The 56,221-nt window shown below is 56.6% G+C and carries 52 protein-coding genes and 5 pseudogenes (1 of these 57 running past the window's edge); 32 read left to right on the top strand and 25 right to left on the bottom strand.

Annotated elements, in window-relative coordinates; all coding sequences use genetic code 11:
• Both ROR01S_RS09640 and ROR01S_RS09635 read left to right on the top strand, forming a co-directional pair.
• Positions 1-678, top strand: a pseudogene (locus ROR01S_RS09640) (ABC transporter substrate-binding protein) (its annotated part extends 828 nt beyond the left edge of the window); the annotation flags it as partial.
• Positions 679-812: 134 nt separating this feature from the next.
• On the top strand, positions 813-1,481 hold the full coding sequence (locus ROR01S_RS09635) for a DUF3313 domain-containing protein (protein WP_064357102.1): 669 nt from the start codon (positions 813-815) through the stop codon (positions 1,479-1,481).
• Positions 1,482-1,541: 60 nt separating this feature from the next.
• Here ROR01S_RS09635 and ROR01S_RS09630 read toward each other — a convergent pair whose 3' ends face one another.
• Positions 1,542-2,438, bottom strand: coding sequence for a DMT family transporter (locus ROR01S_RS09630; protein WP_004861483.1), 897 nt, complete (start codon positions 2,436-2,438; stop codon positions 1,542-1,544).
• A gap of 183 nt (positions 2,439-2,621) precedes the next feature.
• On the opposite strand from ROR01S_RS09630, the gene ROR01S_RS09625 reads away from it, so the two are divergent.
• Entirely contained in the window at positions 2,622-3,488 is an 867-nt protein-coding gene (locus ROR01S_RS09625; protein ID WP_015584429.1) for an AraC family transcriptional regulator, read from the top strand.
• Here ROR01S_RS09625 and ROR01S_RS09620 read toward each other — a convergent pair.
• Positions 3,468-4,676 (bottom strand): benzoate/H(+) symporter BenE family transporter, encoded by a 1,209-nt coding sequence (locus ROR01S_RS09620; protein ID WP_303745251.1) that lies wholly within the window; start codon positions 4,674-4,676, stop codon positions 3,468-3,470. The two genes, ROR01S_RS09625 and ROR01S_RS09620, sit on opposite strands and share 21 nt — an antisense overlap.
• Before the next feature lie 148 nt (positions 4,677-4,824).
• Between ROR01S_RS09620 and ROR01S_RS09615 the strand changes: the two genes are divergently transcribed.
• A complete protein-coding gene (locus ROR01S_RS09615) occupies positions 4,825-5,373 on the top strand; it encodes a helix-turn-helix domain-containing protein (protein ID WP_004861492.1) in 549 nt (182 codons plus the stop codon).
• 232 nt (positions 5,374-5,605) lie between these two features.
• Positions 5,606-7,570 carry a peptidase U32 family protein gene (locus ROR01S_RS09610; RefSeq protein WP_064359382.1) on the top strand — a complete coding sequence of 655 codons (1,965 nt, stop codon included), beginning with the start codon at positions 5,606-5,608 and terminating at the stop codon, positions 7,568-7,570.
• Positions 7,571-7,583: 13 nt separating this feature from the next.
• On the opposite strand, the gene ROR01S_RS09605 is transcribed toward ROR01S_RS09610, so the two are convergent.
• The 12 genes from ROR01S_RS09605 to ROR01S_RS09555 all read right to left on the bottom strand — a co-directional run bounded on the left by ROR01S_RS09605 (position 7,584) and on the right by ROR01S_RS09555 (position 19,457).
• Entirely contained in the window at positions 7,584-7,817 is a 234-nt protein-coding gene (locus ROR01S_RS09605; protein ID WP_004861498.1) for a DUF2554 family protein, read from the bottom strand.
• A gap of 155 nt (positions 7,818-7,972) precedes the next feature.
• Entirely contained in the window at positions 7,973-8,251 is a 279-nt protein-coding gene (locus ROR01S_RS09600; protein ID WP_004861500.1) for a hypothetical protein, read from the bottom strand.
• A 100-nt stretch (positions 8,252-8,351) separates the two neighbouring features.
• Positions 8,352-8,477 carry a DUF2474 domain-containing protein gene (locus ROR01S_RS25995; RefSeq protein ID WP_004861503.1) on the bottom strand — a complete coding sequence of 42 codons (126 nt, stop codon included), beginning with the start codon at positions 8,475-8,477 and terminating at the stop codon, positions 8,352-8,354.
• Complete coding sequence (cydB, locus tag ROR01S_RS09595) at positions 8,477-9,487, bottom strand: cytochrome d ubiquinol oxidase subunit II (protein ID WP_064359381.1); 1,011 nt, start codon at positions 9,485-9,487, stop codon at positions 8,477-8,479. The genes ROR01S_RS25995 and cydB overlap by 1 nt, the downstream gene beginning before the upstream one ends.
• The gene (locus ROR01S_RS09590) at positions 9,487-10,884 is read right to left on the bottom strand and encodes a cytochrome ubiquinol oxidase subunit I (protein ID WP_015584425.1); all 1,398 of its coding nucleotides are present in this window, start codon (positions 10,882-10,884) and stop codon (positions 9,487-9,489) included. Before ROR01S_RS09590 ends, cydB begins: the two co-directional genes overlap by 1 nt.
• Before the next feature lie 245 nt (positions 10,885-11,129).
• Positions 11,130-12,296: an iron-containing alcohol dehydrogenase gene (locus ROR01S_RS09585; protein ID WP_064359380.1), complete on the bottom strand. Its 1,167-nt coding sequence runs from the start codon at positions 12,294-12,296 to the stop codon at positions 11,130-11,132.
• Positions 12,297-12,305: 9 nt separating this feature from the next.
• Complete coding sequence (locus tag ROR01S_RS09580) at positions 12,306-12,620, bottom strand: putative quinol monooxygenase (RefSeq protein ID WP_004861516.1); 315 nt, start codon at positions 12,618-12,620, stop codon at positions 12,306-12,308.
• Between the two features lie 13 nt (positions 12,621-12,633).
• Complete coding sequence (locus ROR01S_RS09575; RefSeq protein WP_004861517.1) at positions 12,634-13,212, bottom strand: glycerol-3-phosphate responsive antiterminator; 579 nt, start codon at positions 13,210-13,212, stop codon at positions 12,634-12,636.
• Positions 13,209-14,771, bottom strand: coding sequence for an FAD-binding oxidoreductase (locus ROR01S_RS09570; protein ID WP_064357097.1), 1,563 nt, complete (start codon positions 14,769-14,771; stop codon positions 13,209-13,211). Before ROR01S_RS09570 ends, ROR01S_RS09575 begins: the two co-directional genes overlap by 4 nt.
• Positions 14,768-16,447 carry a glycerol-3-phosphate dehydrogenase/oxidase gene (locus ROR01S_RS09565; RefSeq protein WP_004861523.1) on the bottom strand — a complete coding sequence of 560 codons (1,680 nt, stop codon included), beginning with the start codon at positions 16,445-16,447 and terminating at the stop codon, positions 14,768-14,770. The genes ROR01S_RS09570 and ROR01S_RS09565 overlap by 4 nt, the downstream gene beginning before the upstream one ends.
• 8 nt (positions 16,448-16,455) lie before the next feature.
• Complete coding sequence (locus tag ROR01S_RS09560; RefSeq protein ID WP_064359379.1) at positions 16,456-17,985, bottom strand: FGGY family carbohydrate kinase; 1,530 nt, start codon at positions 17,983-17,985, stop codon at positions 16,456-16,458.
• Positions 17,982-19,457 (bottom strand): MFS transporter, encoded by a 1,476-nt coding sequence (locus tag ROR01S_RS09555; protein WP_004861530.1) that lies wholly within the window; start codon positions 19,455-19,457, stop codon positions 17,982-17,984. Before ROR01S_RS09555 ends, ROR01S_RS09560 begins: the two co-directional genes overlap by 4 nt.
• Before the next feature lie 330 nt (positions 19,458-19,787).
• On the opposite strand from ROR01S_RS09555, the gene ROR01S_RS09550 reads away from it, so the two are divergent.
• The 6 genes from ROR01S_RS09550 to patD all read left to right on the top strand — a co-directional run bounded on the left by ROR01S_RS09550 (position 19,788) and on the right by patD (position 26,857).
• A complete protein-coding gene (locus ROR01S_RS09550) occupies positions 19,788-21,200 on the top strand; it encodes an aminotransferase-like domain-containing protein (RefSeq protein WP_004861535.1) in 1,413 nt (470 codons plus the stop codon).
• 306 nt (positions 21,201-21,506) lie between these two features.
• A complete protein-coding gene (gene ydcS, locus ROR01S_RS09545) occupies positions 21,507-22,652 on the top strand; it encodes a putative ABC transporter substrate-binding protein YdcS (protein ID WP_004861538.1) in 1,146 nt (381 codons plus the stop codon).
• Positions 22,653-22,669: 17 nt separating this feature from the next.
• On the top strand, positions 22,670-23,683 hold the full coding sequence (locus ROR01S_RS09540) for an ABC transporter ATP-binding protein (protein WP_004861541.1): 1,014 nt from the start codon (positions 22,670-22,672) through the stop codon (positions 23,681-23,683).
• Between the two features lies 1 nt (position 23,684).
• Entirely contained in the window at positions 23,685-24,614 is a 930-nt protein-coding gene (locus ROR01S_RS09535; protein WP_004861543.1) for an ABC transporter permease, read from the top strand.
• Complete coding sequence (locus tag ROR01S_RS09530) at positions 24,604-25,410, top strand: ABC transporter permease (RefSeq protein ID WP_004861545.1); 807 nt, start codon at positions 24,604-24,606, stop codon at positions 25,408-25,410. Before ROR01S_RS09535 ends, ROR01S_RS09530 begins: the two co-directional genes overlap by 11 nt.
• 22 nt (positions 25,411-25,432) lie before the next feature.
• Positions 25,433-26,857 carry an aminobutyraldehyde dehydrogenase gene (patD, locus tag ROR01S_RS09525; RefSeq protein WP_015584419.1) on the top strand — a complete coding sequence of 475 codons (1,425 nt, stop codon included), beginning with the start codon at positions 25,433-25,435 and terminating at the stop codon, positions 26,855-26,857.
• A gap of 31 nt (positions 26,858-26,888) precedes the next feature.
• Here the strand turns inward: patD and ROR01S_RS27495 are convergent.
• A pseudogene (locus ROR01S_RS27495) lies at positions 26,889-27,071 on the bottom strand (site-specific integrase); the annotation flags it as partial.
• 63 nt (positions 27,072-27,134) lie between these two features.
• Between ROR01S_RS27495 and ROR01S_RS26795 the strand changes: the two are divergent.
• A pseudogene (locus tag ROR01S_RS26795) lies at positions 27,135-28,250 on the top strand (IS3 family transposase).
• 346 nt (positions 28,251-28,596) lie between these two features.
• Here the strand turns inward: ROR01S_RS26795 and ROR01S_RS09515 are convergent.
• Complete coding sequence (locus ROR01S_RS09515; protein WP_064359378.1) at positions 28,597-29,751, bottom strand: hypothetical protein; 1,155 nt, start codon at positions 29,749-29,751, stop codon at positions 28,597-28,599.
• A 184-nt stretch (positions 29,752-29,935) separates the two neighbouring features.
• Here ROR01S_RS09515 and ROR01S_RS09510 point away from each other — a divergent pair.
• The 3 genes and pseudogenes from ROR01S_RS09510 to ROR01S_RS25965 all read left to right on the top strand — a co-directional run.
• Positions 29,936-30,409, top strand: a pseudogene (locus ROR01S_RS09510) (hypothetical protein); the annotation flags it as partial.
• A 59-nt stretch (positions 30,410-30,468) separates the two neighbouring features.
• Positions 30,469-30,835, top strand: a pseudogene (locus ROR01S_RS09505) (hypothetical protein); the annotation flags it as partial.
• A 287-nt stretch (positions 30,836-31,122) separates the two neighbouring features.
• Positions 31,123-31,296, top strand: a complete 174-nt coding sequence (locus tag ROR01S_RS25965; protein ID WP_004861555.1) for a GnsA/GnsB family addiction module toxin — start codon at positions 31,123-31,125, stop codon at positions 31,294-31,296.
• Positions 31,297-31,836: 540 nt separating this feature from the next.
• On the opposite strand, the gene ROR01S_RS27025 is transcribed toward ROR01S_RS25965, so the two are convergent.
• Complete coding sequence (locus ROR01S_RS27025; protein WP_086816685.1) at positions 31,837-31,959, bottom strand: small membrane protein; 123 nt, start codon at positions 31,957-31,959, stop codon at positions 31,837-31,839.
• Positions 31,960-32,606: 647 nt separating this feature from the next.
• Between ROR01S_RS27025 and ROR01S_RS09500 the strand changes: the two genes are divergently transcribed.
• Positions 32,607-32,849, top strand: coding sequence for a hypothetical protein (locus tag ROR01S_RS09500; RefSeq protein ID WP_032717568.1), 243 nt, complete (start codon positions 32,607-32,609; stop codon positions 32,847-32,849).
• A 52-nt stretch (positions 32,850-32,901) separates the two neighbouring features.
• On the opposite strand, the gene yncL is transcribed toward ROR01S_RS09500, so the two are convergent.
• Positions 32,902-32,994, bottom strand: a complete 93-nt coding sequence (gene yncL / locus ROR01S_RS25960; RefSeq protein ID WP_004861562.1) for a stress response membrane protein YncL — start codon at positions 32,992-32,994, stop codon at positions 32,902-32,904.
• Positions 32,995-33,184: 190 nt separating this feature from the next.
• On the opposite strand from yncL, the gene ROR01S_RS25955 reads away from it, so the two are divergent.
• Together ROR01S_RS25955 and ROR01S_RS09495 are read left to right on the top strand one after the other, a co-directional pair.
• A complete protein-coding gene (locus ROR01S_RS25955; protein ID WP_004861568.1) occupies positions 33,185-33,358 on the top strand; it encodes a GhoT/OrtT family toxin in 174 nt (57 codons plus the stop codon).
• A gap of 71 nt (positions 33,359-33,429) precedes the next feature.
• Positions 33,430-34,200, top strand: coding sequence for an alpha/beta fold hydrolase (locus ROR01S_RS09495; protein WP_064359377.1), 771 nt, complete (start codon positions 33,430-33,432; stop codon positions 34,198-34,200).
• A gap of 262 nt (positions 34,201-34,462) precedes the next feature.
• Here ROR01S_RS09495 and ROR01S_RS09490 read toward each other — a convergent pair whose 3' ends face one another.
• On the bottom strand, positions 34,463-35,896 hold the full coding sequence (locus ROR01S_RS09490) for an aldehyde dehydrogenase (RefSeq protein WP_015584415.1): 1,434 nt from the start codon (positions 35,894-35,896) through the stop codon (positions 34,463-34,465).
• A 262-nt stretch (positions 35,897-36,158) separates the two neighbouring features.
• Here ROR01S_RS09490 and ROR01S_RS09485 point away from each other — a divergent pair, with 262 nt between their 5' ends.
• Together ROR01S_RS09485 and ROR01S_RS09480 are read left to right on the top strand one after the other, a co-directional pair.
• Positions 36,159-37,757: an ABC transporter substrate-binding protein gene (locus tag ROR01S_RS09485; RefSeq protein ID WP_004861579.1), complete on the top strand. Its 1,599-nt coding sequence runs from the start codon at positions 36,159-36,161 to the stop codon at positions 37,755-37,757.
• Positions 37,758-37,773: 16 nt separating this feature from the next.
• Positions 37,774-38,007, top strand: coding sequence for a YdcY family protein (locus tag ROR01S_RS09480; RefSeq protein ID WP_004861582.1), 234 nt, complete (start codon positions 37,774-37,776; stop codon positions 38,005-38,007).
• Positions 38,008-38,016: 9 nt separating this feature from the next.
• Here ROR01S_RS09480 and ROR01S_RS09475 read toward each other — a convergent pair whose 3' ends face one another.
• Together ROR01S_RS09475 and ROR01S_RS09470 are read right to left on the bottom strand one after the other, a co-directional pair.
• Complete coding sequence (locus ROR01S_RS09475; protein ID WP_004861584.1) at positions 38,017-38,466, bottom strand: DMT family transporter; 450 nt, start codon at positions 38,464-38,466, stop codon at positions 38,017-38,019.
• Positions 38,463-38,981, bottom strand: a complete 519-nt coding sequence (locus tag ROR01S_RS09470; protein WP_064357092.1) for a GNAT family N-acetyltransferase — start codon at positions 38,979-38,981, stop codon at positions 38,463-38,465. Before ROR01S_RS09470 ends, ROR01S_RS09475 begins: the two co-directional genes overlap by 4 nt.
• 210 nt (positions 38,982-39,191) lie before the next feature.
• Here ROR01S_RS09470 and ROR01S_RS09465 point away from each other — a divergent pair, with 210 nt between their 5' ends.
• From ROR01S_RS09465 to ROR01S_RS09450, 4 genes are all read left to right on the top strand, one after another.
• Positions 39,192-39,767: a helix-turn-helix domain-containing protein gene (locus ROR01S_RS09465; RefSeq protein ID WP_015584412.1), complete on the top strand. Its 576-nt coding sequence runs from the start codon at positions 39,192-39,194 to the stop codon at positions 39,765-39,767.
• Between the two features lie 65 nt (positions 39,768-39,832).
• Complete coding sequence (gene curA / locus ROR01S_RS09460) at positions 39,833-40,870, top strand: NADPH-dependent curcumin/dihydrocurcumin reductase (RefSeq protein WP_004861590.1); 1,038 nt, start codon at positions 39,833-39,835, stop codon at positions 40,868-40,870.
• A gap of 214 nt (positions 40,871-41,084) precedes the next feature.
• The gene (locus ROR01S_RS27020) at positions 41,085-41,834 is read left to right on the top strand and encodes a hypothetical protein (protein WP_255265539.1); all 750 of its coding nucleotides are present in this window, start codon (positions 41,085-41,087) and stop codon (positions 41,832-41,834) included.
• Between the two features lie 105 nt (positions 41,835-41,939).
• Positions 41,940-42,245: a DUF596 domain-containing protein gene (locus ROR01S_RS09450; protein ID WP_064359376.1), complete on the top strand. Its 306-nt coding sequence runs from the start codon at positions 41,940-41,942 to the stop codon at positions 42,243-42,245.
• A 269-nt stretch (positions 42,246-42,514) separates the two neighbouring features.
• Here ROR01S_RS09450 and rihA read toward each other — a convergent pair whose 3' ends face one another.
• Entirely contained in the window at positions 42,515-43,450 is a 936-nt protein-coding gene (gene rihA, locus ROR01S_RS09445) for a pyrimidine-specific ribonucleoside hydrolase RihA (protein WP_064359375.1), read from the bottom strand.
• Positions 43,451-44,110: 660 nt separating this feature from the next.
• Positions 44,111-46,222 (bottom strand): TonB-dependent receptor PqqU, encoded by a 2,112-nt coding sequence (gene pqqU, locus ROR01S_RS09440; protein ID WP_015584407.1) that lies wholly within the window; start codon positions 46,220-46,222, stop codon positions 44,111-44,113.
• A 260-nt stretch (positions 46,223-46,482) separates the two neighbouring features.
• On the opposite strand from pqqU, the gene yncE reads away from it, so the two are divergent.
• Positions 46,483-47,544, top strand: coding sequence for a 7-bladed beta-propeller protein YncE (gene yncE / locus ROR01S_RS09435; RefSeq protein ID WP_004861605.1), 1,062 nt, complete (start codon positions 46,483-46,485; stop codon positions 47,542-47,544).
• Between the two features lie 144 nt (positions 47,545-47,688).
• Positions 47,689-47,910 carry a YgdI/YgdR family lipoprotein gene (locus ROR01S_RS09430; RefSeq protein ID WP_004861607.1) on the top strand — a complete coding sequence of 74 codons (222 nt, stop codon included), beginning with the start codon at positions 47,689-47,691 and terminating at the stop codon, positions 47,908-47,910.
• A 45-nt stretch (positions 47,911-47,955) separates the two neighbouring features.
• Here ROR01S_RS09430 and ansP read toward each other — a convergent pair whose 3' ends face one another.
• Both ansP and ROR01S_RS09420 read right to left on the bottom strand, forming a co-directional pair.
• Positions 47,956-49,419, bottom strand: a complete 1,464-nt coding sequence (gene ansP / locus ROR01S_RS09425) for an L-asparagine permease (RefSeq protein ID WP_004861610.1) — start codon at positions 49,417-49,419, stop codon at positions 47,956-47,958.
• Positions 49,420-49,608: 189 nt separating this feature from the next.
• A complete protein-coding gene (locus ROR01S_RS09420) occupies positions 49,609-50,496 on the bottom strand; it encodes a LysR family transcriptional regulator (RefSeq protein WP_004861613.1) in 888 nt (295 codons plus the stop codon).
• A 113-nt stretch (positions 50,497-50,609) separates the two neighbouring features.
• On the opposite strand from ROR01S_RS09420, the gene ROR01S_RS09415 reads away from it, so the two are divergent.
• The 6 genes from ROR01S_RS09415 (at position 50,610) to ROR01S_RS27815 (ending at position 56,215) form a co-directional block, all read left to right on the top strand.
• Entirely contained in the window at positions 50,610-51,008 is a 399-nt protein-coding gene (locus ROR01S_RS09415; RefSeq protein ID WP_004861615.1) for a (R)-mandelonitrile lyase, read from the top strand.
• Positions 51,009-51,124: 116 nt separating this feature from the next.
• Positions 51,125-51,670, top strand: a complete 546-nt coding sequence (locus ROR01S_RS09410) for a P-loop NTPase family protein (RefSeq protein WP_064359374.1) — start codon at positions 51,125-51,127, stop codon at positions 51,668-51,670.
• A 105-nt stretch (positions 51,671-51,775) separates the two neighbouring features.
• On the top strand, positions 51,776-52,777 hold the full coding sequence (locus ROR01S_RS09405) for an MsnO8 family LLM class oxidoreductase (RefSeq protein ID WP_004861621.1): 1,002 nt from the start codon (positions 51,776-51,778) through the stop codon (positions 52,775-52,777).
• On the top strand, positions 52,774-53,895 hold the full coding sequence (locus ROR01S_RS09400; RefSeq protein ID WP_054829234.1) for a M20 peptidase aminoacylase family protein: 1,122 nt from the start codon (positions 52,774-52,776) through the stop codon (positions 53,893-53,895). Before ROR01S_RS09405 ends, ROR01S_RS09400 begins: the two co-directional genes overlap by 4 nt.
• A gap of 52 nt (positions 53,896-53,947) precedes the next feature.
• Positions 53,948-55,264: an LLM class flavin-dependent oxidoreductase gene (locus tag ROR01S_RS27820; protein ID WP_015584402.1), complete on the top strand. Its 1,317-nt coding sequence runs from the start codon at positions 53,948-53,950 to the stop codon at positions 55,262-55,264.
• An 18-nt stretch (positions 55,265-55,282) separates the two neighbouring features.
• On the top strand, positions 55,283-56,215 hold the full coding sequence (locus ROR01S_RS27815) for an ABC transporter substrate-binding protein (RefSeq protein WP_004861627.1): 933 nt from the start codon (positions 55,283-55,285) through the stop codon (positions 56,213-56,215).
• Positions 56,216-56,221 lie beyond the last annotated feature (6 nt).

The raw sequence follows: 56,221 nt of genomic DNA, 5'->3' as shown, positions 1-56,221 counted from the left end.
CAGGCCCTGGCGATGGCGATTAATAAACCGGCGATTATTGAAGCGGTGTTCCACGGTACCGGTACGCAGGCGAAAAACCTGCTGCCGCCGGGCGTCTGGAGCGCGGACGCGGAGCTGAAAGATTATGACTTTGACCCGCAAAAAGCCAAAGCGCTGCTGCAGGAGGCGGGCATTAGCGGTCCGCTAACGATCGATCTGTGGGCGATGCCGGTGCAGCGTCCTTATAACCCTAACGCCAAACGGATGGCCGAGATGATTCAGGCCGACTGGGCCAAAATCGGCGTGCAGACTAAAATCACCACCTATGAATGGGGTGAATATCTGAAGCGGGTAAAAGATGGCGAACATCAGGCGGCGCTGATGGGCTGGACCACGGCGACCGGCGATCCCGACAACTTCTTCGGGCCGCTATTTACCTGTCAGTCGGCCAACGGCGGTTCGAACTCGGCGAAATGGTGCTATCAGCCGTTTGATAAAATTATTGCCGAGGCAAAATCGATTACCGATCGTCCAAAACGCGAAGCGCTGTATAAACAGGCGCAGCAGATGATGCATGACCAAATGCCGGCGGTGATGATTGCCCACTCGACTATTTTTGAACCGGTGCGTAAAGACGTTTCTGACTATGAAATTGATCCTTTTGGCAAGCATATTTTCTATCAGGTCGATATAAAATAAACAGCAAATGTAAATCCGCCCTTCGTGGCGGATTTATTTTCTCAAAGGTTTGACGTTCCCTTTTTTTGTCACAAAACTTATCCTGGTATTTTGCTATAAATCGCGCCGACAACTGCATTTACAGGGATTCACTCATGCGTACTCATTTCATTTTTAAAGTGGCAGCACTTGCTGGTCTGTTGGCTCTTACGGGCTGCGCCTCAAAAATTGCCGCGCCGGAAAAATATTCTGGTTTCTTAAAAGACTATTCAAACTTAAAAGAAACGACGTCAGCGTCTGGTAAAGCAGAACTGCGCTGGATCTCTGCGGATTACAATCCGCAAAACTACGACAGTATTGTCTATAACCCGATCACCTATTATCCGGTGCCTAAACCGTCTACTCAGGTCGGGGAAAAGGCGCTGCGCGATATTCTTAATTACACCAACCAGCAGATGAAACAGGCGATTGCCGAGCGTAAACCGCTGGTGGCGAAACCCGGACCGCGCAGTCTGATTTTCCGCGGCGCCATCACCGGCGTGGATTCCAGCAAAGAAGGCCTGCAGTTCTATGAAGTGGTTCCGGTCGCCATGGTGGTGGCAGGTACAGAGATGGCAACCGGGCATCGTACAATGGATACCAACCTCTACTTCGAAGGTGAACTGATTGACCCGGCGACCAACAAACCGGTGGTCAAAGTCGTGCGCAAAGGCGAGGGGAAATCACTGGCTAACGAAAGTACGCCGATGACCATTGATACTCTGAAGCAGGTGATTGATGACATGGCGATCGATGCCGTAAAATTTGACCCGACGCAGAAATAAGCCCGCAACAACGAAAGGCGCCCTTCGGGAGGGCACCTTTTTTATGCCGACAGGCAGAGATTAAGCCAGTCTGCGGCGCAGGAACCACTGCTCGGGACGGGCAAACATCACCAGGTTCCCCACCAGAATCAGCGCCAGCCCGATAACCGCGTTACTGTGCCAGACGTAGCCTTCGTAAAAGGTCGAAATCGTCAGGGCCACCAGCGGGAACAGCAGGGTACTGTAGGCGGCTTTGCCGGCGCCAATCCGGCCAACCAGCGTAAAGTAAGCGCCGAACGCAATCACCGATCCGAACAGCGCCAGGTACAGCAGCGCCCCCATATAGCTCAGCGTCCACTGGGGGGTGAAATCATCGCCGCGCACCAGAGCGATAGCCCCCATCACCAGAGTGCCGTAGAGCATCGCCCAGCTGTTGGTAGTCAGGGTTTCCAGCCCACGGCGCTGGTGGCGCATACTGAGCATGTTGCCGAGAGAAAAACCGTAGGTTCCCAGCGCGCTGAGACCAATTCCCCACAGCAAGGATGCGTTGAGCCCGTTACTGAGCAGATCGTCCCAGAACAGCGTGATAATCCCCACAAGGCCGAGCGCGGCGGCTAGCCAGAAACGCGCGGGCGGCTGCTGGCGGAAGAAAATAAACCCGTTGATGGCGTTAAACAGGACCGCCATGGAAAAAATAACCGATTCAAGACCGGTGTTGATGTGTGCGGCGGCGGTATAAAAGCACCAGAAGTTGAAACAGAAGACGCAGCAGCCCTGTAGTACACAGAACAGATGATCGCGCAGCGCCAGCGGGCGCAGACGACGGGTTGCCAGCAGAATCGCCAGCATCGTGACGCTGGCTACCGCAAACCGCCAGAAAATGGAGACCGGCGCGGAGACCGGCCCCTGTTGTAAAAAGATGGCAATCCATGTCGTTCCCCAGATAACGACCACCAGCCCGTACAGTATTGCGTTCAAAATATTTCTCCCATAAACACTCCAGGGAGGCAGTGTGGCGGTTTTTGCGCGCCGCCGCTGTCATCCTTGCGGGTTGGACTTGCAAATTCTTGCGCTTATTTTTATCGAATGGCTGGAGAGATCTGGTATCCGCTGCCGACTCTTCATAGACTAGAGGTTTACGAAATCAGATGTGTGAAGGCCATGGCTTACGGGACGTTCGAAACATTACGCCGACAAAAAGCCGTCCTGCGGGAGACGGTGGAGCTTAACTCCGGTATTCAACTGGCGGCGTGGTATAACAATCGCGATACGGTTACGGTGCGCAGCGACCATCATACGCTGAGCCTGTACGTTGCCGATGGTTACGAAAGTTATCAGAAAACGCCGCAGGGCTGGAAAAACGGCGGCGGCCCGGATCGTTTTTGCCTGATGCCAAAAGGAGCCGAGAGCACCTGGGATATTCGCGGCGACCTCTCGTTCGTGCATCTGTACTGTACCGATGACCATTTGCGTCGGGTTGGCGAGCAGATCTGGGACCGCAGCCCGGCGTCGTTCAGTCTGCAGGAACAGACCTTTTCCCGGGATGATAAAATTACCGCCGTCTATCGCCAGTTTCTTCTCGATTACGACTGGCAGCAGCAGGCCAACCAGCTGACCTTAAGCTCCGCCAGCACGCTGCTGCTGACCCATCTTATTCAGCACTATTCGAACGTTCAGTGGCGGTTGCCCACGGTCTCCGGCGGCCTGGCGCCGCACGTCCTGCGTAATCTGCTGGCGTGGGTTGAGGAGAATCTGGATCAGCCGCTGACGCTGGCCGATCTGGCGCAGGAGGCGGCGCTCAGCGAATATCACTTCGCGCGGATGTTCCGGCAGTCAATGAACATGGCGCCGCACCAGTATGTGATGCAGCGGCGGATGGTTAAGGCGCAGGAGCTCATCTGCCGCAGCGCCCGGCCGTTGACCGATATCGCGATGGCCTGCGGTTTCAGCTCCGCCAGCCATTTCAGTAACCGGGTGAAAAGCGCCACCGGTCTGACGCCGTCGCAGTTACGTGCGGCGCAGCGCTGACAGCAGGGCGAAACTCGCGCCGCCGAGCGCCAGCCCCCAGAAGGCCGAGCCGATCCCCGCCAAAGTCACGCCGCTGGCGGTGACCAGAAACGTCACCCCCGCCGCATCGCGTTCATTCTCCTGATTCAGCGCCTGAAACAGACTCCCGCCAAGCGTCCCGAGCAGCGCCAGCCCGGCCAGCATCTGAATCCACGCCGTCGGCAGGGCAGACATCAACGAGGTAATCGAACCGCCGAACAGGCCGGCCAGCAGATAAAAACAGCCCGCGGCGGCGGCGGCCAGCCAGCGTCGCTGCGGATCGGGATGGGCCTCCGGACTTTGGCAGATGGCGGCGGTAATGGCGGCAATACAGATGGAGTAGACGCCAAAAGGCGACAGGATCAGCGCCAGGCCGGCGGTGGCGACAATCAGCGGCGACACGGGTACCCGATAGCCGGAAGCCTGCATCGTGGCGAAACCGGGGGCGTTTTGCGAAGCCATGGTGACCAGGAAGAACGGCACCCCGACGCTGAGGAGCAGCGAAGGGGTAAACTGCGGCGCGGTATATTCCGGGGCGACAAAAGCGAGGCTGATGTGGCTCCCGGTGACGTCGCCGGAGAACACGGCGATAACGCCGCCGACCAGCAGCGCCGCGACCACCGCAAAGCGCGGGTACAGCGCTTTACACAGCAGCCAGGCTGCCAGCATGCCGCCACACAGCAGAAGATGGTCTTCAAGGGTGGCGAAGGCCTGCAGACCGAAGCGCAGTAAAATCCCTGCCAGCATGGCGGCGGCGAGCGAGTGGGGGATAATTTTCATCAGCCGGGCAAAAAGGCCGGTCAGCCCGCATAGCACCATCAGGCCATTCGCAAAGATAAACACGCCGACCGCCTGGTTCAACGTCACCCCCTGTAATCCGCTGACCAGTAGCGCCGCGCCGGGGGTTGACCAGGCGGTGAGGATCGGCACTTTGCGCCATAGCGTGAGGGCCAGCGTACTGACCCCCATCCCGAGGCCGAGGGCCGTCATCCAGCCAGCGATCTGACTCGCGCTGGCCCCTGCGCTGGCGGCGGCCTGCCAGATAATGGCGGCCGAGCTGGCGTAGCCCACCAGGACGGCGATAAACCCGGCGAGTAGCGTCGGCAGCGGGAGTGAGAACGAGCGCATAGTGACCTCTTGTGCGTTATAACATCCGGCAAAATGTAGCATTGTGCGCTATAACGCACAATGATCTTTTCCCTCTTTTCATGCCGTCGTCATCGCCGTCGCGGACGCGCCAGGCGCGTTTCCCGACGAAACTTCCTGTAGAATCATACCAATGCGCGTATAATTTCTGCTGAGCATATCAGGAGGTGGAATGAATATTGCGCAACATCTGGCGACGACCCTGAAAACGCTGCGTCAACAGCGGGGCTGGAGTCTGTCGCGACTGGCGGAAGAGACCGGGGTGTCAAAAGCGATGCTCGGGCAGGTTGAGCGAAATGAATCCAGCCCGACGGTAGCGACCTTGTGGAAAATCGCCACCGGTCTGAACGTGCCGTTCTCGGCGTTTATCGTGGCCGATGAATCGACGGCGCCGACCGCCTTTGACCCGCAGCAGCAGGCGATGGTGGTGACACCCCTTTTCCCGTGGGACCCGGAGCTGCGTTTTGACCACTTCTCGATTACGCTCGCCCCCGGGGCGCTCAGCGAATCCACGCCGCACGAGAAAGGGGTAATTGAACATGTGGTGGTGATCGGCGGCGTGCTGGATTTGTGTCTGCAGGGGGAGTGGCAGACGCTAACGAGCGGAGAAGGGCGGCGGTTTGCCGGCGATCTGGCGCATGCTTATCGTAACAGCGGCGCGCAAACGGCCCATTTTCACTCGCTGATTCATTATCCCAAAGAAAAAGCCGCGGGTATTTAACCTGCGGCCAATCAAATGATTAATGTAACCACTCACAACGTGACGAGGAAAATCCGGAATACGTGATGACTGTAACCGTAGACGTTTTGCGAAGGAAATACCTTTTCCTTCAATGCTTTGCTGGAAACTGAAAATTCACCTTTTCCGCGTGATGGAAAATGATTTCGTCTCTGCCCACTTCTGACTACAATAGCCGCCATTTCGACCCCCTATAACGGATAACGACGAGCGTATGCGCCTGCACAACCATCATCTTGAACTTCTTAGCCCCGCCCGCGATGTCGGGATCGCCCGTGAAGCGATTTTACACGGCGCAGACGCGGTTTATATCGGCGGGCCGGGTTTCGGCGCACGCCACAACGCCAGCAACAGCCTCAGCGATATCGCCGGGCTGGTGCCTTTCGCCCATCGCTACGGCGCGAAAATCTTTGTGACGCTGAATACGATCCTGCACGATGATGAGCTGGAACCGGCGCAGCGACTGATTACCGACCTGTATGAAACCGGCGTTGATGCGCTGATCGTGCAGGATATGGGGGTGATGGAGCTGGATATTCCGCCTATTGAACTCCACGCCAGCACCCAGTGTGACATCCGCAGCGTCGAGAAGGCAAAATTCCTCTCCGACGTCGGTTTCAGCCAAATCGTGCTGGCGCGCGAGCTGAACCTGCAGCAGATTAAAGCGATTTACGACAACACCGACGCGACAATCGAGTTCTTTATTCACGGCGCTCTGTGCGTGGCCTATTCCGGGCAGTGCAATATCTCCCATGCCCAGACCGGGCGCAGCGCCAACCGCGGCGACTGCTCCCAGGCGTGCCGTTTACCGTATACCCTGAAAGATGATCAGGGTCGCGTGGTAGCCTATGAGAAACACCTCCTGTCGATGAAAGACAACGATCAGACCGCCAACCTGGCCCAGTTGATCGATGCCGGCGTGCGCTCCTTCAAAATTGAAGGGCGCTACAAAGATATGAGCTACGTGAAAAACATTACCGCGCACTATCGTCAGATGCTCGACGCGATTATTGAAGATCGCGGCGATCTGATGCGTTCGTCCGCCGGACGCACCGAACACTTTTTCGTTCCCTCCACCGACAAAACCTTCCATCGCGGCAGCACAGACTACTTTGTTAATGCGCGCAAAGGTGACATCGGCGCATTTGATTCGCCGAAATTTATCGGCCTGCCGGTGGGTGAAGTGCTGAAAGTGGCGAAAGACCACCTCGATGTTGAAGTGAGCGAAGCGCTGACCAACGGCGATGGCCTCAACGTGATGATTAAGCGCGAAATCGTCGGTTTCCGCGCCAACACGGTGGAAAAAACCGGCGAAAATCGCTATCGCGTCTGGCCGAACGAGATGCCGGCAGATCTGCATAAAGTCCGGCCGCGCCAGGTGCTGAACCGTAACCTCGACCATAACTGGCAGCAGGCTTTGCAAAAAACCTCCAGCGAGCGGCGAATTGCGGTGGATATCGACCTCAGCGGCTGGCAGGAGCAGCTGGTGCTGACGATGACCTGCGAAGATGGCGTCAGCGTCACCCACACCCTGGACGGCGAGTTTGCCGAAGCGACCCAGGCGGAGAAAGCGCTGGCGAACCTGCGGGACGGCGTGGCGAAGCTGGGACAGACGATCTATTTTGCCCGCGATGTGCAGATCAATCTCCCCGGCGCGCTGTTTGTGCCGAATAGCCTGCTGAACCAGCTGCGTCGGGAAACGGTAGAACGACTGGACGATGCGCGGGTGAAAGCCGCGCCGCGCGGCCAGCGCAAAGCGGTTTCCGTCCCGCCGCCGGTTTACCCGGAAACCCATCTGTCGTTCCTTGCCAACGTCTATAACCATAAGGCGCGTGCGTTTTACCAGCGCTATGGCGTGAAGCTGATCGATGCGGCCTATGAAGCGCATCAAGAGAAGGGCGACGTGCCGGTGATGATCACGAAACACTGTCTGCGTTTTGCCTTCAATTTATGCCCGAAGCAGGCCAAGGGATCGATTAAGAGCTGGAAAGCGACGCCAATGCAGCTCATTCACGGGGATGAAGTGCTGACGCTGAAATTCGACTGCCGTCCGTGCGAAATGCACGTTATCGGCAAAATGAAAAATCATATTTTGAAAATGCCGCTTCCGGGGAGCGTGGTTGCTTCGGTCAGCCCGGATGAGCTGTTGAAAACCCTGCCGAAGCGTAAAGGCGTCTGATCGACGGCAGACGCTACTGGCGGAAGTGCATTTTCGGTTTGCGCGCATTCTGCCAGTGGTGACGTTCGCGCAGATCGGCGGCGGCCTCGTCCCGCTGGCTGCGCAGTTCATCACTGTCGGCCTCGTGCAGCAGCTGCTGTTCGAGGCTTTGTACCGGGAAGTATTCATGTCCTTGTTTGCGGGCCAGCAGATGGCCGGAAAATAACGCACACATCAGCACGAATGCCGAAACGCATCTCCTGAGCATATCGATTTCCAGTGACAGACGAGTGGGGCTACTATGCTCTGAATTTCTTGAGCTTTATTATTGGGTTATCAAAGAAGAGCAAAGTCTGCGTCAGCCTTTCCTGACGAAAGGCGAAAAAAAGCCCGGCGCGATACACGCGTCGGGCCGAAGAGTGATTATTTTTTCGGCGGCAATGGATTGCCGTTGTGCTGGCCGTCTTTCGACGGCTGTTTGTTGCCCTGCGCGGACGGCTTGCCTTTCGGCGGCTGTTTGCCGTTATGCGATGCGCCCTGTGCTGGCCGTTTACCGCTGTGCTGCTGCCGGTTCTTATCGTGGCCGTTATGCTGCTGGCCTGCGACCGCTTTCCCCGGAGGCGGCGGGGGATTATCGGCGGCAAACGCCAGGGAAGAGAGCGCAAACGACATCGCTGCGGATAACAAGACACTCTTTTTCATTACTACATCCTATATTTTTTATGTGCCTTGAGATTTCAGCAAATAAAAATGGAGAGACAATGGAGTTCTTGCTAATCAGCGTAATCCGCAGCGCCGGGGATTAAACTTTCAGCCCGGCCGCGGTCATTAAAAAACGAAAGAGCATACTGACTGCCCCCAGCGCCAGCACGCTGGTGCCCCACAGCGCGACCATCCATAATAGTTGCTTCAGTCGTGACTGATTCATCAATGATACCCCTCGCCATGTTGGACTTTGCCGCGAAACACGTAATAGCTCCAGAAGGTATAGCCGAGGATCACCGGAATAATCAGCAGGGCGCCTACCAGCATGAAACCCTGGCTCTGCGGCGGCGCGGCGGCCTGCCACAGCGTAATGCCCGGCGGGATAATATGCGGCCAGATACTGATCCCCAGACCGCTGAAGCCGAGAAACACCAGCCCCAGCGTCAGAATAAAGGGCAGCGCATGGCGATCAGGGTTGCGCAGATCCCGCCACAGCCAGGCGCCGAGCGCCACAACCAGCAGGGGAACCGGCAGCAGGAAAAAGAGGTTCGGCAGCGTGAACCAACGGGCGGCAATGGCCGGCTGCGCCAGCGGTGTCCACAGGCTAATGACGGCGATGGCGATCAGCAGCGCCAGTAGCAGCGTTCGCGAGGTATGGCGCATTTTGTCCTGCAGCGGATTTTCGCTTCTCATGACCAGCCAGGTGGCGCCCAGCAGCGCATAGGCAATGGTCAATCCCAGACCGCAGAACAGGGTGAACGGCGTCAGCCAGTCGAGCATTCCGCCGCTGAACGCGCGACCGCTTACCGAAAAGCCATTGATGACCGCCCCGACAACCACGCCCTGAGAAAAGGTGGCCAGCAGCGAGCCGCCGAGAAATGCGCGATCCCAGAACGGGCGGTGTGACGGCGTTGCCTGGAAGCGAAACTCAAACGCCACGCCGCGAAAAATCAGGCCGATTAGCATTAACGTCAGCGGGATCGCCAGCGCATCGATAATCACCGCGTAGGCGAGGGGAAACGCGCCGAACAGCCCGGCGCCGCCAAGCACCAGCCAGGTTTCGTTGCCGTCCCAGACCGGCGCTACGCTGTTCACCATGACGTCGCGGTCTTCAGCATCGCGGGTGGCCGAGAACAAAATGCCGATCCCTAAATCGAAGCCATCCATCACGATGTACATCAGGGTGGCGAAGACGATAATGACGAACCAGATAACTGAAAGATCGATCCCCATTAGCGGGACTCCTTATGCTGAAAACCTTCCGTTGCCGCGGAGAGCGGGCGGGCCGGGGTACCGGAGAGCGGTGGATTGAAGGTCTGCGGGCCTTTGCGGATCAGGCGCAGCATATAGCTGTAGCCGACGCCAAATACCGAGCTATAGACGACGAAAAAGGTCAGCAGACTGAGAGTCATATGCAGGTCGCCATGGGCGGAGACGGCATCAGCAGTGCGCTGTACGCCATACACCACCCAGGGCTGACGGCCGACTTCGGTGGTGACCCAGCCTGCGAGAATGGCAATCAGCCCGGAAGGGCCCATCCACAGGGCAAAGCGCAGGAAGGGCTTCGACTGATACAGACGCTGGCGGTAGCGCAGCCACAGCGCCAGCGCCCCAAGCAGGATCATCAGCATGCCGAGTCCGGCCATCAGGCGAAATGACCAGAAGACAATGGTCGAGTTGGGGCGGTCTTGCGGCGCGAACTCTTTCAGGGCGGGCACCTGTTTGTCCAGACTATGCGTCAGGATCAGGCTACCGAGTGCCGGGATTTCAAGTCCGTAGCGGGTGCGCTCCTGCGCCATATCCGGCCAGCCGAACAGCAGCAGGGGCGTCGGTTCCCCCGGCCGGTTTTCCCAGTGTCCCTCGATGGCGGCAATTTTTGCCGGCTGATGTTTCAGGGTGTTCAGGCCGTGCATATCGCCAATCATCGCCTGGATGGGGGCAACGATAAGCGTCATCCACAGTGCCATTGAAAACATGGCGCGAATCGCCGGCGTGTTGTGACCGCGCAGCAGATGCCACGCTGCCGAGGCCCCGACGAACAGCGCGCTGCTGAGAAAAGCCGCCACCGTCATATGAAGCAGACGATACGGGAACGACGGGTTGAAGATAACCGCGAACCAGTCGACGGGAACCACCTGGCCGTTAACGATTTCGAACCCCTGCGGCGTCTGCATCCAGCTGTTGGAGGCGAGGATCCAGAAGGTCGAGATGATGGTCCCCAGCGCGACCATACAGGTGGCGAAAAAGTGCATGCCGGGACCGACGCGGTTCCAGCCAAAGAGCATGACCCCAAGGAACCCCGCCTCAAGGAAGAAGGCGGTCAGGACTTCATAAGTCAGCAGCGGGCCGGTAATACTGCCGGCAAACTCGGAAAAACCGCTCCAGTTTGTGCCGAACTGGTAGGCCATCACCAGACCGGAGACGACGCCCATGCCGAAGTTAACGGCGAAAATCTTTGACCAGAAGTGGTAAAGCGAGCGCCAGACAGGATTTTTTGTCTTCAGCCACAACCCTTCCAGTACCGCCAGATAGCTGGCCAGGCCGATGGTAATGGCAGGAAAGATAATGTGAAATGAGACGGTAAAGGCGAATTGAATTCGCGCCAGGTGGAATGCATCAAGACCGAACATGCAGAACTCCGCAAGAAAATTGATTCAGCGCAATTCTAGGCGGCGAGAGTTTCGGGTTGCAGAGGCAGAAAGGCTATTTTTTGTGATAACAGTTGCCTGACTGTTATGGCTTTTATCGCGGGAGCCAGCCTGTCGACGCGCTGATGATGATCCCCGAGCGGCTTGTTTCTGCGGCCGGTCGGCCCGCAGGCAGGAGATAAAAGCGCGCCGCGTTGCGCATGGGCAAATCCGCGGCGCGAAAAGCCTTAAAAGGCCTGTTGATAAAGCCGCAGCGCATCCTCCTCGTTGACCGTCACCGGGTTATTCACCAACAGCCGGGTTTGCTGCATGGCATCCCGGGCGAGCAGCGGCAGTTGAGCTTGATCTACCCCGACATCTCGCAAGCGCTGCGGTGCGCCGCTGGCAACGATAAGACGGGTCATTTCGGCGATGAATGCCGCGCTATCCCGTTGCACATCGCCGCAGGTCTGCAGCCCGATAGCCGCCGCAAGTTCTGCATACAGCGCCCCCGCCACGGGGGCATTGAAATGCAAAACGGGGATCAGCATCAGGGCGTTTGAGAGACCGTGGGGCACGTGATAGCGCCCGCCGAGTGGGTAAGCGAGCGCATGAACGGCCGCCACCGGCGCGTTGGCAAAGGCCTGACCGGCCAGCATCGCCCCGAGCAGCACTCCCTCGCGCGCCTCGCGATCTTGCCCGTGGCGACAGGCGTTGAGCAGATGACGAGTCATCAACCGCAGCGCTTCGCGGGCCAGCGCATCCGATAGCGGATTTTTTTGATGGGCGCTGGTGTAGGCTTCGATAGCATGGACCATGGCGTCAATTGCGGCAGCCGCGGTATGCACCGGAGGCAAACCGAGCGTCAGGTGGGCATCCAGCAGCACCACATCGCAATACAGCTGCGGGGCCACCACGCCCATTTTGCTGTTTTCACCGGTGGTGAGAATCGCGATGTTGGTTACTTCGGAGCCGGTTCCGGCGGTCGTCGGGATTTGCATCAGCGGCAGACGCGTCCCTTCGACCTTATCCATGCCGTACATCGCGTCGAGCGGCTGCTGCGACGGCGCGAGCACGGCGGCCATTTTCGCCACATCCAGCGAGGAGCCGCCGCCGATCCCAATGACCATATCGCAGCGTGCCTCACGGGCCTGTTCCGCCGCGCGCACGGCCAAATCGGCGGGCGGGTCGGCGACGACCCGGTCGAATCGGGTTAGCGTATAGCCGCTGCGGCACAAGGCGTCTTCCACCGGTGCCAGCACGCCGGCGCTCACCAGCCCGGGATCGGTGACCAGTAAGATTCGCCGGGCCTGAAAGTAGCGCCGGACGATATCGCCCAGCCGTGCCGCGCCTTGCCATTCGACGAGTACGGTCCCGACGGTGGTGAAGGTGAAGGCCTTTCCTGATGGGGGCATACTGACTCCTTATCTGTCGTTGTCCGTCTGCGGAATTAAAAAGCTCTGCACCTCTTTTTTATCCAGCAACGGGGCAATCACTTCGAGGCCCAGGTGCTGAAAATGCGGGGTTGCCCGGTGCGCATCGAGCCCACCTGCGTGACGATAGCGCTCGAGGATCACAAAGTGGCGACGATCTTCCAGGGACTGAAAGAAGGCATAGGAGAGATTGTCCGTCTCCTGACGGGTGGCTGCGGCGAGGGCGTGCAATGCGGTTGCCACGTTCTCAACCTCATCCGGACGCGTGTAGTAGTGGGCGATGACCTGTAGCTGCTGATTTCCCATAGAGAGCTCCGCGTTATTGCGATGAAAGGGGCAGATTCCACAGCGCACTGTCGCTGCTGGAGACTGCCGTCGCGCCGCTGGCAAGCGCCGCGCGGATTTGCGCTTCGTTACTGACAAATCCGGATGCGACAATTGGCGGCAGGCGCTGGCGATCGGCCTGCGGCAGCATGGCGAGCATCGGGGCCGGCATCAGCTGCACATAATCGGGCTCGCTCTGCTCCAGCGCATGCAGACTGCGCAGCCAGGTCGAACGGTCGGTGACAAAGATCTTTTGCATCGTCACCAGCCCGCTTTTTTTGGCCCGCTGCACGGTCTGCAGACGCGTGGAGAGCAGCCCCATGGCGCCGGTTTCGGCAATATAGTCGATCCCGCCTTTATCCTGCGACAGGCCGTTGCAGCTGTCGATATTGACGATCACATACTTGTCTGCCTTCGCCAGCAGGGTAATCACCGGCTGAAGTTTAATCAGATCGATATTGGCAATAATGCAGACCTGCGCCCGGCTGGTGAGCGCCACTTTTAACTGGTCGATGCCGTAGATCGCCATAATCATCGGGTGGCACGCCAGCTGCGTGCCGAGGTTTTTGATCATTGTTGACCTGCCGGGCGCGAAACGTATTCATCGCTCAACCCCAGTTTCCCCGGATTGAGAATACGGTGTGGATCGAGTGCGGCTTTGATCTCCGCCATCACCTTCAGGGTTTCACCTAAGGCGGCCTGCATATAAGGCGAACGCAATAAACCTACTCCATGATGATGGCTGAGAGACGCGTTGTGGCGAATCAGCACCGCGTTTGCCGCATCCCAGGCAGCGCGATACCAGGCCGCTCGCTCCTTAACGGCGACATCTCCGCGCAGCGAAAAGTAGAGACAGGCGCCATCGACGTAGGCGTGAGACTGATGGGCGGAGCCGGCGAGGGTACCCGGGACGGCGTTAATGGCGGCGACGACCTCCTCATAGATAGCGGCCAGATCGCGCCAGCGGCCAACCATCTCCAGGGTATCGGCCACCAGGCCTGGGCTGCGGGCAAAGCCTTCGGCGCTCTTCCCGGTGAGATAGCGGGTATCCAGCCAACGCTCAAATATCGGATCGCTCTCCAGCGGCTGTCCCTGGCATTGCTCACAGACGCGCGCCGAGATGGCCAACACCGCGTCCACCAGCTCCTTTTCACCCTCATCGGCAATCAACAGAACGTTGGTCTCCGGTAAGGAGAACTGCACGCCGCTTTCGAGATTATCGTACAGCCGCAGGGCGGCGGGGGTTGCGCCATGCTGGAGGATCTGTCGGCAGGCTTCGAGGCCGTCGGCAAAGCTGGCGAAACCCCAGGCGATGGCGCGACCATACTCCGGCAGGCGATGCAGTTTCAGGCGTACGCGCACAATGACGCCCAGCGTACCTTCAGAGCCGATAAACAGCTGCTGAATGTCCGGTCCGGTGGCGCTGCGCGGCGCACCGCCGACGGTAATTAAGCGCCCGTCAGCCAGCACCACATCCATGCCGTATACCATATCCTCAATTTTCCCGTAGCGGGTCGACAGTTGACCGGCGCCGCGACAGGCGACCCAGCCGCCCACCGTGCTGATGCCAAACGAAGAGGGCCAGTGGCCCATCGTCATGCCGTACTCCTGCTGAATGGTTTGCTCGAAGATATCGCCAAACATCCCGGCTTCTACCTCTACAATCTGGCTGTCCGGGTCAAAGCTCAGCAGCTGGTTGAGATCACAAACGTCGAGCACAATGCCGCCGCGTACCGGCAACGCGGCGCCGGTGACGTTGCTGCGTCCGGCGGAAACCGTTAGCGGCAGATGGTAGCGATGGGCGATGCTGACCACCTCCTGAACCTGTTCGACGCGGGAGACGCGGACGATAACCGCAATGGGGGTTGCCGGGTTGCCATCGGTCTCGGCGATCATCGAGCCGGCCCACCAGTCGCGGGTCCAGCTCACGACATCATGACGGGCGGTGAGCACCTCGTTGGCTACGCTGCGCAGCTGGTCTACCACGCTGTCACTCACGGTGACAGGGTCACGTTGCATACCGTCCCCGCAGCCCTCGGCCTGGCTTTGTGCGGCCCAACCCGGTGGCGTGTGGACGCCGACAAGATAATTACCGCGGTTATAACCACGTTTAATCGCTTCTTTACTGATCATTCTGCGCTCCCCATAAGGATGGATTTTTCATGTTTAACGGCGGCCCGGTAGGCGGCAATTTGCTGCGCAACGACTGCCGGGGCCAGGTTGAGTTCCTGCTGTAAGAGTTCGCCGACGCGGTCGGCGGCGGTCGCCGAGGCATCCCGCGCCATCAGCCGGGCGCGTAAACGACGTGACAAAATGTCGTCGACGCTGCCGGCCAGCTCATGACGAATGGCGTAAATCACTTCGGCTTCGGTGTAGGGCAGACCGGCAATAATCGGCGTCTCTAACGCCGGGTTGGCGTGGATGAGGTCGCTGACAAAATGGGCTTCGGCGCCATAACGCTCGCCGAGGTGGGCGGAGAGCCCGCCGGAAGCGAGAATTGCCTGCGGATCGTAGCCGGCGGCGCCAAGTAAAAAGGCGCTTTTGGTGGAACAGGCGCGTTTGCGCCCCAGCAGTTTCGCGGCCACATCGACGGTCTGTTCCGCCATATGCCGGGATGTGGTCAGTTTGCCGCCGACAATCGTAATCAGGCCATCCGGCGCGACATCAATTTCGTGATTGCGTTTCAGCTCTACGGTTTTTCCGCCGGGGCTGCCTATCAGCGGGCGGCAGCCGGCAATACTGCCGACCACATCCTGCGCGGTGAGCTGGGTTTTGAGCGCGGAATTGGCTCCATCCAGCAGAAAATCCAGCTCTTCCCGGGTGCAGCACACATCGTCCAGATCACCGTGATAATCTTCATCGGTGGTGCCCAGATAGGAGACATTGCCCCAGCGGGTAATCGTCGCGCGGCGTTTGCGCCCGGCGACGGGGATGGTGACCGTGCAGTCATTGCGAATTTTGAGCCACGGAATCGCGACATGGACGCCTTTTGCCGGGCGGATTTGTAGCGCCGACGGGGCGCCTTTTTTCTGCCCATTCCAGTCGCGCAGCCACACGCCGGTGGCCATGATCACCACCCGGGCTTTGACCGCGATCTCGCGATCGTCGGCCCGGACCCGCGCGCCGTTCACTTTGCCATGACCATCGCGAGTCGTGTCGATCGCCTGGGCATGGTTCACCACCGCCGCCCCGTGAAATGCGGCGGTACGTACCAGGGCCAGCGTCAGCCGGGCGTCATCGACTCTGGCGTCAAAGTACATAAAGCCGCCGGAAAGCTGCTCTTCATTCAGCGTCGGACAGTGGGAGAGCACCTCCGCCGGCGTGAGTTTCTGGTGCAGAATGCCTTCTCGCCAGCCGCCGGCCAGATCGTAAGTCCACAGCAGGCTCTCAAAGGCGGAGGCCATGCGTTTGTCGAAAATGCCGTTTTTATCCAGCACCGGAAACATAAACGGCAGGCGCTGTACCAGATGGCGGGCATTGCGGCGTAGACGCTGACGCTCAAGCAGCGAGTGGCGCACCAGCCCTAAATTCCCCTGTTCGATATAGCGCAGGCCGCCGTGGACCATTTTTGATGATTTGGACGAGGTGCCGGAGGCAAAGTCGTTCTTTTCCACCAGCGCCACGCGGTAGCCGCGCAGGCTGGCGTCCAGCGCGGTGTAGGCACCGGTGACGCCGCCGCCGACAATCAAAATATCAAAGGTATCGCTGGCCAGCCGGTCCAGCTGTTCTTCGCGCTGCAGGCGCAGCGGGGCAGTGTCGAACATTTCGCTGCGCGCTTTGTTGGCTTTACGGGACGGAAAAAACTTCATCAACGCCTTTACTCCTGATTGTGGGATGAGGTGGCGGCCGTGGCCAGCTCCTGGGTGATGCGGCTCTCCCAGAGGGTTCGCTGCTGCCGACGGCATTCACTATCGATGGATGGCATAAATCGACGGGCGACCTGCACGGTCTGACAGGCCTCGTGTAATGAGTCCCACAGCAGACCGCCGGATCCGGCGAGAAACGCGGCTCCTCGCAGGCTGGCGCGCGCCGTTTCGGCCATTCTGAGAACCGGAATGCCGCTCAGGTCGGCCTGGATTTGCATCAGGATGTCGCTGTTGGACATTCCGCCGCCCACCACCAGCTCACTGACGCTGAGGCCGGTGGCCTGTTCGTTGGCGCGAATGCAGGCGGCTACCGAATGGGCGATGCCTTCGAGAATCGCCCGGGCTATCTGCGCGCGGGTGGTGGAGATGGAAATCCCGTTTAGCGAGGCGCGGGCCTGCGGTTGCAGCACCGGAACGCGAAGCCCGGTTAGCGCCGGAATAAAGCTTACGCCGCCAGCGCTGGCGGTTTGCGCTGCCAGGTCGCTGATCTGCTCCGGCGTGTCGAACCAGCCCAGATTTTCACACACCCAGTTAAGGGCGGATCCGCTGGTGGGGACGAAGGTTTCGACGGAATAGTGGGCTTTACCGTGCTGGCGCCTGGCGGTCATCACCAGCGTGCTTTCACCGGCCTCGTGCAGTGTCGGGAGCCGGTCGCCAACCAGCAGATCGACAAAACTGCCGGTGCCGTGCATACACAAGGATTGACCGCGGGCGATGCAGCCCAGCCCGACGGCGCCGGCAAACTGATCGCCCATGCAGGCCAGTACCGGCACGGCGATGCCGAGCACCGATTTTCGCGAGGTGCCGAGCATCTCACCATCATCGACCAGGGTCGGTAACAGTCCGCTCGGGAAAGCCAGTTCCGCCAGCCACGGGGCGTAGTAACGGTGATCCCGCAGCTGATAGGCACCGGCCGAGGTGGCATTGGTCGGCGTGGACAGGCAGCGCCGCTCCTCGGTGAGATGCCAGAGCAGCCAGCTATCGATGGTCCCAAACATCAGGCGTCCGGCCCGGTGCGCCGCTGCGATCGCCGGGGTCTCGGCAATATGGCGCGCGGCCCACAGGTAAGGGGAGCGAATCCCCACCGGACGACCGGTGTGATTCAGCAGCGGTCGGTCCCATTCGCCGGCTTTATCCGCCAGTGTCCGGGCGTAGCGAGCATCCTGCCAGACCATCGCCGGCACCAGCGCCTGGCCGCTCTGGCGATCCCAAAGTACGGCGGTGGATCGCTGGGTGGCGATAGCCAGTGCCTGAATGTGCATGTTGCGGCTTTGCGCTTCGGCGATGGTCTTGCGACATACCGCCAGCGTCATAGTCAGAATCTCGTTGGCATCTTGTTCCACCACGCCGTGACGGGGGCTGATGACCCGAAGCGGGTGATATTCCAGACAGTGAACCTGTCCGTCCTGGCCGACGACCGCCGCGCGGGTGCCGGAGGTGCCTTCATCAATGGACAGAATAACGTTTTGTGGTGAATTCATTTTGTGCCTCGGCCGGTTTCCTGCGCGACAGGCTGCAGGGGGGAACGGGAGAGTGGGGTAAATTGCGGTGCGCCAGGTTCGTTATCCGGCTGGATCGCAGTGCGCGTCGGATCCCAGGAGATAACGAAGCAGACGATGCTGGCGAAAAGCGGGACGGCCGACATGATCAAAAAGGTCGACTGTAATCCGTACATTTCACGAAAGATGGGGAAGACAAACAAACCGATGGCGGCGCCAATCGCCCCCAACGCACCGACGATGCCGTTGGCGCCGGCGCGTAATTCGCTGCGAAAGGAGAGAGAAGAGAGACTCTTACCGTTGGCGCCTGGACCGCCGGAATGAAACAGGATAAACAGAGCCGGTACCATCAGCGACGCCCACAGCGGCATGCGGTCGCTGAACAAACCGAGAGTGAGCAGCACCAGAAAAGCGATGGCGAAGCCGATAGCGGAGGAGCGGCGCAGACCGAGACGACGACCGATCGACGGTGACAGAAAACCGCCGACAATGCCGAATATGTTAAAAAATAGTGAACCAAGCGTTGCGTAGACAAAGTTTTTACCGAACAGACTGGCGCTGATGACCGGGAGATACCAGCCCACGCCGAAATATTGAATCGACTGACAGATCTGCACTGTTGATGCCAGAATTGTCCGCGGTAAATAGACGCCGCGAAAAATAAGCACAACGTTTTTAATCCCTTTTTGCGCCTGGCCAATTATCGGTTTTTGTTCGCTGGCGGGGGCGAGAATAAAACGATCGCCATATATTTTTTGCATCGCTTTGACCGCGTCAGCCAGGCGCGATTTACGCGCTAACCACACCGGACTTTCAACCAGATAACGTATTTGCAGCAGTAAAATAATTATTCCACAGAGCGCCGTTGCGGCCACCGAATAGCGCCAGATAGTATCGCCGACCTGCCATGAATAAAATAACAACGCCAGCACCAGATTTAAGCAGACGGCGACATACCAGACCCCTTGCCAGGTGTTGAGCCGGCTTTTAAAGCGCGCCGGGGTAAACTCCGCGAGCAGCGCCATCGCCACCGCAAAATCCATGCCGTAGGCGATGCCCACAAAGAATCGGCCGGTAAGTATCAAATTGAAATCAGGAGAGAAAGTGACGAGAAGGGCGCCGAGCACGGCGCATATTTTTGCCGCAATCAGCGGCGTGACCCGCCCCCAGCGGTCGGCGATCCAGCCGCCGACTGGATTAAAAATAATGGCAATCCATGAAGAAAAAGAGGTCAGCATCGCCACGTCCGTAGCGCTTAGCTGTAAATCCCGGGTCATCGGATTGAGCCCGGCGCTTAATGCTGAATTAGAGAAGGCGTCTAAAAATAATCCACCGAGTGCCAGCCACCAGATAATGCCGGCTTTACCCGCAATATTCGGCTGCGCATCGATAAACTGAATAATATCGTCAATGCCGCGAATATTTTTTTTGCTTGTATTTTTATGAACAGACATAGCGGTCCCCTTTGCAATACTCGAAAGAAGGCCGCTACATACAGGAAAGGCAATGAGAGACCATCTTAATGAATGACAGATAGTCTCTAATCTAAAATCTGTAGGCTGAACTCTAGAGCGCTGAACGGCGGGTGTCAAAGTGCCGGGAAAGCTTTACGCGCAATTTGTGACATGTAACTCATTTGTTAATCATTAGATCTAAAAAAATCGTCCGCGCCGATAGCGTCGGCAGCGGAAGTCGGCGCGGGCTGAGCTATAACAGTTTTTATAAACGGCTATTTTTTCATGGCTGATATACTATAGGCGCAAACCTGAACCGCGAGACTCCTCATGAAAAAGTATCAGCAGCTTGCGCAGCAGTTGACCGAACAGATTGCGCTCGGCGTCTGGCAACCCGGCGATCGGTTGCCTTCGTTACGCGAACAGGTGGTCAGCAGCGGGATGAGTTTTATGACCGTCAGCCACGCCTACCAGCTGCTGGAAAGCCAGGGCCGGATTATTGCCCGCCCGCAGTCCGGCTACTACGTAGCGCCAAAACCGGTCAGACTACGCCAGCCGCCACCGCCTGCGCAGGTGACCCGTGATGAATCGGTCGATATCAACACCTACATTTTTGAGGTGCTGCAGGCCAGCCGCCGGGCTTCGATGCTGCCCTTTGCCTCGGCATTTCCCGACCCGCGGCTGTTTCCGCTCCAGCAGCTTAATCGCTCGTTGGCGCAGGTGAGCAAAACTGCGACCGCCATGAGCGTCATTGAGAATCTGCCGCCGGGCAATGATGAGCTGCGTCACGCGATTGCCCGGCGCTACGCGCTGCAGGGGATGAACATTTCGCCGGATGAAATCGTGATTACCGCCGGTGCCCTGGAGGCGCTGAATCTCAGCCTGCAGGCGGTGACGGAGCCTGGCGACTGGGTGGTGGTGGAAAACCCCTGTTTTTACGGCGCGCTGCAGGCGCTGGAAAGGCTGCGGCTGAAAGCGCTGTCGGTGGCGACGGATGTCAAAGAGGGGATTGATTTAGCCGCGCTGGAGCAGGCGTTGCAGAGTTACCCGGTCAAGGCCTGCTGGCTGATGACCAACGGGCAAAACCCGCTCGGCTTTACCCTGAGTGCGGCGAAAAAGGCGCAGCTGGTGGATCTGCTGGCCCGCTATAACGTGGTGCTGATTGAAGACGATGTCTACAGTGAACTCTATTTTGGCCGCGAAAAACCGCTCCCCGCCAAATTCTGGGACCGGCAGGAGATGACGCTGCACTGCAGTTCGTTCTCAAAATGCCTGGTGCCCGGTTTTCGGATCGGCTGGGTGGCCGCCGGTAAACATGCCCGACGTATTCAGCAGCTGCAATTAATGAGCACGCTCTCCACCAGTTCGCCGATGCAGATGGCGCTGGTCGATTACCTCTCTACCCGGCGCTATGACGCCCATCTCCGCCGCCTGCGCCGCCAGCTTGCCGAGCGCAAACAGCAGGCCTGGCAGGCGCTGCTGCGCCATCTGCCCGCCGAGGTGAAAATCCATCACAGCGACAGCGGCTATTTTTTGTGGCTTGAACTGCCGGAAGGGGCCGATGCCGGTGAGCTGAGCGCCAGGGCATTGCGCGATAATATCAGTATTGCCCCCGGGAAAATGTTCTCTACCACCGCCAGCTGGACCTCTTTTTTCCGCTTTAATACCGCGTGGGGCTGGGGAGAAAGAGAAGAGCAAGGAGTTAAACGACTCGGCGAACTTATTCGCGAGCAGCTGAGCTAAAGAACTGATTTTTTATATACCGCTAAACAGCCGCTGCTGAAATAACTAAATATTATTATCAAACCCGGCCGGCTAATATTTTACCGGCCGTGGTCATAGGAAATACGCATAGCCGTATCCTGCCCCTAACTCCTTGTCTATAATCCATATTGTTGCCAGGTCTTCATCGATTTTTGTGGAATGCGCCCCTTGTCACAACCTGAATAAATTTCTCCAGGGGGCGTAAGTGCGCCGTCTATGGTTAAAAAGGGAGATATTTTTACGGCACGGCTGCCGCTAATTTTATTGTGACAGGAGTAACACCCGATGAGCAAAAAAATTGCCCGTGGCAGCCTCTATGCGCTGGGGATGGCGATCCTGACTGCGCAGGCCGCTGAGCCGCCCGCTTCGCTGGATAAAGGAGAAGGCCGACTCGATATTATCGCCTGGCCGGGCTATATCGAGCGTGGCCAGACGGATAAAAATTATGACTGGGTCACCCAGTTTGAAAAAGAGAGCGGATGTCAGGTGAATGTGAAAACGGCCGCCACGTCCGATGAGATGGTCAGCCTGATGGCGAAAGGAGGGTACGATCTGGTCACCGCTTCGGGTGACGCCTCTCTGCGCTTAATTATGGGCAAGCGGGTGCAGCCCATTAATACGGCCCTGATTACCAACTGGTCTAGCCTCGACCCGCGCGTTGAAAAAGGCGCCTGGTTTAACGTCGGCGGTAAAGTTTACGGCACCCCGTACCAGTGGGGGCCAAACCTGCTGATGTACAACACGAAAATATTCCCGACGCCGCCAGACAGCTGGAACGTGGTCTTTGTGGAGCAAAAACTCTCCGATGGTAAAAGTAATCAAGGGCGCGTTCAGGCCTACGACGGACCTATCTATATTGCCGATGCGGCGTTGTTCGTGAAAGCAACCCAGCCGCAGCTGGGCATTACCGATCCCTACCAGCTGACCGAAGCACAGTACCAGGCGGTGCTGAAGGTGTTGCGCGCTCAGCATGGGTTAATCCACCGCTACTGGCATGACACCACCGTTCAGATGAGCGACTTCAAAAATGAAGGCGTGGTGGCCTCGAGCGCCTGGCCATACCAGGCCAACGGCTTAAAAGCCGACGGCCAGCCGGTGGCCACCGTCTTCCCGAAAGAGGGGGTGACCGGCTGGGCGGATACCACGATGTTACATAGCGACGCCAGACACCCGGTGTGCGCCTATAAATGGATGAACTGGTCGCTGACGCCGAAGGTACAGGGCGACGTGGCGGCGTGGTTTGGCTCGTTGCCGGTGGTTCCGCAAGGCTGTAAGGCGAGTGCGCTACTGGGTGACAAAGGTTGCGAAACCAATGGCTACAACGAGTTCTCTAAAATTGCATTCTGGAAAACGCCGGTGGCCGAAGGGGGTAAATACGTGCCTTACAGCCGCTGGACACAGGACTATATCGCGATTATGGGCGGCCGGTAATCGGCCGGAGGCGGAACATGACGTACGCGGTAGAGTTTCACAACGTTTCACGTTTCTATGGTGACGTTCGCGCGGTGGACGGCGTCAACATGGGGATCCGTGATGGCGAGTTTTTCTCCATGCTGGGGCCGTCCGGCTCCGGCAAAACCACCTGCCTGCGGCTGATCGCCGGATTTGAGCAGCTCTCCGGCGGGGCGATTTCCATTTACGGTCACAAGGCCAGTGAGCTGCCGCCGTGGCAGCGTGACGTGAATACCGTCTTTCAGGACTATGCGCTGTTTCCGCATATGTCGATCCTCGATAACGTTGCCTACGGGCTGATGGTCAAAGGTATCGGCAAAAAGGAGCGCCACTTTCGCGCGCAGGAGGCGCTGGAAAAGGTGGCCCTCGGGTTTGTGTACACGCGTAAACCGTCACAGCTCTCCGGCGGACAGCGGCAGCGGGTGGCGATTGCCCGTGCGCTGGTGAATGAACCGCGGGTGCTGCTGCTTGATGAGCCGCTCGGCGCGCTGGACTTAAAGCTGCGGGAGCAGATGCAGGTCGAACTGAAAAAACTCCAGCAGACGCTGGGGATCACCTTTATCTTCGTCACCCACGATCAGGGCGAAGCGCTGTCGATGTCCGATCGGGTGGCGGTCTTTAATAACGGGCGTATCGAGCAGGTTGATGCCCCGCACGACCTCTATCTGCGTCCTAAAACCGCGTTTGTCGCTGGTTTCGTCGGTACCGCGAACGTATTTGATAGCGATCTTGCCGCCCGCCTGTGCGGGATGCGCGGGGTCTGGTCACTGCGGCCGGAACATATTCGCCTGAACAGCGGCGGAGAAGTTCAGGTGCAGGGCGTGGTGCAGGCGGTTCAGTACCAGGGAGCGGCAACGCGTATCGAACTGAAGCTGGCGAATGGCGACAAGCTGCTGGTCAGCCTGGCGAACAGCGATGGCGGTATGGCATCCAGCGCGCCGCAGACCGGACAAACGGTGCTGGCTTCGTGGTCACGTTCGGCGATGGTGCCTTTGGAACAAGGGGGCTGAGATGACGATGGTCATTCCGCGCGCACCGTCCGGGCGTCTGTCCGCACTCTTCTGGCGCAGGCCATCGCTCGGCCTGTTCTTGCTCCTGCTGGGGCCGTTAATGTGGTTCGGCATTGTCTATCTGGGGTCGCTGCTGACTTTACTGTGGCAAAGCGTCTACACCTTTGATGATTTCACCATGTCGGTCACCACGGATCTGACGCTCGCCAACCTCAAAGCGCTGTTTAATCCGGCGAACTACGACATCATTGTCCGCACGCTGGTGATGGCGCTGTCGGTGACGATAGCCAGCGCGGTGCTGGCTTTGCCGATGTCGTGGTATATGGCTCGCTATACCCGCGGCAAAATGAAAGCATTCTTCTATATTGCCGTCATGCTGCCGATGTGGGCGAGCTATATCGTGAAGGCCTACGCCTGGACGTTACTGCTGGCGAAAGATGGCGTGGCGCAATGGTTTCTCGGGCATCTTGGGCTGGAGGGGGTGTTAAACCTGGTGCTGACGATTCCGGCGGTCGGCGGAAATACGCTGTCGACCTCAGGCCTCGGCCGTTTTCTGGTGTTTGTCTATATCTGGCTGCCGTTTATGATCCTGCCGGTACAGGCGGCGCTGGAACGCTTGCCGCCTTCGCTGCTACAGGCTTCCGCCGATCTTGGCGCCCGCCCGCGGCAGACCTTCCGCCACGTGGTGCTGCCGCTGGCGATCCCCGGCATTGCCGCCGGGTCGATTTTTACTTTCTCCCTGACGCTGGGGGACTTTATCGTTCCGCAGCTGGTGGGGCCGCCCGGCTTCTTTATTGGCAATATGGTCTATTCCCAGCAGGGGGCGATCGGCAACATGCCGATGGCGGCCGCATTTACCCTGGTACCGATTGTGCTGATTGCCCTTTATCTGGCGTTCGTGAAGCGCCTGGGAGCGTTCGATGCACTCTGAACGGGCACCGCTGTTCCTCAAAGTCGCCACCTGGGGCGGGGTGGTTTTCCTCCATTTTCCGCTGCTGATTATCGCGCTGTATGCTTTCAATACCGAAGATGCTGCCTTTAGCTTTCCGCCTCAAGGGCTGACGCTGCGCTGGTTCAGCGAGGCGGCAGGACGCAGCGATATTATCGAGGCAGTGACGTTGTCACTTAAAATCGCCGCAATGTCGACGGCGATTGCGCTGGTACTTGGCACGTTGGCTGCCGGCGCATTATGGCGCAGTACGTTTTTTGGCAAAAACGCGGTGTCGTTACTGCTGCTGTTGCCGATCGCGCTGCCGGGGATTATCACCGGACTTGCGCTGCTGACGGCCTTTAAGGAGGTCAATCTGGAACCTGGCCTGCTCACTATCGTCGTGGGGCATGCCACGTTTTGCGTGGTGGTGGTGTTTAACAATGTCATCGCCCGTTTTCGCCGGACATCGTGGAGTCTGGTGGAGGCATCAATGGATTTAGGCGCCACGGGCTGGCAGACCTTTCGCTATGTGGTGCTGCCGAATCTGGGATCGGCGCTGCTGGCGGGGGGAATGCTGGCGTTCGCCTTATCGTTTGATGAAATTATCGTCACCACGTTTACCGCCGGGCATGAGCGTACCTTACCGCTGTGGTTGTTGAATCAGCTGGGGCGCCCGCGCGATGTACCGGTAACTAACGTGGTCGCGCTGCTGGTGATGCTGGTGACGACGATACCCATTTTGGGGGCCTGGTGGCTTACCCGTGATAGCGACATGAGTGCTGAAAACAGTAAATAATTCATTTCTACAGGATAATGCTATGCAACATAACCTTTTGATTAACGGTGAGTTAGTGGCGGGTGAAGGCGAAATGGTGCCAGTATTCAATCCTGCTAATGGTGAGGTCATTCTGGAGATTGCAGAAGCCACGGAGGCCCAGGTCAACGCGGCGGTTGAGGCAGCGGATCGGGCCTTTGTCAGCTGGAGCCAGACGACGCCGAAAACTCGCGCGGACTCTCTGTTAAAGCTGGCGGAGGCGATTACCGATCACGCGGAGGCGCTGGCGAAGCTGGAATCCTTAAACTGCGGCAAACCGCTGCACTGCGTGATGAACGACGAGCTGCCCGCCGTCGCCGATGTGTTCCGCTTCTTTGCCGGCGCGGCGCGCTGTCTGCCGGGTATGGCGGCGGGGGAATATCTGGAGGGGCATACCTCGATGATTCGCCGGGATCCGGTTGGCGTGGTGGCCTCTATCGCACCGTGGAACTATCCGTTAATGATGGCGGCGTGGAAGCTGGCGCCGGCGCTGGCAGCCGGCAACTGCGTGGTCATCAAACCGTCAGAGATTACGCCGCTGACGGCGCTGAAGCTGGCTGAGCTGGCCAGAGAGATTCTCCCTGCCGGCGTGCTGAACGTGCTGTTTGGTCGTGGTAAAACCGTGGGCGATCCGCTGACCGGCCATTCGAAGGTGCGCATGGTGTCGCTCACCGGCTCGATTGCCACCGGCGCCCATATTATCGGCCATACGGCCTCGTCGATAAAACGCACGCACATGGAACTGGGCGGCAAAGCGCCGGTGATCGTGTTTGACGATGCGGATATCGATGCCGTCGTGGAGGGGGTGAGGACCTTCGGTTTTTATAATGCTGGCCAGGATTGTACCGCAGCCTGTCGTATTTATGCCCAGCAGGGTATCTACGATCGGCTGGTGGAGAAACTGGGCGCGGCCGTGGCTACGCTGAAAATTGGCCAGCCGGACGACCCTGCTACTGAACTGGGGCCGCTGAGCTCGCAGGCGCATCTGGAGCGGGTCAGCGCAGCCGTTGAAGCTGCCCGCGCATTACCGCATATCCAGGTGGTGACCGGAGGAAGCCCGGCGACTGGCAAGGGATATTTCTATCAACCGACGCTGCTGGCGGGCGCCAGGCAAGATGATGATATTGTTCAACGTGAGGTGTTTGGTCCGGTGGTCAGCGTGACCTCGTTCAGCGATGAAGATCAGGTGCTGGCATGGGCCAATGATTCCCAATACGGCCTGGCTTCGTCGGTATGGACCCGCGATGTGGGCAGGGCTCATCGTCTGAGCGCGCGTCTGCAGTACGGCTGTACCTGGGTTAATACCCACTTTATGTTGGTTAGCGAGATGCCGCACGGCGGACAGAAACTCTCCGGCTATGGGAAGGATATGTCGATGTATGGTCTGGAAGACTACACCGTCGTGCGTCATGTGATGATAAAACACTGATAAAGTGATAAGTGGCTGTAATGTATGATTATTACAATGCAGCCATTTTCTCATGGGGCATCTGTGGGGCATTAAAGTCAAAATTCTGGTTGAGCAGAGCGATTTGATTACCATTTTGGTCAGACATCCACTTTCCGTAAACACTGAAAACCATCTGAGCATTTGTATGGCCCATCTGATTAGCAATGAAGCTCGGGTTTGCGCCAGCACTTAATAAATCGCCACAGGTTTAACAGACATCTCAGAGTCATTTGAGATGGCTTAAAGAGAGGTGCACATGAGCAATAAGCGTTATCATGAAGAGTTTAAAATTGAAGTGGTCAAACCAGCGTTGCAATACGTTTCGATACCACTAGCCATAGTCTTTACGCCGAGATAAAGATGTACGGGTCGGACTCTTCCATCCACAAAGAAGAGTCAGATGCTCAGTCCGAGATCCGTCGACTCCACAAGGAGCTGAAGTGGGCTACTGGCGAACGGGACATATTAAAAAAACCGCAGCGTACTTCGCAAAGCTGTCCGACTAAAGTACGCCTTTATCCGTGGCAACATCTGTTGCTGACCTATTCGTCTGCTATGCCGGGTGCTGGATGTTCATCCGAGTGAGTTTTACTCGTTGCTTCAGCAGCCGCATTCACCACGGCATCAGGCGGATCTGATGCTGACAAGCCAAATTAAACAGTTTTGACTGGATCCCGTTTAATTTATGGCTATCGCAAGATCCATCTCGACCTGCGAGATAGTGGGCAACAGTGCGGGATTAACCGGGGCTGGCGGCTGATGAAACGTGCCGGGATAAAGGCTCAGGTCGGGTACCGCAGCCCACGAGCGTGTAAAGGGGAAGCCTGTATTGTAATACCCAACAGGCACCAGCGGCAGTTCAATCCGAAGCACTGGGTAAACGCTAAGTAACGGACATAACTTACATCTGAACCGACGAAGGCTGGCTGTATCTGGCCGAGGTTGTTGACCTTTTCTCGCGCAAAGTTATCGGATGGTCAATGGAACGTCGGATGACAAAAGATATTGTCCTGAATGCGCTTCCGATGGCCGTGTGGCGACATAATTCTCAAAAACAGGTTCTGGTTTACTCCGATCAAGGTAGTCAGTAAATAAGCCATTAGTGGCAGTCGCTCCTGCAATCACACGGACTAGAGGGCAGTATAAGCTGTCGTAGTAACTGTTACGGCAACGCAGTTGCAGAAAGTTTTAACAGCTACTGAAGCTCGAACGGACAAAGAAAAAGGTCTACGGAACGAGAGATGAAGTCAGAAACGATATTTTTGATTACATCGAAATGTTTTATAACAGCAAGCGTCAGCATGGCCCGAGCGAGCAGATGCCAGCGGCTGAATATGAAAAACTAAATTATAAACGGCTCAGAAGTATGTAGATTATCCGTGGCGATTCAGGTGAGATTAATTATGACATTGAGGCTAACGTATCCGGCCTGATCCAGGCGCAGCAGCGGGTTAATAAACGCCTCGACCCAATGGACGCCAAGTTGAGCAATCAGCAAGGTCTGCTGGGCGGTACGAAGGAGCTTTAAACAAGTTTGGCGTTGCCATTGCAGCAGCTTTCATCATTGATGCGGTTAATAAGCCTATCGCCATTGGAGATGAGATGTTTAGTGCAGTGGTTGACCTGCTGCTAAGTGATTTCGATCGTGGTGGCCCAGTATCGTCTCAGTTGCAGCAGGTATTTGGGTTGAGTCGGAAGGCTATGGGGAGTTATTAGTCTTAAATACATTTCTCTTCAGGTGGTAGTTGACTAGTTTCCAAGATATTAGTGAAGGCCGTATTAGCTTTGTCAATGTCAGACGAGTTAAAAATAAAGCAACTTTGGAATTGATTCCTGACTAGCCGTCTAAAAATGTTTTTGTCCTCTTTGTTTTCATTGAAATTTATAAACATGATGGATCTGTAATTTATATTTATATATTCTGGGCATAATAGTATCTTATCCCCGAGGTTGAACGGGGCTGTTGCACTGATATAAAAATGATTATTATCTGTAATTTTTCTTGTATTCCAGTGCTCTGCAGGAAAGGTTTCGCTTGAGTACTTCCCCCCATTTACCCTATAGGTGTTAACACACCAGTCCGCAATACCTATTGACACCATTGTTTTTTCAATTGTATATGCATTAACCTCTCTGATAAGAGACATTGGCAATATAAGGAACATCAAGGCAAAAGCTAAAAGTTTTATATTAATATGGTTATTTTTAATGCTTGAGTAAATGTAAGCAATGGCAGGAGCGAAAATGCATAATATATAAATTATAAATAGTGCTGTGATTGGTATGAATGTCTTTGCGTTGGCGCCAACGATTTGCTCTAAAAGAGATTGTATAGCTCGAAATGAGATTCTCATTGATGACCATATGATTGCGAGTAATGTAACGACTTTTATTTTTTCTCTAAACCCTACGATAAAGTAAATAATAAGTGCTGTTAGTGCCATGTTAATTGTTAGTGTCGTCATCATATAATGGCTTGGGTTGATTTTTTGCAGGGAAAAAATGAAAGCAATGGATGGAATTGATATGGCAAAAACTGTAAGCGATGAGAGTACTGTTAGTGCTAATTTAGCAGATAATTTTAAGTTATTATGTTCTGTGTCATTTCTGAACAAAAAGGGCACAAACAATAATGGTATCGATGGGAGCAATAGTTTGATGATGTATAGGAAAAAGGATAATATTACAGGAACTACATTGGAGATGTTTGTCATGCTTGGCATGAATAAATCTAGACGGTAAATTGCCTTTAAGTGAAGCCAAAGTAAGACGCAGGAAAGAAATATAAAAACAGGGATGAGTTGGATAACGTTTTTTATAATGGTGCCTGATGAATCAAATAATTTATTTATCATGCCGTTGATTTCATTCATTTTTCATATCCACGCGGTTAATTTTCTTTGTTGGGGGGCTGTATGTGTGAATTTTTCGGTAGATCAAATTCATCTTAGTTGATGTGTGATTGTTTTCTAGTAATGAATAAGAACATTCCATAACATATAGAAATCAATGATTTTTTTATGGAGTATATTAATTTATTTTGGGAAGGGGCTATCAATGATAACCGTTTTATATCCGAATTTTCTGCTGCTTCCCCAGAGCGCCGATCAGAACATGACGCAGGATACAGCCTGGCAGACGACGCAGACGGTAGTCGGTCCCTTGATAATCACGTCAATCACCACGGACTTAAAGGCGACGTGGACATTACAGTGGATATTCACGCTTGCCCAGGCCGAGTGTTTCAAATCGTGGCTGCGCTCACCGACTTACTGTGACTGCGGGGGTAACTGGTTCCAGATTCCGATCGACCTTGAGGATACTTAGGGCGCACAGCAGCATACACTGCATTTCGTCGATATGCCGGTGCAGACCAGCAAAAACGGCAGCTCTCGTCACCTTGACGGCAATTGTTATCAGCAATGGTATCGAGGACATTAACGAGGATCATGACGACTGGATTGTTGAGGCCCAGCCTGGCTATAGGTACTGGCTGGATTACCTGATAACGAAGTGATGCCGAGGGCTGACTGGTGCCAATATTTAGAGAATGGAAAGAGCGACGGCCGGCCAGCGAAATTAAACAAACAGTGGAGTTTTACCACCCTGCATTTGGTTATTACCGTGTCGTGAACTACTTATTTCACCCGGTGACGTTTGGCGGCAACTCGTTCTATCCTACGTGGTTTAGCGTGACAGAACCGGTGTAGGACGGGACGGCAATCATATCAATGACGATCACGTTTGTCGCCGCTATGAGCATGTCAGGCAGACACTGAAAAGCTGGTGCGGAGCGGCGCGTGTGACGCCTATAAAGTGCCTGTATCAGCAGTGGAATACGGTCGGTGATGCATCCCCCTGAAAGACTGGACGTTATATGTGAACGATATTTCCGCCGATGTCAGCAACGTCACCGTGACCACCGGAAAAACTAACCCGCTTACGCTGGCCGACAATTTTAGCGATGCGGAAGGAACCATCTATGCCAAAGACCTGGACCAATCCGAAGTTCTCTTCAACCGCAAAAATGGCGTCGCCACCATCTCCTTTCCTCTGCAGGATGGGCGTACTATGCTTAAAAAATGGCGTTGTGATACAGGGCCTGATATCACTAAATAACCGATGGCAAAAAACAGCTTCAAGGAAGATAACCTATTGTTTATAATGGATTAGGGTTGGCTTTCGGCTAACGCGGGACAACCCTTACGCTATACGACATCGTGAAATTCAAGGAGAGTTGACCAATGAAAAGCGAAGAGCTGACTCGTAAAGCTGAAGAAGAGATCTCGGCGCTGATTAGCAAAAAGATTGCAGAACTGCGCAAGAAAACGGGGCAAGAAGTCTCTGAAATTGAGTTTGTTGCTCATGAAACCATGTCGGGTCTTGACGGATACGACGTCAGAATCAAGCTGATGTGAAAGATAAAGGTCGCCGGGGCGGCCTTTTTTATGCCCGCTGCTGCGGGCACAACCTTCAGAGGTCGGCCGTGAGTATGAGGCGGTGGCCGGGTGACGCTGATGGCGCGATCGCGAGCTTGTAACGGACGGGATAGTCACTCATTGAGTGCATTAGCTTGCTAATAGTCACAATGGCAGTAATTGCTAAAACAGAGACAGCGAAATATGAGAATATTCTTACGCCCCTTCAAGAGCTAAGCCAATGAGTGCCGGAGATAAGCGCCGGGTGGGGCGCGTAACCTGCCTGTCAGCGTGGAGAGACAGAGAGCGAATCCAGATGATATATCCGCTGCTGCGGCAATCCACAATAAAACCCCTGTACTGAATACAGGGGTTTTTTGTTGCTGTGTACCACGTCGGCACAATAGGTGAGAGAAGGGCGCAGAGAGGGCGGAACGATCTATTTCCCGCATAAACTATAGTGTTATTTATCGCGCATGAAGTTGCAGTGAGCAAAACGTTTGTGGCCTATTCGCACGATGTTGTCACGCGCGCGTCGTGCTATCGCTTTGATTTTTTGGTCGGTAAACCAGACTGACGACGGTCGCGAATGTAAGAGACCAGATTATACGCTGCAATTACCAGCAATAGCAGTGCCACAATAAGCACAATAATTCCAGACATGTACCACCCCAAAATAAATGAGTAAAAACAAAAAAGGTCAAAATATGCAGTTAAAATGTAATTTCTAAAGGGTGATAACGCAAATGATATTTACTGATAAGTGCATTGTCAGTCACTGTTGAAAAGACAGGGTTGATTTAATTATTTGTTATTAATCAATGTATTGGTGTGTTTTTTCTTGCTGTTTTTTTGGGCTGGCGTTTAAGTTGTTCCGCATTTTTAGTCAACTTCCTATAGGTTTTTTTATTATCCATCATTAATTTACCGTATAATTTATGATGTTTTTTAGGTTTGTTCTTATACACTATTTTTATTATTCATCGAACTCTTCGGAACCTCATGTAAGGTATCAGACAGTTATTTTCTTTTTAATTTCACCTGACCAGATTGTTTTCATAGAGGAAATGACGACAAATTGTTCATATTGTCCAGTAACCTGCAGAGATGAAAGGGGGAGAATGAAGGGATATCCGCGGAGGCATCTTTTTGTTCCGCGACATTTTGTTCCACTACATGGTGTAGAAAAATGCTAAGAAACGCTGTCTGGCCGCGGCGGCCTGGGGGTAAAAGGATGCTTGAGGTTTGACTTTACAGGCTGGCTCATGCGAACATTTGTCATAATTTGTTACTTCGACGTTGATCTTGTTTTGAAAAAAATAGCTTTTTTTCTGTCAGTGGCCTGCGCCACGGCAATTCTGTATGGCAATTTACCTGCCCGGCGTATTAGCCTGTGTGAACAGCAGGGGGTCAGCGAATCCGTCTGTACGGCGGCTGAGTGGGATAATGAAAAAGTTAATCTGCTGCCTGGCTATGACCCTGAATATATGAAGGCTAATGCCGAGCTTCAGGCTCAGACCCGCGCGGATAAAACCGTCGCGATTAAAGCGTAAAAAAGCAGCCCGCAGAGGCTGCTTTTTTAGGTTTCTTTGCTGAATAAAATCACTAAAACCAACCAAAACGAACAGATAACAGGCTGATAAGCGCGAAAGCTACGCCGACATTAATCAGAATTACGGTTTTGCTGGAAACATCCATAACGCCACCTTTATGAGTAAGCCTCTACAGGTATAGTACGAGGCGAAAGGAAGTGCTATCAGACAAGGATGAATTGGTTGTTTTCCGCTGATTAAGCGTGCGATTCATTGTGTGATTTTGCGGACTGTGTCGCACTTCTGCTGCCACGCATCTCCGTATCATAATGGGGCTTATCAGGGAAGGAAGAAGAATGACCTTATACCAGAAAATGCTGGTTTTTTATGCAGTTATGGGATGTATTTGTGCAATCATTAGCTGGTTTCTGACAAAAGAGAGCCGTTTGATTCGCCTGCTGGCCGCTCTGTTGATCGGCGCCACCTGGCCGTTTAGCTTTCCGATGGCGCTGCTGGTCTCTTTATTCTGACAGCATAAAGCGATGGCAATCGCCACAATATTACTGTATAAAAACACAGTAACTGTTGGCGGGGCAACCTTATGAAGCGCTATTTTTCCTCATTCGCTGGCGCGAACGTGCGCTGGTTTGATTTCCCAGGGCACGGCGACCCGGTGGTCATTATTCACGGGCTGGGTTGTGCATCCTCTTATGATTATCCCGGCGTGGCGACCGATCCGGCTTTTTCCGGCCGGCGGGCCCTGCTGATCGATCTGCCGGGCTTTGGCTATAGCGACAAGCCCGGCTCTTTTGGTTACGGTATCGCTGAACAGGCGCGGGTTGTTGTGGAGTGGCTTGACAGTCTGCAGCTGACCCGCTGCTCACTGTTCGGGCATAGCATGGGCGGCAGTATTGCCATTGAAGCGGCGGAGCTTCTGGGCCGTCGCGTCCAGGCTCTGCTGGTCTCCGAACCTAATCTTTATGCCGGCGGCGGCATGTACAGTCGGGCTATCGTCGCCCAGCCGGAAGCCGAGTTTGTCGCCCGCGGCTTTGCCGATCTGCTGGCAGCGGAAACGTCTCCCTGGAGCGGGTGTCTGCAAAACAGCGCCCCCTGGGCAGTATGGCGAGGAGCCAGCAGCCTGGTCGACGGGGCGTCGCCGTCCTGGTTCGCCCGCTTTCAGCAATTATCCTGCCGCAAGGCGCTGATTTACGGTGAGCTGTCGCTCCCGGCTCAGGAAGCTGACGACGTTGTCGCCGTCGGTATTCCGCTGCTGGTGGTGCCGGATGCGGGCCACTCTATGGCCTGGGAGAATCCCGTTGCCCTGGCCGATTGCATGGCGCAATTCTTCGGGGGTACGCAGGCGGACGGCTAAATATCGCCGTGATCACTTGTTTGCCCGACCGCGCGGAGGACGGAACCGCCAGCCGTGGCTTGCGAAGACGCTGGCGTGTAGCGGGACTAACTTTCTCGGCCCGGTTGGCAGGAGATGCGCTGGTTAAAGATCAGCATCTTTCGTTGTGGCGCGCTGTCGTCACGGCGTTGCGACCGTTCCGCGGTTAGCCTTCCCCGGAACGGCAGCGCAATGGGGCTGTTTTAAACTGGTGATGAGAATCGGCAACCGGCAGATCCGCTGATTAAAACGGCAGTTCGCGCGGGCTGGTCTGCAGCGTTATCCAGCGCAGTTCGGTAAATTCAGCAACACCTGCGCGGCCACCAAAGCGTCCGTAGCCGGAAGCTTTGCAGCCGCCAAACGGCATCTGCGCTTCATCGTGCACGGTGGGGCCATTAATGTGGCAAATGCCGGTTTGCAATCTCTGGGCAACATTCCACGCCCGGGCGGTGTCGCGACTGTATACCGCCGAGGAGAGTCCGTATTCACTTTCGTTGGCTACCGTCAGCGCCTCCTGCTCATCCTGCACCCGGATAATGGCTTTTACCGGGCCAAAGGACTCCTCCTGCCATATCCGCATGCTGCGGGTCACCCCATCAAGCAACGTGGCGCGCATCTGGGTTGTGTCGGCTTTACCACCGGTTAAAAGCCGGGCCCCTTTTGCCAGCGCGTCGTCAATCAGCGCATTGCAGCGTGTAACGGTCTTCATATCGACAACCGGCCCCATCAGCCCTGCGGGCAACGTTGCCGCGCGGCGGCTGAGCAGGGCGATAAAGGCATCGGCTATCGATTCGTCGACGATAATGCGCTCGGTCGACATACAGATCTGCCCGGCGTTAGCGAATGAGCCAAAGAGGGCTCCGGCCGCCGCTTGTTCGAGATCGGCATCATCGAGGACCAGCAGCGGCGCTTTGCCGCCCAGTTCAAGCACTGCCGGTTTCAGGTACTGTCCGCAGGTGCGGGCGATAATGCGTCCGACCGGCGTAGAGCCGGTAAAGTTAACGCGGCGTACTGCCGGATGGGCGATAAGCGACTCCACCAGCGCGGGCGCATCTTCCGGCGCGCAGGTGAGATAGTTCACGACACCGTCCGGTAATCCCGCCGCAGCCAGGGCATCAATAATCAGCGCCTGACTGGCGGGCGACATCTCGGCTCCTTTGAGGATCACCGTATTCCCGCAGGCTAACGGAGTTGCAATCGCGCGCGTGGCGAGGATCAGCGGCGCATTCCACGGCGCCATCCCCAGTACCACTCCAGCCCCCTGACGGACGGCCATAGCCAGATTGCCCGGTACATTCGACGGAATAATCTGCCCTTCAATCTGGGTGGTGAGGGCGGCGGCTTCCCGCAAAATGTCGGCGGCGAGATGAACGTTAAAACCCGCCCAGTGCGCCGTCGCGCCCGTCTCAGCCGACATTGCGGCGATGAATTTTGCCTCACGTTGCTGCATTTGCTCCGCCGCCTCCAGCAGCAGGCGGCGACGTTCGGCGGGGGCCGTGTCGCGCCATTGCGGGAAGGCGGCAGCGGCGGCCTCGACGCTGCGCCGGGCGTCGGCCAGGCTCGCAGCCGATGCGGTGGAAGCCGGCTGTTCGCTGAGCGGATTGGTGCGGGTAAAAGTGGCCTGGTCTTCAGCATCATGCCACTGGCCATCGGTATATAAGTTGCAGGTAATTGTCATGGGAAAACCTCGTTGGGTTGTGTTCTGCGGTTTTCCGAGTGTATCGGGCGACGGGAGCGCATGGGACAGGCAGGGCGGTTATCGCACGTTTTTTTTCTGGTTTTATAGGCAGTTCACAACTTCAGCAGGTTGGCCCGGACTGGAGAATAAATCGGCGAAAACAGCGCTTTCAGCATAACCTGATACCGATTGATTATTTGCCGGTTGCATGCCGCTGTGCTGTTATTAGAGCACTTATAACAAATTGATAAGGTTTATAACCATGTCTACAGGGAAAACGTTAATTGCGCTGGCGTTAAGCGCCTGGTTGCCGGCTGGCGCCGCGTGGGCGGCCGGTAACGATACGCTGATCTATTGCTCCGAAGCATCGCCGGAATCATTTAACCCGCAGATTGCCAGCTCCGGCCCCTCGTTTGTGGCCAGCTCGCAGGTGCTGTATAACCGCCTGATCACCTTTGATCCGCTTAAAAACACACCGATCCCTTCGCTGGCCACCGCGTGGACGGTATCGCCAGATGGCAAGACCTGGACCTTTACCCTGCGTAAAGGAGTGAAGTTCAACAGCAATAAGTACTTTACCCCGACCCGCGATTTTAACGCCGATGACGTTCTGTTCTCCGTCCTGCGTCAACAGGATGCGAAACATCCGTACCATAACGTTTCGCAGGGCAACTATGAATATTTTCATGATGTCGGGCTGGATAAGCTGATTAAAGAGGTGAAAAAGGTCGATGATTATCATGTCCAGTTCGTACTGAGCGAGCCGAATGCTGCCTTCCTTGCCGACTGGGGAATGGATTTTGCCTCAATACTCTCCGCGGAATACGCCGATGCCATGATGAAGAAAGGCACGCCGGAGTATGTTGATACCTGGCCTGTCGGGACCGGCCCGTATGCGCTTCAGCAGTATAAAGTCGATTCGCTTATCCGCTACATTGCTAACCCGCATTATTGGGAAGGCGAGGTGCCGACAAAACATCTGATCTTCTCCATCACCCCGAATGTCGAGACTCGCCTGGCGAAGCTGCAAACCAACGAATGTCAGATTATCCCGGCGCCGTCGCCGGTGCAGTTCGCCGCGATCAAGGGCAATAAAGATCTGGCGCTGCAGGCTGTTGAAGCGTTGAACGTCGGCTATCTGGCGTTTAATACCGAGAAAAAACCGTTTGATAACGTGCTGGTACGTCAGGCGCTGAACTACGCCACCGACAAACAGGCAATCGTCAAAGCGGTATTTATGGATTCGGGCGCGGTAGCCAAATCTCCGCTGCCGGCGAATATGCTCGGTTATAAGAAAGATCTGCCGGATTACGACTACGATCCGCAAAAGGCGAAAGCGCTGCTGAAGCAGGCCGGGCTGGAAAAAGGGGCGGAGGTGACCTTGTGGTCGATGCCGGTACAGCGCCCCTACAACCCCAATTCGCGCCGCATTGCCGAAATGATTCAGAACGACTGGAGCAAAGTGGGCATCAAAGCCAAAATCGTCACGTATGAGTGGGGGGAATATCTCTCCGGCATGCGCAAAGGCGAACACGACAGCGCCCTGTTTGGCTGGATGTCGGACAATGGCGACCCGGACAACTTTGCCGGGACATTGCTGAGCTGTGATAATATCAAGACCGGTTCCAACGTTGCCCGCTGGTGCGATAAGTCGTATGACGCGCTGGTCAAAAAAGCGATCCTGGTCAGCGATCCGCAGCAACGCGCCGCGCTGTATGGTCAGGCGCAAGAGATCTTTTATCAGCAGGCGCCATGGATCACCCTGGCGACCGGGAAAACCTACTACGCCACGCGCAGCAACGTTAGCGGGTATAGCGTGAGCCTGATGGGGAGCGATTTTTCGAAGGTCAAATTGAACTAAGCCGAAAGGAGCACATATGGCACATCTGGATGACGTTATCGCCCGCGTCGATGCGGCGATCGCCGAAGGGGTGATTACTCACATGAATGAACTGCTGGTGGCGCTGAGCGATGATGCTGAGCTGAGCCGCGACGAACGCTATACCCAGCAGCAGCGTTTACGCACCACGATTGCCCACCACGGCCGTCAGCAGCATGAAGAGCAGGAAACGCGCCGCGAGCAGTTGAATAAAGGCGGCGCCATTCTCTGATATTGCGCGCTAAAACTGGCGTCTGGCTACCAGCCAGGCGCCTGCCACCAGCATAACCGCGCCGCACAGCGGCCCCAGCAACGCCCGCCACGGCACGCCGTGCGCGCGAATGATATCCATCACGAGTCCCCCCACCAGCTGGCTGGCAATCAGCACCGCAATCGTCGTGGCGGCACCAACGTTCTGATAGCCACTGATGCTGGCGAAGACAAAAAACGATCCCAGCAATCCTGGAATGAGCGTCCACCATTTTATGCTGAGCGCCAGCTCCTGAAAGCCCGCTGCACCGTGGCGCAGGAGCAGGATGGTAACGAAAATCACAATCCCCACCAGCGAGTTCAGCAGCATCGCAATGAGTATTGTGGAGGCGGACTGCGTAATACGCACCATCAGCGTATTTTGCACGACCAGTCCGACGCCGGCGGCAATCAGACAGGCGAGGGTCAGCGAAGCGTTCATGCGCTGGCGTCCGGATCGTGACGATCGTCGAGCTGGAGCTGCATAAAGGTCAGATCCAGCCAGCGGCCAAATTTTGTGCCGACCTGCGGCATCTGTCCGGTGGTCACAAACCCGAGCGTTTCGTGCAGATGCAAAGAGGCCTGGTTTTGCGCTTCGATACCGGCCACCATGACATGTTTGTTCAGGCGACGGGCCTCCTTAATCAGCGCCACCAGCAGGCTGCGGCCTAATCCTTTACCCTGATGATCGGGGTGGACGTAGACCGAATGTTCGACGGTATGGCGAAAGCCGTCAAATGCGCGCCAGTCGCCAAACGAAGAATAGCCGGTCACGACGCCGTTTTCTTCGCTCACCAGGACCGGATAGCCTGCCAGCTGACGCGCTTCAAACCAGGCGATGCGATTATCGGTATCGACGGTTTTGTCATTCCAGATGGCGGCAGTGTGCAGCACCGCGTGGTTGTAAATTTCGGCAATCGCCGCGCAATCTTCTTTGCAGGCATAACGAATGGTCATAGCAAACCTCAACTCAATATCCGTACACTATAGTAGTACGGTATTATTACAATAATGTACGCGACGCTGTCATCTGTTTTAGCAAGAAATTTATCATGGCCTGTCGTCTGCGTGCAGGTATATCGGGGGTGAGGTGGCCAGACGAGACGACGCGGGTTTTGCCTGAGGTCGCCTTGTTTGAGATTAATTCATACACTATAGTACTACGCTATGAATACTATTGAAGACAATATGAATCAGCGCATTAGCGCACGTATCCGCATCGAGCGCGAATCTCGCGGCTGGTCGCTCAGCGAACTGGCCGAGCGCGCCGGCGCCTCACGCGCCATGATCCACAAGATCGAACGCGGCGAGAGTAGTCCGACGGCATCGATGCTGGGGCGGCTGTCCGGCGCTTTTGGCATTAGTATGTCGACGCTGATTGCCCGAGCGGAGATGCAGGAAGGTAAACTGCTGCGCTTTGCCCAGCAGCCGGTATGGCGCGATCCGCAAAGCCACTATTTACGGCGTCACGTTTCGCCGCGCAGCGATCTGCCTATCGATCTGGTGCAGGTGGAGCTGCCGGCGGGTAGCGATGTACCGATGCCCGCAGCCTCCTACGCGCTGGCGCGTCAGCTGATCTGGCTGCAACAGGGGGAGCTGGTTTTTGTCGAGGGCGCGACCCGGCATGAGATGCGAGCCGGCGATTGTCTCGAACTGGGGCCGCCTAACGACTGCCGTTTTATCAATGAATCCAGCACATCCTGCACCTATCTGGTCGTGCGATTAAATCAATCTGCCTCATAATGCCAATGTGCGCGGCGGCAATTGCGACTAGCCTCAGTACAGGTCCTAAACAAGAGGAGTTTGCTATGGCTTTTCATCCGCAACGTCACCGCCGCTGGGTGCTGGCTTCTCGCCCGCACGGCGAGCCGACAGGGGATAATTTCCGTCTGGAAGAGAGCGAGGCCCCGACGCCGGGTCCCGGGCAGGTGCTTCTGCGCACGGTTTATCTCTCGTTAGATCCCTACATGCGCGGGCGCATGAGCGATGCGCCGTCCTACTCGCCTCCGGTTGCCATCGGCGCCGTGATGGTCGGTGGAACGGTGAGTCGCGTTGAAGCGTCTGACCACGCTGACTTTACACCGGGAGAGTGGGTGCTGAGCTCCGGCGGCTGGCAGGATTTTGAACTCTCCGATGGCAACGGGCTGGTGAAGCTGGGTGAACATCCGCAACACCCCTCGTGGGCGCTCGGCATCCTTGGGATGCCTGGTTTTACGGCCTATATGGGGCTGCTGGATATCGGTCAGCCGAAGGCGGGAGAAACGCTGGTGGTGGCCGCGGCCACCGGGCCGGTTGGCGGTACGGTCGGCCAGATCGCGAAGCTAAAAGGCTGCCGTACGGTAGGGATTGCCGGGGGCAGTGAGAAATGCCGCTACGCGGTCGAGACGCTGGGCTTTGACGTCTGCCTCGATCACCGCGCGCCGGATTTTGCCGAACAGCTGGCGCAGGCCTGCCCGCAGGGCATTGACGTTTACTATGAAAACGTCGGCGGCAAGGTGTTTGATGCCGTGCTGCCGCTACTCAATACCTCGGCGCGAGTACCGGTGTGCGGCCTGGTCAGCGGGTATAATGCGACTGGACTGCCGGAGGGGCCGGATCGTCTGCCGCTATTGATGGCGACGCTGCTGAAAAAACGGATCCGGATGCAGGGCTTTATTATCGGTCAGGACTACGGGCATCGTATTGCCGAGTTCCAGGAGGAGATGGGGCGCTGGGTACGGGAAGGCAAAATCAAGTACCGCGAGCAGCTTGTCGATGGCCTGGAGCGTGCGCCCAATGCGCTGATTGGTCTGCTGAAGGGCGAAAACTTCGGCAAAGTCGTGGTCCGGGTTTCACCCGACGAATAGGTCTTATGCCCCGGCGGCAGAGCGCCGGGGCGAGGATCGGCCAGGCACCAGAAATGGCGCGCCCCATCCGGGGTTTTCCTTAACTCATCTCTTTGTTAAATATCCTGCCTTACCTTTCTTCCGCGACCGTGATAAGGGGGATAAGGAGGCAGCTAAACGCGTCCAGGCCCGGCGGGAAGCAGCGATTATCGTGGCAGCTGCCAGCGGCGGAGGTATGGCACTGACTGCAGGTGGCATGACTCTGGTTGGTGCTGCACCCGAACTGGTTCTGGCGGCAAGGCTGGTCATCGCCGGTTGCAAAACCAACCCCGCGCTTTGCCTGAATCAGGCTGGTATTTATGCGGCAGACATTGTGGCACCAGAAGCCATCATTGGTACTGGCGCTGTAACGACCGGCAGCACATTAATCCTAGGTAAAACCGAGGACAGCGTGAAGAAGCTGAGCCGACAGCTGGTGAACGTTTTCGATGAGTTCTACAAAACAAAAACGTTCAATACCCAGCCTGTTGCTGGTTTTATCAAAGGAGAAACAGCAGCCGGGGCTAATCTGTCGACGAAAACGGCTGATTATGTCAAAAGCCTGCAAAAAGATAACACTGCCAAATTAGTAAGTATTTTTAACAAACAAAACCCTAACGCTGAATTAAATGTTTTTGGGAAACCTTTACAACAAGTTTTGGGACCTGGAGGGAGTGATACCAGAGGTAAAATTAAAGTTTTTGCTTCAGAAAAATTAACTGAGGATGAAATTATTAGCTTTGCTACATCTCTAACTGGTGGGATACCATTTAAAGAGCAGATTCTTCCAGACGGTAGGTTGATGTATGTAAAAATAAATGACAATCAAACAATCAAACAATCAATCTTCGAGATTTTTCAGCTTCTGCAGAGAAAACCGGAGCAAGGTGGACAATTGAAATCATTGGGAATTCAGATATTAAAACTGTCTCCAAAACATCATTAAATAGATTTGAAGTGAAATTTAGATAAAAGAGGAGGTAAGGTGACGTATTTAACCGAGAAACAATACCAGGAAAGGAAAGAGTTTCTTCAAGGGGCTTCTACCACCATGTTATGGAAAAATATCGACCCAGAAAGTGTTGATGGCACCTATAAGCTAACTTATAAAGAAGAAAAAGCGCTTTATATCTGGTTTATCGGGCGTTTGCTGGAGGATGGTGAAATCAAACTTGCTCGTCATGGAAAGTTCCTCCCAGGAAGCATCGACAAGCAGCTCGAAGCTTTTGAAATGGCATTTCCCAAAACTGAGGATGATATGAATTGTGATGCATTTGAAGGATTTTGGTTTTTAAGTGAAAACTGCCCAGCTGGCATTGTCTGGATCCACGAGAACGGCTATGAAGGCTGGACCTGATACACCGCTAGTCATAACGGCTCTTCGGAGCCGTTATCCTTGAATACCTTTCCAGGGTAAACGCTGTTTGTCGGTCACGATACTGGAATTAACGAAGCTGCCTGCCTCTGATAGATCCAACCCGGACAGACCAAAGGCAGGTTTATTGACGAACGAGCGGACAGGCTCTGCGTCTGACAAACTCATCGCCTGATACTCTGCAAACTGCCGACGCTCGTCTTTATCCAGAAGGCAGTATCGCAGCCTTTAACGTCTCTCAGAATCCTTATTCAGCCATAAAACGCCAGCCGCTCGACTAACAGGTCCACAAACCGCTCCCGGTCGATATCCAGCAACACCGTGGTATTTGGCTGCTTGCCGGTGAGAAAGTAATAATCAACCACCGTCATCCCCTGGGTGTATTTCCCCTGAGTTTCCACGCCCACCCAGCGCTCAACGCTGGTAAACAACTCCGGCTTCAGCAGCCAGGCGATGGTGCAGGGATCGTGCAGCGGAGCACCGGTGAAACCCCATTTGGCATCCTTGTGATACTCCATAAAGAAGTCGAGCAGCTCGGCAACAATGGTCGCCAGCGGGTTGCCCACCTGGCGGAAACGTTCGATATCCAGGCCATGAATCTGCGCCCGATGCGTGACGTCCAGCCCGGCCATCACCACCGGAATACCCGACTGGAAGACGATCTCCGCCGCTTCCGGGTCGACGTAGATATTAAACTCGGCGGCGGGCTGCCAGTTGCCCAACACCATCGCGCCGCCCATCAGGACAATGCGGGCGATCTTGTCATGCAGTTCCGGGTGGCTGTTGAGCAGCAGGGCGACGTTGGTTTGCGGGCCGGTGGCGACAATCGTCACCGGTTGCGGGCTTTCGCGCAGCGTTTTGGCCATCAGCTCGACGGCGGTGCAGGCCTGCGGCGTAAAATCTGGTTCCGGCAGCGCCGGGCCATCAAGCCCGCTTTCGCCGTGAACGTTTTCGGCGATGATCAGCTCCCGCATCAGCGGCTTACGCGCGCCGCCGGCGACAGGAATGTCCTGCCTTCTCAGCAGCGTCAGCATGCGCAGCACGTTGCGCAGGGTTTTGTCCGGCGTCTGGTTGCCAGCGGAGGCAGTGATCGCCTTGACGTCAAGTTCGGGTGAGGCGAGGGCGAGAACCATCGCGATGGCGTCATCATGACCGGGGTCGCAATCGAGAATGATCGGCAGTGCCATAGCAGCTCCTTGTTGGGCGTTATTTGTGACAAGGGTAACGCTCGAGGGCACAACAGACGAGAAAGGATAAAACAAAGCGTGATGTAAGCCGCAATAAGACGCACGTGGGGACGATCCGCCGGTGGCGCCATGCTTTCCGGGGCTAAGGGTTTGTGCGGTCTGCTTCCCCGGTGGCGCTATGCTTGCCGGGGCTACGGGTTTGTGCGGTCTGCTTCCCCGGTGGCGCTGCGCTTACCGGGGCTACGGGTTTGTGCGGTCTGCTTCCCCGGTGGCGCTGCGCTTACCGGGGCTACGGGTTTGTGCGGTCTGCTTCTCCGGTGGCGCTGTGCTTACCGGGGCTACGGGTTTGTGCGGTCTGTTTCCCCGGTGGCGCTGTGCATCCCGGGCTACGGGTTTGTGCGGTCTGCTTCCCCGGTGGCGCTATGCTTCCCGGAGCTACGGGGATGTGGGGGCTGTTTCCCCGGTGGCGCTGCGCTTACCGGGGCTACGGGTTTGTGCGGTCTGCTTCTCCGGTGGCGCTGCGCTTACCGGGGCTACGGGTTTGTGCGGTCTGTTTCCCCGGTGGCGCTGCGCTTACCGGGGCTACGGGTTTGTGCGGTCTGTTTCCCCGGTGGCGCTATGCTTACCGGGGAGTCAGGTTTGTACGATCTAAGGCTGGGGTTACTCAAAACGCCAGGCGAGATTCAGGCCGACGCCATAGTTACGTCCCGGCGCGGGTTCGTAGTAACGACCGTTGGACTCGTTGACAATCACCGAGCCGACGTAGCTGCGATCGAAGAGGTTATCGACGCGGCCAAACAGATCCATGTCCATCTTGCCATAGCTCCACTTATAACCGGTGGTGAGACCGACCACCGTCCAGGACGGGGCTTTTGCGGTGTTCTCGTCGTTAGCCATGATATCGCTCATATAGCGAATATCGCTGCCGGCGTACCAGCCGCGATCCGGCTGATAGCCGAACGAGGCGTAGCCCATATTGCGCGCGATGCCCGGAATACGGTTGCCGTTGCAGCTGGCGTCATCGCAGACATTGGTCCGGTAGGTCGCATCCAGCCAGGTCCATGCGGCTTTCAGACGCCAGCTTTCGCCAAACTGCTGATCCAGCCCCAGCTCCATCCCCTGACGACGGGTTTTGCCGGCGTTTTTGTAGCTGGTACGGCCGCCGCTGCTGGCATCCACCACGATCTCGTTATCGGTGTTGGTCTGGAACAACGCGGCGGTAAACAGGCCATTGCCGATCCGCGTCTTACTGCCGATCTCGACCGTGTCGTTAGTCGCAGGCTGCAGGCCGAAGTTCAGACCGCTCTGGTTATCGGAACGGTAGGAGAGTTCGTTAATGGTGGGCGTCTCAAAGCCGCGCCCGGCGGAGAGATAAACGTTCCACGCCTCGGTGACCGCATACTTTAACGAGCCGGCCGGCAGCCATTTATGGTAGCTGGCGTCGCCGCTGTCATCGCCGTTACCCGGGGTAACGTAATAATCGTTGGAGTCAAACCATACCGAACTGTAGCGCACGCCGGCATCGAGGGAGAGTTTGTCCGTCAGCTGCCACTGGGTCTGCAGATACGGGTCGATGTTCCACATCAGATTACGTTCATTACGGCGCAGGTTCCCCTCTTCGCCGTACTGCGGCGCGCCGTTGACCATCACGAAGTTTTCAAACCCTTTGCGCCGCTCGCTCATGTTTTCATAGTCGAGACCGGTGGTGAAGGTGACCGGCACCAGCAGTTCGCCGCGGTGAGTCCAGCGGGTATCGATCCCCTGATAGTGGCGCGTCAGGTCGATAACGCCGCCCGCGTGAGAGGGGTTGAGCTGAGGCGCGCGTGGGATTGACTGATATTGCGTGGTTTCACGTTCACCGGCGTACATCATCACGCTCAGGTCATCCTGCTCGCTGAGCTGACGCTCGTAGCGCAATCCTGCCTGGGTCTGCTTCGTCGACTTACGGGTATTGTACTGATCGCCGCGTGGCGACTGACGCGGGTTATTCCGCCATTCATCGTAGGTCAGGCCGCCGGCGTCATTGGCTTTGATATCCACGCTGTTAAACAGCAGGGTCAGCTTACTGACGTCATTGATGCGCACGCCCAGTTTGGCGTTCGCCAGGTTTTTGCGGGCGCCGCTGTGATCGCGGTAGCCGTGAGTGGTAAAGCGGTTGGTCGATACGGTGTAATCAACGTCCCCGGCATGCGTTCCGTCGCCGACGGCGCCGGTCGCCTTCAGGCCATAGTGCCAGGTGCCGAAGCTGCCGTAATAGCTGCTGGCTTCGATGGTTGGCGGCTGGCTGCCGGTTTGGGTCGTCACATTGATCACCCCGCCGGAGGAGTTGCCGTACAGCGCAGAGAACGGACCGCGCAGGACATCGAGGCTATCGACGCTGCCGATATCAATATTCGAGGTTTGGCCCTGGCCATCGGGCATGGTGGCCGGAATACCGTCAACGTAAATGCGCAGCCCGCGCACGCCGTAGGTGGAACGGGAACCAAAGCCGCGAATTGATAGCTGCAGATCCTGAGCATAGTTCTGTCGGTTCTGAACCTGCAGTCCCGGTACGGCGCCCAGCGATTCAGAGAGATTGACTCGCGGCGCCGCCTGACGCATCTCATCGCCGTTAACGACGCTGACCGCGGCGGGGGTATCGAGCTCGGAGACCGCGGTCGGCGCGGCGGTCACAACCATAGTTTGTTCATCGCTGGTGCCGGGCTGGGCCACAGCGATCAGCGGAAAGAGGAGGGCAGGTAGCGCAGCCGTGCGCACGGAAAGGATTTTCATAGAGCTACTCGTGAAACGAACCAAACGGAACATATGTCCACATGTTAACCCTTTTGTAATTTTTTGAAAATTATTAACGTTATTTTCGTTAAATAATGGCACCGAATGGTTATTTTCGCCGTCAGTTTTCATAAATAACGCTCCACTTCATGTCAAATAATGATTACTATTCGCATTTGAAAATGAACGCAAAGCCAGGACTTTGTGTCAGGGAAGCAATGTCGAGCACGCACATAGGTGTTTTATTCAAGGGAGTCGTCATGTCATTACGTCATCTGTCCGCGCCGCGTCTGCGTCGTTCACTGTTATTAACCTCTTTACTGCTGGCGGGGAGCTTCAGCGCTCATGCGGCAGAAGAAATGTTGCGCAAGGCGGTCGGTAAGGGCGCATACGAAATGGCTTACAGCCAGCAGGAAAATGCGCTGTGGGTCGCAACTTCTCAAAGCCGTTCACTGGATAAAGGCGGGATTGTTTATCGTCTCGACCCGACCACGCTGGAAGTGACGCAGGTTATTCATAACGATCTGAAACCGTTCGGCGCGACGATCAACACTGCTACGCAAACGCTGTGGTTTGGTAACACCACTGACAGCACCGTTACCGCCATTGACGCGAAAACCGGCGCGGTGAAAGGCCGTCTGGTGCTCGACAATCGTCAACGCAGTGAAACCGTGCGTCCGCTGGCGCCGCGTGAGCTGGCGGTCAATGAAAAAACCAACACGGTCTATATCACCGGGTTGGGTAAAGAGAGTGTGATCTGGGTTGTGGATGGTGAAAAGCTGACGCTGAAAGACACTATCACCAATACTGGCGCCATGGCGACCGGGCTGGCGGTGGATGCTGATGCGAAGCGTATTTACACCACCAATGCCGATGGCGAGCTGCTGACCATCGACAGCGAGAGCAACAAAATTCTCAGCCGCAAGAAGCTGCAGGATGACGGTAAAGAGCACTTCTATCTGAACCTGAGCCTGGATACCGCCGGCCACCGCGCCTTCATCACCGACAGTAAACAGCCGGAAGTGCTGGTTGTTGATCTGCGCGACGGCAAAGTGCTGCAGAAAATCGCTGCGCCGGAATCCCTGGCGGTGCTGTTCAACCCGACGCGCAATGAAGCCTACGTGACCCATCGCAAAGCCGGCGAAGTCAGCGTAATTGATGCTAAAACCTATAAAGTGGTCAAAACCTTCAAAACGCCGACCTACCCGAACAGCCTGACGCTCTCCGCCGACGGTAAAACGCTGTATGTCAGCGTGAAGCAGGAGTCGACCCGTCAGAAAGAAGCGACCCAGCCGGATGACGTTATCCGTATCGCGCTGTAAGTCGTGATTGAGGAGGGGGAAACCCCTCCCGCCCGCCAGAATCACCCTCTGTTACAAACACTTATTGGCCCGATTGCGGTTATGGTTTTACAATCATCGTTTTGCCGCCTGCTGCCTGGCGGAATTAATCATTCTGGAGGATGTATGAATAAGCCATTTATGGTTCTGTGCGCTGGCGCGATGCTGGCACTGCTTGCGGGCTGTACTTCAAACTATGTAATGACGACGAAAAGCGGGCAGACCATTGTGACTCAGGGTAAGCCGCGTCTGGATAAAGACACCGGTATGACCAGCTATGTGGATGAATCCGGCAATCACCGCCAGATTAACAGCAGCGATGTGTCGCAGCTGGTGGAAGATAACTAAGCAGGAAGCGGCGGTTTGCCCGGTGACGGACAAACCGCGATAGGGTTATTTTTGCGCTGACTGTACGCCCGGCGCCGTACTATGAATAGCATGAACGCGCTTACGCACGCCGAACCAACCGGCCACCAGCAGTACCGCAATCAGCGGAATGGAACCGATGGTATAGGTACCGTTCGGGTAATCGAAGGCCATCAGCACCAGCACGCTGAGCAGGAACAACAGGGTCAGCCAGGAGGTGAACGGCGCACCCGGCATCTTGAAGCTGACATCCGCCGCTTTCCCTTCCTTGATAGCTTTACGCAGACGCATCTGGCACACCACGATAAAGCCCCACGACGCGATAATCCCCAACGAAGCCACGTTTAAGACGATTTCGAAGACCTGCGACGGCACCAGATAGTTCAGGAACACCCCGACGACATACACCGCCAGCGTGGCCAGAATCCCGGCATACGGCACCTGATGACGGCTCATCTTCGACATAAACTTCGGCGCGGAACCGCCCATCGACATCGAACGCAGAATACGCCCGGTGCAGTACAGGCCAGAGTTGAGGCTGGAGAGCGCGGCGGTGAGCACCACGATATTCATTACGCTACCGATGTACGGTACGCCCAGCTTCGAGAAGAAGGTCACAAACGGACTTTGCCCGGCCTGATAGGCATTCCACGGCAGCAGCAGCACCAGCAGCAGCACCGAGCCGACGTAGAACAGGCCGATACGCCAGATCACGCTGTTAATGGCGCGCGGCACCATCGTCTGCGGCTCTTTACACTCGCCGGCGGCGGTCCCGACCAGTTCGATGGAGGCAAAGGCAAACACCACCCCCTGAACCAGTACCAGCGCAGGCATCAGCCCGTGCGGGAACAGACCGCCGTTATCGGTAATCAGGTGGAAGCCGGTGGCATTCCCGTCCAGCGGTTTGCCGCTGCCGAGGAAAATGGTCCCGACCACCAGGAAGGCGACAATCGCCAGCACTTTGATCAGGGCGAACCAGAACTCCATTTCGGCGAACCATTTCACGCCGATCATGTTCATGGTACCGACGATCGCCAGCGCCCCGAGCGCGAAGACCCACTGCGGGACATCGCCGAAGGCGCCCCAGTAGTGCATATACAGCGCCACGGCGGTGATATCGACAATCCCGGTCATCGCCCAGTTAACGAAGTACATCCAGCCGGCGACGTAGGCCGCTTTTTCACCCAAAAACTCGCGGGCGTAGGAGACGAAACTGCCGCTGGAAGGACGATGCAGCACCAGTTCGCCGAGGGCGCGTAAGATAAAGAATGAGAACAGACCGCAGACCAGATAAACCAGCGCCAGCGCGGGGCCAGCCATCTGTAAACGCGCGCCTGCGCCGAGGAACAGGCCGGTACCGATGGCGCCGCCGATGGCAATCATCTGTACCTGACGGTTGCCCATCGCTTTGTGATAGCCCGATTCCTGGGAGTTGAGCCAGTGACGTCTGGCGGCATGGTGTTCCGCCGTCGAGTGTTGCTTTGTATTCATTGATGTACCCATTTTCCTGTCAATGTCCATGAGTGGTTCATCGCACCGCTGAGTAGCAGTACGTTATGCTGGCTTTCCCATCATTCTGACGTAGGAGATAAGCAGAGCATGGCGCAGCATCCTACACGTATCGAGATAGTCACGCACGTAAAACATTTCTCGACCGCACTTGCTTAAATATCAATGAGTTCAAAGACGGAGGGCGTCCACCAGAAGGCTGAAGGCCGTCGTATGCTGGCGGCGGCTGGGGTAGTAGAGGTGATAGCCGGGGAAGGCGGGAGTCCAGGCCTCGAGGACCCGGATGAGTCGTCCTTCCGCCAGCGCCTGTTGCACGCTATCTTCCGGGACATAGGCCAGACCCAGCCCCGATTCCGCGGCATCAATTCGCTGCGGCAGGCTGTTTAAGGTAATTTGTCCTTCAACCCGCACGCGGACTTCGTGATCGTCCTGCGCAAACTCCCAGGCATAGATACCGCCGAGGGTCGGCAGGCGCAGATTAATACAGCGATGTTGTGCGAGATCGTAGGGCGTTTGCGGGATACCGTAGCGCTGAAAATAGGCCGCTGAACCGATTACCGCCATGCGCATATCGGGCCCGATGCGCACGGCAATCATATCTCTGGCAACCTGTTCACCCAGACGAACGCCGGCGTCATAGCGGCCGTCGACAATATCGGTCAGGCCGTTGTCCACGGTGATTTCGATATTGATCTCCGGGTATTGCAACATGAAGTTTTTCAGCGCCGGCCAGAGCACGGCGCTGGTGGCATGCTCGCTGGCGGTCAGGCGGAGGTTACCCGCCGGACGGTCGCGGGTATCGCGCAGAGCGTGAAGCTCCTGTTCTATCTCTTGCAGGTGCGGACTCAGGCGCTGGAACAACTTTTCGCCCGCTTCGGTAGGCGCCACGCTGCGGGTGGTGCGGGTCAGCAGCCGCACGTCGAGCCGGGCCTCGAGGTTGCGCATCGCGTGGCTGAGGGCGGACTGGGAGACGCCAAGCTGAGCGGCCGCACGGGTGAAGCTACGCTCGCGGGCGACCACCATAAACGACAGCAGGTCGTTAACGTTATCTTTTAACATCACTTTTCCGGATTAATGAATTTCGTTCATGGTTCCTTTCTGATTTTGCAGTCTAATCCTCGTTGCCAGATTGCGCTACTTTGAACAGACACGTCATGTTGAGAGGAACAGAAATGAACATTATTCGTAGCGGCTCACAGCCTTCGAGAAAGGGGCCGGATAGCTGGTTTACCGGCGATGTTCGTATTGATGCGCCGTTCCAGGCCAGCGAGCCGGCAAAAGTGGGCGGTGCGACGGTCACTTTTGAACCCGGCGCGCGTACCGCCTGGCACACCCATCCGCTTGGTCAGACGCTGATCGTCACCCAGGGGCGCGGCTGGCTGCAGGAGTGGGGCAAAGAGCCGCAGGCGCTGAATCAGGGCGATATTGCCTGGATTCCTCCGGGCGTAAAACACTGGCACGGCGCCAGCAGCGAGACCGCCCTGGTGCATATTGCGATTGCCGAAGCAGAAAACGGCAGCCCGGTAAGCTGGCTGGAAAAAGTGACCGACGACCAGTATCCGGCAGGCTAATCCCGTTGGCCCCGCGTCCGGCCCGAGCTACCGGCCGTGTTCCGTGGGGCAGCCGGTAGCGCCGTTGGGCTTTTTCGGGCTATGATTCTCAGCGGCGCAACGGCTGGGAGACAGCGATGAATATCAACGTAGTGGGGACCAGTGGCGTCGGCAAATCGACGCTGGCGCGAAGGCTCGCGCAGATCTTGTCCGTTCCCTACATTGAGATGGACAGGCTTTACTGGCGCGCGGAGTGGCAGGGCGTGCCGGATGAGGTGTTCTTCGCCAGGGTGGTTGCAGCCACCGAGACTCCCGGCTGGGTGCTGGACGGCAACTACAACCGCAGCCGCCCGGTTAAGTGGCGCAATGTCGATCTGGTGGTGTGGGTGGATTATGGTTTCGCCCGAACTCTGCGCCAGGCCATCTGTCGGGCCATCTCCCGGGCAAGCAGCGGTCAGGAGCTGTGGCCGGGAACCGGCAACCGTGAAAGCTTCCGTCGCGCCTTCCTCAGCCGCGACTCGATTATCTGGTGGACCCTCAAAACCTGGAAGAACAATCGCCAGCGTTATCAGTCTGATATGACCGACCCGGCGTATCGGCACATCCGCTTTGTACGCCTGCGTCACCCGCGGCAGACCGAGGATTTCATCCGTCAGCTGCAGCGGCAGGTGGCGCTGCGTTAAGTGCGTATATCTATTTTCCGGCAGAGTACATGTAAATAAATTGTTTCTCAGTGGCCGCGGCAGATTCTAATAATGCAGGCATGTTAATTAATACGAGCCTGCGAAATGTCTTATCGAATCAGTATCCTGGATAAAAGTCCGCTGGCGGCGGGAGAAACGGCCGCTCAGGCGCTGACGCGTACATTAACGTTGGCGCAACAGGCGGAAGCCTGGGGCTATCACCGCTTCTGGATTGCCGAGCACCACAACACCGATCAATTAGCCAGCCCGTCGCCGGAAGTGGTGATTGCCTGGATCCTTGGCCAGACCCGGCAGATTCGCGTCGGATCCGGCGGCGTCATGCTGCAACACTACAGCCCGTACAAAGTGGCGGAAAACTTCAACCTGTTGGCCTCGATAGCGCCTGGCCGCGTCGATCTTGGCGTCGGAAAAGCGCCGGGCGGCCTGCCGCTGGCAACGCGGGCGCTGCAGCAGGGGATTGATCCGGCGCAGAAGGGGACTTTTGCCGATAGCCTCGCCCAGCTGGATAACTGGCTGTCGCTCACCGATGCCGCAGGGGAAGAGAACCTGCGCGCCACGCCAATCCCGCCGCGTCGCGCCGACGGCTTCCTGCTCGGCGCCAGCCTGGAGAGCGTTCAGCTCGCCGCCCGGCTGGACTGGAATTTCGTTTTCGCCGCCCACCTTAACGGCGACAAAACGCTGCTGCGCGAGGTGTTAACCCGCTGGCGGGCGCTGAGTCGCCGCGACGCCATCATCGCTATCCAGGTCATTGTCGCTGAAGAGAGCGCCACGGCGATTGAACTGGCGAAGCAGATTGAAATCTGGGGCGTCGAACTGGAAAACGGCCAGCGGGTGACGGTAGGTAGCGAAGCGCAGGCGGCCGCCTTTGCCCGTCAGGCCGGAAGTCCGCCGGTGCGCATCGCCCGCCGCGAGGCCTCGCTGCTGGCGGGAACCGCAGACGAAGTAAAAGCGCAGCTCGACGCCCTGCATGCCGCCTGGCATATTGACGAATTTATCATCGACACGCCGATCGCCGAGGGGCAGGCGCGCCTCGACTCACTCCGCCTGCTGGCTCAGGCCCATCTTGGCGCGGAGGTGTTGCCATGAGCTTTGAACAACAGCTGATTAGCTGGCGGCGCGAGCTGCATCAGTATCCGGAACTTTCGTTGCAGGAGGTGGCGACGACGGCGCGCATCCGCGACTGGCTTGAGAGCGGCGGCCTGCGGGTGCTGCCCTACGCGCTGAAAACCGGCCTGGTCGTCGAAGTGGGCAGCGGCGAGAAGATTATCGCCCTGCGTGCAGATATCGATGCGCTGCCGATCGCTGAGACCACCGGCCTGCCGTATCGCTCGCAAAACGAGGGGGTGATGCACGCCTGCGGCCATGATATTCACACCAGCGTGATGCTGGGGGCGGCGCTGCTGCTGAAAGAACGCGAAGCGACGCTCCCGGGACGAGTACGGATTCTGTTCCAGCCGGCGGAAGAGAATTTTGGCGGGGCGAAAACCCTGATTCGCGCCGGGGCGCTGGAGGGCGTCTCGGCGATCTTCGGTATGCATAATGAACCCGGCCTGCCGCTGGGCGAGTTCGCCACCCGCGGCGGGGCGTTCTACGCCAACGTCGATCGTTTCGTCTTTAAAGTCACCGGCAAAGGGGCGCATGCCGCCCGACCGCACGAAGGCAAAGATGCGATTTTGCTGGCCAGCCAGCTGGTCACCGTCCTGCAGAGCGTGGCCAGCCGCGAGGTGAACACCCTCGATTCGGTGGTCCTGAGCGTAACGCGGATCCAGGGGGGCAATACCTGGAACGTGCTGCCGGAAAGCGTGGAGCTGGAAGGTACCCTGCGTACCCACAGCAGCGAGGTGCAGCAGCGGGTCAAGGCGCGGGTCAGCGATATTGCCGCCGGTTTCGCCAGTGCTTTTGGCGCCCAGATAGATGTGTTCTGGTACGCCGGTCCCACGGCGTTGGTCAATGACCCGCGCTGGGCGGAATTTGCCAGCGACGTTGCCGCTCGCTCCGGCTACCGCACCCGCCATGCGGATCTGCATATGGGCGGCGAGGATTTCGCCGTCTATCTACAGCATATTCCCGGCGCGTTTGTCAGTATCGGCAGCGCCAGCGAATTTGGTCTTCACCACCCGGCCTACAATCCGGATGACAACTTAATTGCCCCGGCGGCCCGCTATTTTGCGGCGCTGGCGGAGCAGGCTTTAGGCCAGATCTGACGCCTGAGCGTTCGGGCTTCTGTTTTTATTTTCGGCAAGGAAAGGGGTTGCTATGTCTGAAAAACGACAATTGCGTCTGGGCACAATATTACACGGCGCATCGGGAAATATGTCCGCCTGGCGTCATCCGGCCGCGCAGGCGGATGCCAGTATTAATTTTGAGTTCGTTAAGCAGACGGCCTTAAAAGCCGAAGAGGGCAAGCTGGACTTTTTATTTGTTGCCGATGGTTTATATATTAATGAGAAATCTATCCCGCATTTTTTAAACCGTTTTGAACCGCTGACCGTGCTCTCGACGCTGGCGGCGGTCACCCGCAATCTCGGGCTGGTGGGCACCTTATCGACCTCCTACAGCGAGCCTTTTACCACCGCGAGGCAGTTTGCCAGCCTTGACCATCTGAGCCAGGGACGCGCGGGCTGGAACGTGGTGACCTCGCCGCTGGAAGGATCGGCAAAAAACTTTTCGCGCGCGCAGCATCCTGACCACGCGCTGCGCTACCGTATTGCCGATGAATATTTGCGGGTGGTGAAAGGATTATGGGATTCCTGGGAACAAGATGCCTTCGTCCGTAATAAAGCTACCGGACAGTTCTTCGATAAAAATAAGCTGCATACCCTCGACCATCGCGGTGATTTTTTCCAGGTTGCCGGCCCGCTCAATATTTCCCGTACGCCGCAGGGGCGACCGATTATTTTTCAGGCCGGGGCCTCCGATGACGGTAAAAAGCTGGCGGCCCGCCATGCCGATGCCATTTTTACCCATCAGGCGTCACTGGCGGAAGCGCAGGCATTTTATCGAGATGTGAAGCATCAGCTGGCGGCCTGCGGTCGTCAGGATAACCAACTACATATCTTCCAGGGCGTCAGCGTGATTGTTGGTGACGATGCCGACGACGTCGAACAGCAATACCAGACGACCGCCGCGCTGGTATCGATTGAGGATGCCCTCAACTACCTCGGACGCTATTTCGAACATCATGACTTTGCGCAGTATCCGCTGGATGAACCGTTCCCCGATATTGGCGACCTCGGGAAAAACAGCTTCCGCAGCACCACCGATGAAATTAAGCGCAATGCGCGCGAACGCGGACTGACCCTGCGCCAGGTCGCGCTGGAAGCAGCCAGCCCGCGCCCGCTTTTCGCCGGTACGCCGCAGGAGGTCGCCGACGGTTTGCAGCTCTGGTTTGAACAGCGAGGGGCCGACGGTTTTATCATTCAGGGCGGCACGCCGGATACCTTCCCGCGCTTTGTCGATCGGGTGGTGCCGATTTTGCAAGCGCGCGGGCTGTTCCGTCGGGAGTATCCGGGAACGACGTTGCGCGAAAGCCTGGGGCTGACGCAGCCGGTTAATCAATTCCAACAACAATAACAACAGAGAACGCTCGCTATGCAGAAAAAGTCACTTTTACTGGCCCTTGCGCTGGGTTTCAGCGCGCCATTATGGGCGCAGGACGTCAATATCAACGGTACTGGCGTAAGCGTGGAGGCCAATAAAGCGCCGGTGCACACGGCCAAAAATCCGCAGGCGATCGCCCGGCTGCCGGCGAATTATCACCTCGCGGTGCCGGGTAAATTTACCGTGGCGGTCGCGGCGCTGAACTCGCCGCCTCTGACCGTCTTCTCGGACGACAACAAGACCCTGCTCGGCAGCGAAGTCGATATCGCCCGCCTGGTCGCCGACAGCCTGGGACTGGAGCTGAACGTCGTGCCGACCTCCTGGGAGGACTGGCCGCTGGGCGTCTCCTCCGGCAAATATGATGCCGCGATCAGCAATATTACCGTCACCAAAGAGCGCAAAGAGAAGTTCGACTTTGCCACCTATCGTAAGGACTCGCTGGGTTTCTACGTCAAGAGTACCAGCCCGCTGAGTAAAATTGACCAGGCGGAAGACATTGCCGGGCTGCGGATTATCGTCGGCTCCGGCACTAACCAGGAAGCCATTCTGCTGGCGTGGAATGCGGAAAACCTGAAAAAGGGGCTGAAGCCCTTTACGCCGGTCTACACCAAGGATGATGCCGCCCAGACGCTGGCCATTCAGTCCGGTCGCGCCGACGCCTTTTTTGGCCCGAACGTGATCGGCGCCTGGAAGGCCGCGCTGACCGGGAAGACCAAACTGGTGGGCAGCGTGGACGGCGGTTGGCCGAAAGCGGCGCACATTGCAGTTACGCTGAAAAAAGGCAGCGGGTTGGTTGAGGCCGTGCAGACGGCGTTAAACGGCGCCATTCAGAACGGTGACTATGGCAAAGTGCTTACCCGCTGGGGGGAAAGCGTGGAGAGCATCCCGCAATCCGAAATTAACCCGGCCGGGCTGGGCGATTAACAGGAG

This window comes from Klebsiella ornithinolytica NBRC 105727 = ATCC 31898 (assembly GCF_001598295.1).
Lineage (GTDB): Bacteria > Pseudomonadota > Gammaproteobacteria > Enterobacterales > Enterobacteriaceae > Klebsiella > Klebsiella ornithinolytica.
The sequence above is the reverse complement of the archived record's forward strand: the minus strand, read 5'-3'. Positions and strand labels throughout refer to the sequence as shown.

What these genes read in the sequence shown, in the direction of transcription:
- ROR01S_RS09635 (WP_064357102.1), top strand. Translation starts at nt 813, where the DNA reads ATGCGTACTCATTTCATTTTTAAAGTGGCAGCACTTGCTGGTCTGTTG.
- ROR01S_RS09625 (WP_015584429.1), top strand. Translation starts at nt 2,622, where the DNA reads ATGGCTTACGGGACGTTCGAAACATTACGCCGACAAAAAGCCGTCCTG.
- ROR01S_RS09620 (WP_303745251.1), bottom strand. Translation starts at nt 4,676, where the DNA reads ATGCTACATTTTGCCGGATGTTATAACGCACAAGAGGTCACTATGCGC.
- ROR01S_RS09615 (WP_004861492.1), top strand. Translation starts at nt 4,825, where the DNA reads ATGAATATTGCGCAACATCTGGCGACGACCCTGAAAACGCTGCGTCAA.
- ROR01S_RS09610 (WP_064359382.1), top strand. Translation starts at nt 5,606, where the DNA reads ATGCGCCTGCACAACCATCATCTTGAACTTCTTAGCCCCGCCCGCGAT.
- ROR01S_RS09605 (WP_004861498.1), bottom strand. Translation starts at nt 7,817, where the DNA reads ATGCTCAGGAGATGCGTTTCGGCATTCGTGCTGATGTGTGCGTTATTT.
- ROR01S_RS09600 (WP_004861500.1), bottom strand. Translation starts at nt 8,251, where the DNA reads ATGAAAAAGAGTGTCTTGTTATCCGCAGCGATGTCGTTTGCGCTCTCT.
- ROR01S_RS25995 (WP_004861503.1), bottom strand. Translation starts at nt 8,477, where the DNA reads ATGAATCAGTCACGACTGAAGCAACTATTATGGATGGTCGCGCTGTGG.
- cydB (WP_064359381.1), bottom strand. Translation starts at nt 9,487, where the DNA reads ATGGGGATCGATCTTTCAGTTATCTGGTTCGTCATTATCGTCTTCGCC.
- ROR01S_RS09590 (WP_015584425.1), bottom strand. Translation starts at nt 10,884, where the DNA reads ATGTTCGGTCTTGATGCATTCCACCTGGCGCGAATTCAATTCGCCTTT.
- ROR01S_RS09585 (WP_064359380.1), bottom strand. Translation starts at nt 12,296, where the DNA reads ATGCCCCCATCAGGAAAGGCCTTCACCTTCACCACCGTCGGGACCGTA.
- ROR01S_RS09580 (WP_004861516.1), bottom strand. Translation starts at nt 12,620, where the DNA reads ATGGGAAATCAGCAGCTACAGGTCATCGCCCACTACTACACGCGTCCG.
- ROR01S_RS09575 (WP_004861517.1), bottom strand. Translation starts at nt 13,212, where the DNA reads ATGATCAAAAACCTCGGCACGCAGCTGGCGTGCCACCCGATGATTATG.
- ROR01S_RS09570 (WP_064357097.1), bottom strand. Translation starts at nt 14,771, where the DNA reads ATGATCAGTAAAGAAGCGATTAAACGTGGTTATAACCGCGGTAATTAT.
- ROR01S_RS09565 (WP_004861523.1), bottom strand. Translation starts at nt 16,447, where the DNA reads ATGAAGTTTTTTCCGTCCCGTAAAGCCAACAAAGCGCGCAGCGAAATG.
- ROR01S_RS09560 (WP_064359379.1), bottom strand. Translation starts at nt 17,985, where the DNA reads ATGAATTCACCACAAAACGTTATTCTGTCCATTGATGAAGGCACCTCC.
- ROR01S_RS09555 (WP_004861530.1), bottom strand. Translation starts at nt 19,457, where the DNA reads ATGTCTGTTCATAAAAATACAAGCAAAAAAAATATTCGCGGCATTGAC.
- ROR01S_RS09550 (WP_004861535.1), top strand. Translation starts at nt 19,788, where the DNA reads ATGAAAAAGTATCAGCAGCTTGCGCAGCAGTTGACCGAACAGATTGCG.
- ydcS (WP_004861538.1), top strand. Translation starts at nt 21,507, where the DNA reads ATGAGCAAAAAAATTGCCCGTGGCAGCCTCTATGCGCTGGGGATGGCG.
- ROR01S_RS09540 (WP_004861541.1), top strand. Translation starts at nt 22,670, where the DNA reads ATGACGTACGCGGTAGAGTTTCACAACGTTTCACGTTTCTATGGTGAC.
- ROR01S_RS09535 (WP_004861543.1), top strand. Translation starts at nt 23,685, where the DNA reads ATGACGATGGTCATTCCGCGCGCACCGTCCGGGCGTCTGTCCGCACTC.
- ROR01S_RS09530 (WP_004861545.1), top strand. Translation starts at nt 24,604, where the DNA reads ATGCACTCTGAACGGGCACCGCTGTTCCTCAAAGTCGCCACCTGGGGC.
- patD (WP_015584419.1), top strand. Translation starts at nt 25,433, where the DNA reads ATGCAACATAACCTTTTGATTAACGGTGAGTTAGTGGCGGGTGAAGGC.
- ROR01S_RS09515 (WP_064359378.1), bottom strand. Translation starts at nt 29,751, where the DNA reads ATGAATGAAATCAACGGCATGATAAATAAATTATTTGATTCATCAGGC.
- ROR01S_RS25965 (WP_004861555.1), top strand. Translation starts at nt 31,123, where the DNA reads ATGAAAAGCGAAGAGCTGACTCGTAAAGCTGAAGAAGAGATCTCGGCG.
- ROR01S_RS27025 (WP_086816685.1), bottom strand. Translation starts at nt 31,959, where the DNA reads ATGTCTGGAATTATTGTGCTTATTGTGGCACTGCTATTGCTGGTAATT.
- yncL (WP_004861562.1), bottom strand. Translation starts at nt 32,994, where the DNA reads ATGGATGTTTCCAGCAAAACCGTAATTCTGATTAATGTCGGCGTAGCT.
- ROR01S_RS25955 (WP_004861568.1), top strand. Translation starts at nt 33,185, where the DNA reads ATGACCTTATACCAGAAAATGCTGGTTTTTTATGCAGTTATGGGATGT.
- ROR01S_RS09495 (WP_064359377.1), top strand. Translation starts at nt 33,430, where the DNA reads ATGAAGCGCTATTTTTCCTCATTCGCTGGCGCGAACGTGCGCTGGTTT.
- ROR01S_RS09490 (WP_015584415.1), bottom strand. Translation starts at nt 35,896, where the DNA reads ATGACAATTACCTGCAACTTATATACCGATGGCCAGTGGCATGATGCT.
- ROR01S_RS09485 (WP_004861579.1), top strand. Translation starts at nt 36,159, where the DNA reads ATGTCTACAGGGAAAACGTTAATTGCGCTGGCGTTAAGCGCCTGGTTG.
- ROR01S_RS09480 (WP_004861582.1), top strand. Translation starts at nt 37,774, where the DNA reads ATGGCACATCTGGATGACGTTATCGCCCGCGTCGATGCGGCGATCGCC.
- ROR01S_RS09475 (WP_004861584.1), bottom strand. Translation starts at nt 38,466, where the DNA reads ATGAACGCTTCGCTGACCCTCGCCTGTCTGATTGCCGCCGGCGTCGGA.
- ROR01S_RS09470 (WP_064357092.1), bottom strand. Translation starts at nt 38,981, where the DNA reads ATGACCATTCGTTATGCCTGCAAAGAAGATTGCGCGGCGATTGCCGAA.
- ROR01S_RS09465 (WP_015584412.1), top strand. Translation starts at nt 39,192, where the DNA reads ATGAATACTATTGAAGACAATATGAATCAGCGCATTAGCGCACGTATC.
- curA (WP_004861590.1), top strand. Translation starts at nt 39,833, where the DNA reads ATGGCTTTTCATCCGCAACGTCACCGCCGCTGGGTGCTGGCTTCTCGC.
- ROR01S_RS27020 (WP_255265539.1), top strand. Translation starts at nt 41,085, where the DNA reads ATGGCACTGACTGCAGGTGGCATGACTCTGGTTGGTGCTGCACCCGAA.
- ROR01S_RS09450 (WP_064359376.1), top strand. Translation starts at nt 41,940, where the DNA reads ATGTTATGGAAAAATATCGACCCAGAAAGTGTTGATGGCACCTATAAG.
- rihA (WP_064359375.1), bottom strand. Translation starts at nt 43,450, where the DNA reads ATGGCACTGCCGATCATTCTCGATTGCGACCCCGGTCATGATGACGCC.
- pqqU (WP_015584407.1), bottom strand. Translation starts at nt 46,222, where the DNA reads ATGAAAATCCTTTCCGTGCGCACGGCTGCGCTACCTGCCCTCCTCTTT.
- yncE (WP_004861605.1), top strand. Translation starts at nt 46,483, where the DNA reads ATGTCATTACGTCATCTGTCCGCGCCGCGTCTGCGTCGTTCACTGTTA.
- ROR01S_RS09430 (WP_004861607.1), top strand. Translation starts at nt 47,689, where the DNA reads ATGAATAAGCCATTTATGGTTCTGTGCGCTGGCGCGATGCTGGCACTG.
- ansP (WP_004861610.1), bottom strand. Translation starts at nt 49,419, where the DNA reads ATGAATACAAAGCAACACTCGACGGCGGAACACCATGCCGCCAGACGT.
- ROR01S_RS09420 (WP_004861613.1), bottom strand. Translation starts at nt 50,496, where the DNA reads ATGTTAAAAGATAACGTTAACGACCTGCTGTCGTTTATGGTGGTCGCC.
- ROR01S_RS09415 (WP_004861615.1), top strand. Translation starts at nt 50,610, where the DNA reads ATGAACATTATTCGTAGCGGCTCACAGCCTTCGAGAAAGGGGCCGGAT.
- ROR01S_RS09410 (WP_064359374.1), top strand. Translation starts at nt 51,125, where the DNA reads ATGAATATCAACGTAGTGGGGACCAGTGGCGTCGGCAAATCGACGCTG.
- ROR01S_RS09405 (WP_004861621.1), top strand. Translation starts at nt 51,776, where the DNA reads ATGTCTTATCGAATCAGTATCCTGGATAAAAGTCCGCTGGCGGCGGGA.
- ROR01S_RS09400 (WP_054829234.1), top strand. Translation starts at nt 52,774, where the DNA reads ATGAGCTTTGAACAACAGCTGATTAGCTGGCGGCGCGAGCTGCATCAG.
- ROR01S_RS27820 (WP_015584402.1), top strand. Translation starts at nt 53,948, where the DNA reads ATGTCTGAAAAACGACAATTGCGTCTGGGCACAATATTACACGGCGCA.
- ROR01S_RS27815 (WP_004861627.1), top strand. Translation starts at nt 55,283, where the DNA reads ATGCAGAAAAAGTCACTTTTACTGGCCCTTGCGCTGGGTTTCAGCGCG.